At 72.4% G+C, this 49,272-nt stretch carries 41 protein-coding genes (1 of these 41 cut by a window edge); 28 read left to right on the top strand and 13 right to left on the bottom strand.

The window, feature by feature from the left end; genetic code table 11:
* Positions 1-138: 138 nt before the first annotated feature.
* Positions 139-1,521, bottom strand: coding sequence for an MdtA/MuxA family multidrug efflux RND transporter periplasmic adaptor subunit (locus tag ME121_RS14295; protein ID WP_012321239.1), 1,383 nt, complete (start codon positions 1,519-1,521; stop codon positions 139-141).
* A gap of 298 nt (positions 1,522-1,819) precedes the next feature.
* Positions 1,820-1,996, bottom strand: coding sequence for a hypothetical protein (locus ME121_RS14290; protein WP_164891353.1), 177 nt, complete (start codon positions 1,994-1,996; stop codon positions 1,820-1,822).
* Between the two features lie 335 nt (positions 1,997-2,331).
* Here ME121_RS14290 and ME121_RS14285 point away from each other — a divergent pair, with 335 nt between their 5' ends.
* From ME121_RS14285 to ME121_RS14270, 4 genes are all read left to right on the top strand, one after another.
* Positions 2,332-3,501, top strand: coding sequence for an aminotransferase (locus ME121_RS14285; protein WP_179239972.1), 1,170 nt, complete (start codon positions 2,332-2,334; stop codon positions 3,499-3,501).
* Positions 3,502-3,630: 129 nt separating this feature from the next.
* Positions 3,631-4,125 (top strand): DUF4112 domain-containing protein, encoded by a 495-nt coding sequence (locus ME121_RS14280; RefSeq protein WP_012321242.1) that lies wholly within the window; start codon positions 3,631-3,633, stop codon positions 4,123-4,125.
* A 97-nt stretch (positions 4,126-4,222) separates the two neighbouring features.
* Complete coding sequence (locus tag ME121_RS14275; protein ID WP_024828846.1) at positions 4,223-5,443, top strand: ABC transporter permease; 1,221 nt, start codon at positions 4,223-4,225, stop codon at positions 5,441-5,443.
* A gap of 393 nt (positions 5,444-5,836) precedes the next feature.
* Entirely contained in the window at positions 5,837-6,376 is a 540-nt protein-coding gene (locus ME121_RS14270) for a Ros/MucR family transcriptional regulator (protein ID WP_059409036.1), read from the top strand.
* A 174-nt stretch (positions 6,377-6,550) separates the two neighbouring features.
* Here the strand turns inward: ME121_RS14270 and ME121_RS14265 are convergent, their stop codons facing one another.
* The gene (locus ME121_RS14265; protein WP_059409035.1) at positions 6,551-7,984 is read right to left on the bottom strand and encodes an FAD-linked oxidase C-terminal domain-containing protein; all 1,434 of its coding nucleotides are present in this window, start codon (positions 7,982-7,984) and stop codon (positions 6,551-6,553) included.
* Positions 7,985-8,200: 216 nt separating this feature from the next.
* Between ME121_RS14265 and ME121_RS14260 the strand changes: the two genes are divergently transcribed.
* Positions 8,201-9,226 carry a KpsF/GutQ family sugar-phosphate isomerase gene (locus tag ME121_RS14260; protein ID WP_012321246.1) on the top strand — a complete coding sequence of 342 codons (1,026 nt, stop codon included), beginning with the start codon at positions 8,201-8,203 and terminating at the stop codon, positions 9,224-9,226.
* Positions 9,227-9,316: 90 nt separating this feature from the next.
* Here ME121_RS14260 and ME121_RS14255 read toward each other — a convergent pair whose 3' ends face one another.
* The 3 genes from ME121_RS14255 to ME121_RS14245 all read right to left on the bottom strand — a co-directional run bounded on the left by ME121_RS14255 (position 9,317) and on the right by ME121_RS14245 (position 12,020).
* Positions 9,317-10,114, bottom strand: a complete 798-nt coding sequence (locus ME121_RS14255) for an SHOCT domain-containing protein (protein WP_012321247.1) — start codon at positions 10,112-10,114, stop codon at positions 9,317-9,319.
* A gap of 145 nt (positions 10,115-10,259) precedes the next feature.
* Entirely contained in the window at positions 10,260-10,859 is a 600-nt protein-coding gene (locus ME121_RS14250; RefSeq protein WP_012321248.1) for a nitroreductase family protein, read from the bottom strand.
* 93 nt (positions 10,860-10,952) lie between these two features.
* The gene (locus ME121_RS14245) at positions 10,953-12,020 is read right to left on the bottom strand and encodes a GSCFA domain-containing protein (protein WP_059409034.1); all 1,068 of its coding nucleotides are present in this window, start codon (positions 12,018-12,020) and stop codon (positions 10,953-10,955) included.
* A 74-nt stretch (positions 12,021-12,094) separates the two neighbouring features.
* Here ME121_RS14245 and ME121_RS14240 point away from each other — a divergent pair, with 74 nt between their 5' ends.
* Entirely contained in the window at positions 12,095-13,129 is a 1,035-nt protein-coding gene (locus tag ME121_RS14240) for a WcbI family polysaccharide biosynthesis putative acetyltransferase (RefSeq protein ID WP_012321250.1), read from the top strand.
* A 116-nt stretch (positions 13,130-13,245) separates the two neighbouring features.
* On the opposite strand, the gene ME121_RS14235 is transcribed toward ME121_RS14240, so the two are convergent.
* Entirely contained in the window at positions 13,246-13,650 is a 405-nt protein-coding gene (locus tag ME121_RS14235) for a response regulator (RefSeq protein ID WP_012321251.1), read from the bottom strand.
* 351 nt (positions 13,651-14,001) lie between these two features.
* Between ME121_RS14235 and pal the strand changes: the two genes are divergently transcribed.
* The 6 genes from pal to glmM all read left to right on the top strand — a co-directional run bounded on the left by pal (position 14,002) and on the right by glmM (position 21,357).
* Complete coding sequence (gene pal / locus ME121_RS14230; RefSeq protein ID WP_012321252.1) at positions 14,002-14,496, top strand: peptidoglycan-associated lipoprotein Pal; 495 nt, start codon at positions 14,002-14,004, stop codon at positions 14,494-14,496.
* A 146-nt stretch (positions 14,497-14,642) separates the two neighbouring features.
* Positions 14,643-15,632: a tol-pal system protein YbgF gene (gene ybgF / locus ME121_RS14225; RefSeq protein WP_012321253.1), complete on the top strand. Its 990-nt coding sequence runs from the start codon at positions 14,643-14,645 to the stop codon at positions 15,630-15,632.
* Positions 15,633-15,721: 89 nt separating this feature from the next.
* The gene (gene tilS / locus ME121_RS14220; protein WP_059409033.1) at positions 15,722-16,759 is read left to right on the top strand and encodes a tRNA lysidine(34) synthetase TilS; all 1,038 of its coding nucleotides are present in this window, start codon (positions 15,722-15,724) and stop codon (positions 16,757-16,759) included.
* A 48-nt stretch (positions 16,760-16,807) separates the two neighbouring features.
* On the top strand, positions 16,808-18,730 hold the full coding sequence (gene ftsH / locus ME121_RS14215) for an ATP-dependent zinc metalloprotease FtsH (RefSeq protein WP_012321255.1): 1,923 nt from the start codon (positions 16,808-16,810) through the stop codon (positions 18,728-18,730).
* A 404-nt stretch (positions 18,731-19,134) separates the two neighbouring features.
* Positions 19,135-19,947: a sulfite exporter TauE/SafE family protein gene (locus ME121_RS14210; protein WP_012321256.1), complete on the top strand. Its 813-nt coding sequence runs from the start codon at positions 19,135-19,137 to the stop codon at positions 19,945-19,947.
* A 69-nt stretch (positions 19,948-20,016) separates the two neighbouring features.
* Positions 20,017-21,357, top strand: coding sequence for a phosphoglucosamine mutase (glmM, locus tag ME121_RS14205; protein WP_024828841.1), 1,341 nt, complete (start codon positions 20,017-20,019; stop codon positions 21,355-21,357).
* Between the two features lie 88 nt (positions 21,358-21,445).
* Here the strand turns inward: glmM and ME121_RS14200 are convergent, their stop codons facing one another.
* Positions 21,446-21,787, bottom strand: coding sequence for an MmcQ/YjbR family DNA-binding protein (locus tag ME121_RS14200; protein ID WP_012321258.1), 342 nt, complete (start codon positions 21,785-21,787; stop codon positions 21,446-21,448).
* Positions 21,788-22,065: 278 nt separating this feature from the next.
* Here ME121_RS14200 and ME121_RS14195 point away from each other — a divergent pair, with 278 nt between their 5' ends.
* From ME121_RS14195 to ME121_RS14185, 3 genes are all read left to right on the top strand, one after another.
* The gene (locus ME121_RS14195) at positions 22,066-23,058 is read left to right on the top strand and encodes an outer membrane protein (RefSeq protein WP_012321259.1); all 993 of its coding nucleotides are present in this window, start codon (positions 22,066-22,068) and stop codon (positions 23,056-23,058) included.
* Positions 23,059-23,322: 264 nt separating this feature from the next.
* A complete protein-coding gene (locus ME121_RS14190; RefSeq protein ID WP_024828840.1) occupies positions 23,323-24,267 on the top strand; it encodes an outer membrane protein in 945 nt (314 codons plus the stop codon).
* Between the two features lie 31 nt (positions 24,268-24,298).
* A complete protein-coding gene (locus ME121_RS14185; protein WP_029358663.1) occupies positions 24,299-24,541 on the top strand; it encodes a hypothetical protein in 243 nt (80 codons plus the stop codon).
* Between the two features lie 16 nt (positions 24,542-24,557).
* On the opposite strand, the gene ME121_RS14180 is transcribed toward ME121_RS14185, so the two are convergent.
* Positions 24,558-25,106: an HNH endonuclease gene (locus ME121_RS14180; protein ID WP_012321262.1), complete on the bottom strand. Its 549-nt coding sequence runs from the start codon at positions 25,104-25,106 to the stop codon at positions 24,558-24,560.
* A gap of 509 nt (positions 25,107-25,615) precedes the next feature.
* On the opposite strand from ME121_RS14180, the gene ME121_RS14175 reads away from it, so the two are divergent.
* Positions 25,616-28,348 (top strand): DUF3772 domain-containing protein, encoded by a 2,733-nt coding sequence (locus ME121_RS14175; protein WP_059409032.1) that lies wholly within the window; start codon positions 25,616-25,618, stop codon positions 28,346-28,348.
* On the opposite strand, the gene ME121_RS14170 is transcribed toward ME121_RS14175, so the two are convergent.
* Entirely contained in the window at positions 28,301-29,410 is a 1,110-nt protein-coding gene (locus ME121_RS14170; protein ID WP_012321264.1) for a GGDEF domain-containing protein, read from the bottom strand. The genes ME121_RS14175 and ME121_RS14170 overlap by 48 nt on opposite strands.
* Positions 29,411-29,596: 186 nt before the next feature.
* Between ME121_RS14170 and ME121_RS14165 the strand changes: the two genes are divergently transcribed.
* Positions 29,597-30,076 carry a CAP domain-containing protein gene (locus tag ME121_RS14165; RefSeq protein ID WP_059409031.1) on the top strand — a complete coding sequence of 160 codons (480 nt, stop codon included), beginning with the start codon at positions 29,597-29,599 and terminating at the stop codon, positions 30,074-30,076.
* A gap of 466 nt (positions 30,077-30,542) precedes the next feature.
* Complete coding sequence (locus ME121_RS14160; protein WP_012321266.1) at positions 30,543-32,318, top strand: glucan ABC transporter ATP-binding protein/ permease; 1,776 nt, start codon at positions 30,543-30,545, stop codon at positions 32,316-32,318.
* Positions 32,319-32,417: 99 nt separating this feature from the next.
* Here the strand turns inward: ME121_RS14160 and ME121_RS14155 are convergent, their stop codons facing one another.
* Positions 32,418-33,305, bottom strand: a complete 888-nt coding sequence (locus ME121_RS14155; protein WP_012321267.1) for a YihY/virulence factor BrkB family protein — start codon at positions 33,303-33,305, stop codon at positions 32,418-32,420.
* A gap of 273 nt (positions 33,306-33,578) precedes the next feature.
* Here ME121_RS14155 and ME121_RS14150 point away from each other — a divergent pair, with 273 nt between their 5' ends.
* From ME121_RS14150 to ME121_RS14130, 5 genes are all read left to right on the top strand, one after another.
* A complete protein-coding gene (locus tag ME121_RS14150; protein WP_059409030.1) occupies positions 33,579-34,487 on the top strand; it encodes a DMT family transporter in 909 nt (302 codons plus the stop codon).
* A 113-nt stretch (positions 34,488-34,600) separates the two neighbouring features.
* Positions 34,601-36,151: an FAD-dependent oxidoreductase gene (locus ME121_RS14145; RefSeq protein WP_059409029.1), complete on the top strand. Its 1,551-nt coding sequence runs from the start codon at positions 34,601-34,603 to the stop codon at positions 36,149-36,151.
* Between the two features lie 117 nt (positions 36,152-36,268).
* The gene (locus tag ME121_RS14140; RefSeq protein ID WP_012321270.1) at positions 36,269-36,475 is read left to right on the top strand and encodes a hypothetical protein; all 207 of its coding nucleotides are present in this window, start codon (positions 36,269-36,271) and stop codon (positions 36,473-36,475) included.
* Between the two features lie 232 nt (positions 36,476-36,707).
* Entirely contained in the window at positions 36,708-38,390 is a 1,683-nt protein-coding gene (locus ME121_RS14135; protein WP_029358655.1) for an acyl-CoA dehydrogenase family protein, read from the top strand.
* A 94-nt stretch (positions 38,391-38,484) separates the two neighbouring features.
* Positions 38,485-40,974 (top strand): putative bifunctional diguanylate cyclase/phosphodiesterase, encoded by a 2,490-nt coding sequence (locus ME121_RS14130; protein WP_089231239.1) that lies wholly within the window; start codon positions 38,485-38,487, stop codon positions 40,972-40,974.
* Positions 40,975-41,004: 30 nt separating this feature from the next.
* Here ME121_RS14130 and ME121_RS33640 read toward each other — a convergent pair whose 3' ends face one another.
* Together ME121_RS33640 and ME121_RS14125 are read right to left on the bottom strand one after the other, a co-directional pair.
* Positions 41,005-41,181: a hypothetical protein gene (locus ME121_RS33640; protein ID WP_012321273.1), complete on the bottom strand. Its 177-nt coding sequence runs from the start codon at positions 41,179-41,181 to the stop codon at positions 41,005-41,007.
* Positions 41,182-41,295: 114 nt separating this feature from the next.
* The gene (locus tag ME121_RS14125) at positions 41,296-42,561 is read right to left on the bottom strand and encodes a glycosyltransferase family 4 protein (protein WP_012321274.1); all 1,266 of its coding nucleotides are present in this window, start codon (positions 42,559-42,561) and stop codon (positions 41,296-41,298) included.
* A gap of 123 nt (positions 42,562-42,684) precedes the next feature.
* Between ME121_RS14125 and ME121_RS14120 the strand changes: the two genes are divergently transcribed.
* From ME121_RS14120 to ME121_RS14100, 5 genes are all read left to right on the top strand, one after another.
* On the top strand, positions 42,685-43,947 hold the full coding sequence (locus ME121_RS14120; protein WP_053622589.1) for a glycosyltransferase: 1,263 nt from the start codon (positions 42,685-42,687) through the stop codon (positions 43,945-43,947).
* Between the two features lie 339 nt (positions 43,948-44,286).
* On the top strand, positions 44,287-44,643 hold the full coding sequence (locus tag ME121_RS14115) for a phasin (RefSeq protein ID WP_012321276.1): 357 nt from the start codon (positions 44,287-44,289) through the stop codon (positions 44,641-44,643).
* A 193-nt stretch (positions 44,644-44,836) separates the two neighbouring features.
* Entirely contained in the window at positions 44,837-45,400 is a 564-nt protein-coding gene (locus ME121_RS14110; RefSeq protein ID WP_012321277.1) for a hypothetical protein, read from the top strand.
* Between the two features lie 136 nt (positions 45,401-45,536).
* Positions 45,537-46,796, top strand: coding sequence for an N-acetylmuramoyl-L-alanine amidase (locus tag ME121_RS14105; RefSeq protein ID WP_012321278.1), 1,260 nt, complete (start codon positions 45,537-45,539; stop codon positions 46,794-46,796).
* A gap of 170 nt (positions 46,797-46,966) precedes the next feature.
* On the top strand, positions 46,967-49,272 hold the 5' portion of the coding sequence (locus ME121_RS14100) for a penicillin-binding protein 1A (protein WP_012321279.1). 127 nt of this gene lie beyond the right edge of the window; the window shows 2,306 of its 2,433 coding nt (coding positions 1-2,306); the start codon lies at positions 46,967-46,969; its stop codon lies beyond the right edge, outside the window.

Genomic DNA, 49,272 nt, shown 5'->3' with positions numbered 1-49,272 from the left:
GCCGCAGGATGAGGCTCTTACGGCCAAGCCCCCTCACCTTCGGCTGCCGCCTCGCTCCGGCGACGACGAGGTCGCCGGAGCCCTCTCCCCGCGTGCGGGGAGAGGGGGGGAAGCCGCACACGCGCGCGGCCAATCCCCTCACTGCGCCTGACGGCGCCGGTGCCGACGACCGCCCTCCGCTGTCCCCTGCGAATCCGCCGCCGCAGCCTCGGTCGGTGCACCGGGGCGGCCATCAGCCTTCTCGGCAGCCTTCCCGTCGCCCGCAGCCGCCTGTGCGCCCTCGGTGATCCGCACCGGCGCGCCGTCCTTCAGCCGGTCGGTGCCGTCCGTGACGACCCGGTCGCCCGGCTTGAGGCCGGAGACCACCACGGTGGTGGTGCCGTCGGTCTCGCCGGTCTTGATCGGCCGGACCGTGACCTTGCTGTCCCCGTCCATCAGGTAGACGTAGGTGCCGGGCGTGCCCTGGAGCAGGCTGGAATTCGGCACCAGCGTCGCGCCCCGCACCGTGTCGACGGTCAGCTTGGCGTTGACGAACTGGTTCGGGAACAGCTCCTCGTCGGCGTTGTCGAACAGCGCGCGCAGCTTCACTGTGCCGGTGGTCGTGTCGATCTGGTTGTCGACCGTGTCGAGGCGGCCGGTGGCGATCTCGTGGGCGTCGCCGCGGTCGTAGGCCCGCACGGTGAGCTTCGCGCCCGCCCGCACCTGCCGCATCACCCGCGACACGTCGTCCTCCGGCAGGGTGAAGACCACCGAGATCGGGTGGAGCTGGGTCACCACCACGATCGCCGTGGAGGCGGCCGAGATGTAGTTGCCCTGGTCGACCTGGCGCAGGCCGACCCGGCCGTCCACGGGCGACGTGATGTGCGTGTAGGCGATGTTGAGCCTCTGCTGGTCGACGAGCGCCTGGTCGGCCGCGACCGTGCCCTCGTTCTGCTTCACCAGCGCGGCCTGCGTGTCGACGTTCTGCTTCGAGATCGAGTCCTGCCGGTTCAACGTCTGATAGCGCTGCAGGTCGAGCTTCGAGTTCTGGAGCAGCGCCTGATCGCGGGCGAGCTGGCCCTGATACTGGGCGAGCAGCGCCTCGTAGGGGCGGGCATCGATCCGGGCGAGCTCGTCGCCCGCCTTCACGGTCTGGCCCTCCCGGAACTGCACCTGCGTGAGGTAGCCGCTGATCTGCGACTTCACCGTCACGGTGGCGAGCGGCGTCACGGTGCCGAGGCCCTGCAGCACCACCGGCATGTCGCCGGTCGTGACGCTGGCGATACCCACCGCCTGCGGCATGTCGGAGCCGCCGTGCCGGCCGCCGCGGCCGCCGGTCCGGTGCGCCGTCGCGGGCTCGGCACCCCTGTCGGTGCGGGCCTCGTACCAGCGGTGCCCGATCGCCCCGGCGCCGGCGAGCAGCACCAGGATCACGAGCCAGCGGATCGGCCGGAAGCGCCGCGTCCGGACCTCGCGCGCGGGCGCCTCGCCGGGCTGGTAGGCGCGGGCCGTGTCGGTCCGGATCGGTGAACTCTCGTTCATGCCTGACTAGAGCACAGGACGGTCGTCAGCGCGACCGGCGGCACCCTATCCCTCGCTGTCCAAGCCCCCATGCCGCCTCCGGAACGCCGCGTCCCGGAAGCCCGTCCTGAAGCCGCCCGATCCCGCGGGACCCGGCGGCTCCGATCCCGTGTGCGGGAGCGTAAGCCCATAAAGCTGTCCGGGTCCCGAACGGCTCCTTACCGCGGCGACATGGTCGCCCGCGACCGCGCTGCGCGCGCACCTCGCGGTACGCTCCACCGGTGCCCGGCCAATGCGCCGTCACTAGGGCGGCGACGTTTCACTCGTGTTGCTGGGTTCCGCCGGACGCGTCCGGTGCAGCATAAGCGCGCAGCACCGCCCGGAACGCGGGATCGACCGGGGTGACGGCCACGGCGCGGCGCAGGCCTAGCCCGAGACCGCCGATCAGCAGCGCCAGGACCAGGCAGCCGAGGAGCGCGCGTGAGGAGGGCGGCATCGTCGTCTCCGGGGGCCGGCGAGCGGTGCGGCCGCCGCCGCACATGCCGAAAGGGCCACCGACCCGCAAGTCGATGGCCCTTCTGGGGACCGGAGCGGCACCCCGCTGACGGGGCGAGGGGGCGAAGCCCCGTCGGCGAGTGCGCCGCTCCGGTCGTGACCCGAACCTACGAGACGGCTGATGAATGTCAATATTCGTCAGCCGTCGGTCGCGCTTCGGCGACCGGGTCTGTGCGAAGGCGCACATTCCGCGACGCGCGACGGCCCTGCGCGGCCATGCTAAGGGCCGGCGATGCCGAGACCCGCCATGCCGACCTCCCCGATCCCCGGCGCCGCATGACGCCCGCCTTCATCAACCCCGTCTTCGACGCGCTGCCCACGACCGTGTTCGAGACCATGTCGCGGCTCGCGCGGGACCACGGCGCGATCAATCTCGGCCAGGGTTTCCCGGACGATCCCGGGCCGGCGGACGTCCGAGAGCGGGGCGCGCGGGCGCTCCTGGACGGCTGGAACCAGTACCCGCCGATGATGGGCCTGCCGGCCCTGCGCGAGGCGGTCGCCGCGCACTACGCGCGGCACCAGGGGCTCGACCTCGACCCGGAGACCGAGGTGATGGTCACCTCCGGGGCGACCGAGGCCCTGGCCGGCGCGCTCCTGGCGCTGATCGAGCCCGGCGACGAGGTCGTGCTGTTCGCGCCCATGTACGATGCCTACCTGCCCCTGGTCCGGCGGGCGGGCGGCGTTCCGCGGATCGTGCCGCTGCGGCCCCCGGCCTTCCGCCTCGACGAGGCCGCGCTGGCGCAGGCCTTCGGGGCGCGGACCCGGGTCGTGGTGCTGAACAATCCCCTCAACCCGAGCGCCACGCTGTTCGCGCCGGAGGACCTCGACCTGCTCGCCCGCTACTGCCAGCGCTTCGACGTGACCGCCCTCTGCGACGAGGTCTGGGAGCACGTGGTGTTCGACGGCGCGCGCCACAGGCCGCTGATGGCGCTGCCCGGGATGCGGGAGCGGACCGTCAAGATCGGCTCGGCCGGCAAGATCTTCTCGCTCACCGGCTGGAAGGTCGGCTTCGTGATGGCCGAGGCCCGGCTGATGCGCGGGCTCGCCAAGGCGCACCAGTTCCTGACCTTCACCACGCCCCCGAACCTCCAGGAGGCGGTGGCCTACGGGCTGGGCAAGCCGGCCCCGTGGTTCGAGGCGATGCGGGCCGGCTACGCCCGGTCCCGCGACCGGCTCGCGGACGGCCTGCGCGGGCTCGGCTTCACCGTGCTGCCGGCCCAGGCCACGTGGTTCCTCAACGTCGACGTCGCCGCGCTGGGCCACACCGACGACGTGGCCTTCTGCGAGGCCCTCGTCACCCGTCACGGCGTCGCGGCGATCCCCGTGAGCGCCTTCTACCCGGACGCCTCCGTGCGCGGCCTCGTCCGGCTCTGCTTCGCCAAGGACGACGCCACCCTGGATGCGGCGCTCGACCGCATGCGCGGGCTCCCCGGGGCGGCGGCGTGAGAGGCGCCATGGGAGGCGCCATGGGAGACGCCACGACGGGCGGCGCGCGCCGAGCGGGCGCCGTCCTTGCGGGGATCCGGACGGGGGGCCACATCGTTGGGGACGATGGCTTCCCGACGGATCCCGACCATGGACTTCACCCAGGCTGCCCAGTCCGGGCGTTTCGCCCGTGCCGAGACCTTCCCCGGAGGCGGGACCGGCGCCGGAACCCGGCCCCCCTTCCTGTCGGCGGATCTCGGCCGGGAGGCGAGCCTCGCCCGCCTGGAGACGCTGGCCCACCTGATGGACACGGCCTTCGTCATCCCGGGCATCAACCGTCGGGTCGGGTTCGACGCGCTGATCGGCCTCGTGCCGGTGATCGGCGACCTGGCCGGCATGGTGATCTCGTCCTTCATCGTCTACGAGGCGAAGCGCCTCGGGGCGCCGCGCTGGCTGCTGGCCCGGATGGGGCTGAACGTGGCCTTCGACGGGCTGATCGGCGCGGTGCCGGTGGCGGGCGACCTGTTCGACGCCGCCTTCAAGGCCAACCGCCGCAACGTCCGGCTGCTGCGCCGCTGGCTGGAGCGCAGCGGCAACCTGCGTCCCACCGAGATCGACGGCACCGCGATCCGGCTCGACGGCTGAGCGTCCCCGGTCCCCGTCCCGCGGCCGGCCGGTCGCGGGGCCGCCCGGATCACGGGGCGGCGGGCGCGCGCGCGGCGCGGCGCGGGAGGCAGCACGGATGAACGAGGTCACGCGTCCCGGCGACAGCGAGGTCGTGCCCGCGCCGATGCCCGGCGCCCAGCCGCTGGTCCTGCGGCCGGACGAGGGGGCGCCGCCCCCGGTCCCGCCCGAGGCCGCCGGCCGGCGCGCCCGGCTCTCGCCGCTCAACCGGCGGCGCCTCGACAATTTCCGCCGCAACCGGCTCGGCTACGGATCGTTCGTGATCTTCACGATCCTGTTCGTGCTCAGCCTGTTCGCGGAGTTCATCGCCAACGACCGCCCGATCGTGATGTCCTACAAGGGCGAGTGGCTGGTCCCGGTCCTGGTCGACTACCCGGAGGAGAAGTTCGGCGGCTTCCTCGCCACGACCGACTACCGCTCCCCCGAGATTCGCCGGGAGATCGCGGCGAACGGCTGGGCGCTGTGGCCGCCGATCCCGTTCTCGTACGACACGATCAACGAGGACCTGCCGACGCCGTCGCCGTCGCCGCCCACCTGGATGCTCACGGACGCGCAGTGCAAGCCGGTCGCCGAGAAGCTCGGCGGCAGCACCTGCGCGGACATTCCCTGGCACTGGCTCGGCACCGACAACACCACGCGGGACGTGCTCGCGCGGGTGATCTACGGCTTCCGCATCTCGGTCCTGTTCGGGCTGATCCTGGCGGCGGTCTCGTCGGTGATCGGCGTCGTCGCGGGCGCCGTGCAGGGCTATTTCGGCGGCTGGGTCGATCTCGCCTTCCAGCGCTTCATCGAGGTCTGGGGCGGCATCCCGACCCTCTACCTGATCATCATCATCTCGGCCTTCATCGCCCCGGGCTTCTTCGTCCTGCTCGGGATCATGCTGCTGTTCTCCTGGGTCGCGCTGGTGAGCGTGGTGCGGGCCGAGTTCCTGCGGGCGCGGAACTTCGAGTATGTCCGCGCCGCCCGGGCGCTGGGCCTGTCGAACATCCGCATCATGACGGTCCATCTGCTGCCGAATGCCATGGTGGCGACGCTGACCTTCCTGCCGTTCATCCTGAACGGCTCGATCACCACCCTGACCTCGCTCGACTTCCTCGGCTTCGGACTGCCGCCGGGCTCGCCGTCCCTCGGAGAGCTTCTCGCGCAGGGCAAGGACAATCTGACCGCGCCCTGGCTCGGATTGACCGGATTCCTGGTCATCGCCGTGATGTTGAGCCTGCTCGTCTTCGCCGGCGAGGCGGTGCGGGACGCCTTCGACCCGCGCAAGACTTTCGCCTGAGGCCGCGACCGGGTGGCGAAAATGACGCAGGGCCCCACCCGGCCTTCGCACAACTGTACGAAGATTGCGCATTGTCCCGGCACGGCCGGACGGCAACCGTATACGATCGTCTAGAGACGGGCCCCGACCTGGGCGTAAAGGTCTCTGCCGGCTGCGAAAACCCGCTTCGAGGAAGCGACTAGAATTCGCCGGGCGGACACCGATAAAGCCTCTCAGAAGTGTCCCTTAAGTGCCGCCAATGCAACCATACCCTGTAAGCCTCGCCGCGCGATGCAGAGTTAGACTTCGGTCTCATCACAGATAATTGTATGGCGCGGCTTGCATTTTTCGGACGCTGACTTAACTCGCGAACAGTGGGGATCCCATCAGGCATTTGTGCCGAGGAATGAGAGAATGTCAGAAGCTGCGCCGACATCGCAATTGGACTTCATCGAGCGGACCGTGGACGTCGTCGCGGCCTACGTTTCCAACAACTCGCTGCCCTCGGCCGAATTGCCGGCCCTGATCGCGAGCATCCACGAGGCGCTGAACACGATCGGGGCCGGCCCCGCCGCTCCGGCGACCGAGAGCGTCGAGCGGCCGACCCCCGCCCAGATCCGCAAGTCGATCCGCCCCGACGGACTGGTCAGCTTCATCGACGGCAAGTCGTACAAGACGCTGAAGCGCCACCTGACCAAGCACGGTCTCGATCCGCAGACCTACCGCGAGCGCTACGGCCTGCCGGCCGATTACCCGACCACTTCGGCGAACTACTCGGCGCAGCGCTCGGCGCTCGCCAAGAGCCTCGGCCTCGGCCAGCCGGGCCGGTCCCCGTCCAGCGACAAGTCCGCCGCCCCCGCCGAGGAGGCGCCCGCCGCCCCCGCGTCCGGCCGCCGCAAGGCCGCGACCGCCGCGACCAAGGCCCGGGCGAGCCGCAAGGTCGAAGCCGCCTGAGCGCGGCCGCGAGGGCCGGACGGGGGCGGATGCGCGGTCGGAGACGGCCGCGCCCGCACCGCTCCGGACGCCTCGGCCGTACGTCCTGGCCGTGCGTCCTAGCCGTGCGTCCTGGCCTGCACCTCGGCCGGACCCCGCCGCGCGGTCCGGCTCATCCACGCCGCGCGGCCCGGTTCAGGCCGCGAGGCGCCCGTCCAGCGGGAACACCTTGGCGGGGTTCAGCATCCAGTCCGGATCGAACACCGCCTTGACCCGCATCTGCTGCTCGAGATCGACCTGATCGTACTGGAAGCGCATCAGCTCGCGCTTCTCGATCCCGACGCCGTGCTCACCGGTCAGGCAGCCGCCGACCTCGACGCAGAGCTTCAGGATCTCGTCGCCCGCGGCCTCGGCCTTCTGCAGCTCGCCGGGCCGGTTGATGTCGAACAGGATCAGCGGGTGCAGGTTGCCGTCGCCCGCGTGGAACACGTTGGCGACCCGCAGGCCCTTCTCGGCGCAGATCGCCCCGATCCGCTCCAGCACCGGCCCGAGCTGGCCGGTGGGGATCGTGCCGTCCATGCAGATGTAGTCGGAGATCCGGCCGGTGGCCCCGAAGGCCGACTTGCGCCCCTTCCAGATCGCGGCCGACTCCGCCTCCGAGCGCGAGACGCGCAGGCTGGTCGGGCGGAAATCCTGGGCGATCGTCTCGATCCGCGCCAGCATGGCGTCGCACTCGGCGTCCGAGCCCTCGACCTCGATGATCAGCATCGCCTCGGCGTCGCGGGGATAGCCGGCCTGGGCGAAGTCCTCGGTGATGAGGATCGCCTCGCGGTCCATGTACTCGATCGCCACCGGGATGATCCCGGCCGCGATGATCGCCGCGACGCAGTCGCCCGCGTCCTCGACCCTCGAGAAGCCGACCAGCACCGGGCGCGCGCCTTCCGCCGCGCGCAGGATCCGCACGGTCGCCTCGGTGACGATGCCGAGCTGCCCCTCCGAGCCGCAGACGAGGCCGAGCAGGTCGTAGCCGCCGCTGTCGAGGTGCTGGCCGCCGATCTCCACGACGGTGCCGTCGTTGAGCACCAGGGTGACGCCGAGGAGGTTGTTGGTGGTCACGCCGTATTTCAGGCAGTGCGCGCCGCCGGAATTCATCGCGATGTTGCCGGCGATCGTGCAGGCGAGCTGGCTCGACGGGTCGGGGGCGTAGAAGAAGCCCTCGTGGCTGACCGCCCCGGAGATGGCGAGGTTGGTGATGCCGCTCTGCACCCGGGCGGTGCGGTTGGCGAAGTCCATGTCGAGGACCTTGGTCATCTTGCCGACGCCCAGGATGATCGCGTCGGCCTGCGCGATGGCGCCGCCCGCGAGCGACGTGCCGGCGCCCCGGGGCACGACCCGCACGCCGTTGGCGTGGCAATAGGCCATCACGGCGGAGACCTCCGCGGTGGTGGAGGGCAGGACCACGGCCAGCGGCATCTGCCGGTACGCGGTCAGCCCGTCGGTCTCGAAGGCCCGGCGCTCGTCCTCGCTCACCACCAGCGCCTCCGGCGCCACCAGGGGCGCGAGGCCGGCCAGGATCGCCTCGCGGCGGGCGAGGATCGCGGGATCGGGATCGGGGAAGCGGATGGTCATAGGGCTCGTGCCCTCCTGGGGCCCGCGGCGCGGGACGGTGTGCGGGCAGCATGGACCTCGGCGGCCGCGCCTTCAACCAGAGTGCGGCGCTGCGTCGTCCCCGCGTCACATTTCAACCACGACGGCTGCCTAGCGTCGCCGGAGACGCCTCGCTGCGCCGCTCCCCGATACCGGCCCCCGCTGCCGGATCCGGACGACGGGTCAAGAACGGAACCGATGAACGCTCCCGCCTCCAGCGCCCTGCGCGACGACCGCTACGACGCGCCGTCGGCGCATCTCGCCACCACCCGCGACCTCGGGATCCGCAGCCTCCAGCTCGGCATCGCGGCCTTGCAGGAGGCGAGCGTGGCCTTCCAGGGCCGGCTCGGCGCGGCCTTCGAGGAGGCGGTGCAGACGATCCTGCAGAGCAAGGGCCGCGTCATCGTGAGCGGCATCGGCAAGAGCGGCCATGTCGGCCGCAAGATCGCCGCGACGCTGGCCTCGACCGGCACCCACGCCTTCTTCGTCCACCCGACCGAGGCGAGCCACGGCGACCTCGGGATGATCGCCCGGGACGACGTCATCATCGCGCTGTCGTGGTCGGGGGAGACCGCGGAACTGTCCGACCTCGTCGGCTTCAGCCGCCGGTTCTCGATCCCCCTGGTGGCGATCACCCGCAACGGCGAGAGCACCCTCGGCAAGGCCGCCGACGTGCTGCTGGAGCTGCCCCGCGTGCGGGAATCCTGCCCCCACGACCTCGCGCCGACCTCCTCCAGCCTGATCCAGCTGGCGCTGGGCGACGCCCTGGCGGTGGCGCTGCTGGAGCGGCGCGGCTTCACCTCGGCGCGCTTCCACACCCTGCATCCGGGCGGCACCCTCGCGGCCCGCCTCAGGACCGTGCAGCAGGTGATGCACGGCCCCCAGGACATGCCGCTGGTCCACGAGACCGCGCTCATGTCCGAGGTGCTGATCGAGATCGCGGCGCGGCGCTACGGCTGCGTCGGCGTCACGGACGCGGCCGGCCGCCTCGTCGGCATCGTCACGGACGGCGACCTGCGCCGCCACATGGGTCCGGCGCTCCTCGACACGCCGGTCTCGACGGTCATGACCCGGGACCCGGTGACGGTGGAGCCCCACAAGCTCGCCCAGGCCGCGCTGGAGCTGATGAACCGCCGGCTGATCACGGCGGTCTTCGCCGTCACGGACGGACGGCCCGTGGGCATCGTGCACGTCCACGACCTGCTCCGCGTCGGCATCGTCTGAGGCCGTCCGGAACCGGCAGGCCCGACCCTCGCCCTTGGCGGTCCCGGGCGTGCCGGGACGGGGACGGAGGGTCGGACGAGCGGGCGCCGGTCACAGCCGCGCCAGCAGCTCCGCCTTCTTGGTCGCGAATTCCGCCTCGGTGAGCACGCCGCGCGCGTGCAGGTCGGCCAGCCGCTCGATGGTCGCGAGAACGTCGTCCGCGGATGACCGGTCCGGCGCGGCCGAAGGGGCGGGCGACGGGGCAGGCGAAGAGATAGGCGACGCGGCGCTCGCCGGGATCCCGGCCGGGTCCGCTTGGCGCGGCGCGGCGACCTCCGCCTCGATCCGGCGCAGGCGGTCGAGGGCGACGGCCCCGGCCGGTCCCGTGAAGCCGAGGCTGCCGTTCGCCTGAGAGACGCCGGTGATGCGGTGCTCGCCGGTGTCGTAGAGCGCGATCCCGGACCCCGCGTCGACGGCGAGCCGCCGTCTGTCGGGGAAATAGGCGTAGCGCAGCCCGTTCTGCGCGCCGGTGCTCGCCGGATCCCCGAGGCCGGCCGGCCACCACTCGCCGCCGCCCCGGCGCGCCGCGGGCGCGGCCTCCGAGAAGCCGCCCGCCGGGAGCGCCCCGGCCAATTCGGTGCAGAGCGCGTCGACCCGCGCCTTCAGCGCGTCGTCGAACATCCGGCCGACCATCACCATCCCGCCGGAAAACCACTGCCCCATCCCGCCGAGATCGGGATGGTCGAACTGCGCCATCGTGCCGTGGCCGCGCTCCAGGGCCCGGATCAGGTGGCGCACCGCGTCCAGGCCGACCCCGTGGCGGTCGGCGACGGCCTGCAGCCCGGAAACGGAGTCGAACGGCCCGTCGTCCCGGAAGGGATCGGACGCGGCGGTGTCGGACGGATCCATGAGCCAGCTCCCGAAGCGTCGGAGGGTGGACAGGAGGCGCGCGGCGCCGGCCCCCGGCCCGGGCCCGAGGGCGGGCGCCCCCGGGCCTGCGACGGCGTCGCGATGCGGAGCCAATCGCCGGTCGTGCAAGCGGGTTCCGGCCGTCTCAGCCGGCGGCCGGCGGGAACGGTCCCGCGATGGTGAAGTCGGTGATCGGCCGGCGGCCGTTCGGGGTCTCGCGGGGCCGCTGCTCCTCGGTGAGGTCCGCCTCCGGGATCTTGCGGCCGACCGCGAAGGCGGCCTCGATCCGGTGGTTCTCGGGCAGGCGCAGCACCGCGGGGGCGCGGACATGGTCGAACCCGACCATGCCGTGAGCGTGCCAGCCCTGGTGGATCGCCTGGAGCTGGAAGGCCAGCGAGGCGGTGCCGGCGTCGAAGGAGTGGCTGTAGGAGGGCTTGAGCTCGTCGCCGACCTTCATGAGCCCGTTCGAGACCAGGAACAGGATCGCGCCGGTGCCGGACACCCATTTCTGATTGCCCGGCACCAGGAGGTCGAAGAACGTGTCCCAGTGGGCGTCGCCCCGGAGCGCGTAGAGGAAGCGCCAGGGCTGCGAGTTGTAGGCGGAGGGCGACCAGCGCGCCGCCTCGATCATCCGCATCAGCTCGGATTCGGGCACGGCCTCGCCCGTGAAGGCGCGGGGCGAGTGCCGCTTCACGAAGACCGGATCGATGTCGTGGTCGGCGCGGCGGGGCGGGGGCAGGCTCAAGGGACTCGTCTCCGGAAGGGCGCGGGCGCCCGGGCGGCCGAGACTGCCCGAAACGCCCGGCCGGAGGCAAACCCCACGCCACGCTAGGCCCTGTCAGGCCACGCTGCGCTCGATCTCCTCTTCGTCGCAGATCACGCCGGCATTGCCCTCGAACTCCGCGGCGAGGTCCACCGGTGCGTGGGTCGGGGCGGGGGACACCCGGTCGCGCGCGAAGGTCGCCAGGAACAGGCGCATCACGTGGCGCACGCCCGCGTCGTTGATGGTGCGCTGGTCCTCGTTGTAGTAGCGCCCGGCATTCACGTTGCTCGTGACGATGTCGTAGGCGGGGAAGTAGACCGCCCGCGGGTCGCCCCGGCCGACCACCTCGCCGGCCGCCACCCGCAGCACCGACTTGGAGTAGCTGTTCGACTCCATCACGTGCCGGTCCATGTAGGTGGCGATCATCGGCACCGGCGAGACCGTGAAGATCACCCGCGCCTTCGGGTTCACGCTCCAGAGCCGGTCGAGGAAGCCGTTGAGGTCGCCCAGAACCTCGGCCGCGCCGGCGTTGACGCACTCGTAGAGGTCCGGATCGAAGGTGCCGCCCGCGACCCCGGGGGCGAGCGGCAGCGCCGCGCCGTCGGCCCGCCAGCGCCAGCCTTCCGTGAGGCCGAGGGTCAGCACGAACACGTCCAGCGTCTCGAACAGGCGGCGCACCTCGGCGAGGTGCGCGTCGCGCGCCGCGACCACCTCGGCCTCGCTGGCGAAGCCCGCCGGCTCGACCGTGGGGCGGAACGGGTCGACGTAGCGGCCGTCGTCGCGCAGCCACGCCTTCAGCTCCGGCTCGAACTTGCCGTAGGCCCGGTCGAACAGCTGCACGAACTGGCGCGTGTAGTAGAGGTTGCCGTAGCGCGCCGAGAACGTGCCGAACTGGCGGGCATTGGCCTCCTCGGCGCTCATGCCGGGGGTCGGCGGCTCGGTCAGGTAGTAGTTGAACCCGGCGCCGCGCACCGCCTCGGCCACCCGCTGCGCGAAGCAGGAGCCGCCGGTGGCGACCTTGTCGGTCGGCCCGATCACGAACGTGTCCTTCGGGTGCGGATTGACCGCGAAGGGCGGCACGTTGGTGACGACCTTGCGCCAGAATCGCTCGGCCGGTAGACCCGTATACGGATTCAACGCCATCTTCGAACCCTCTTCTTCACGACGGCGACAGGCCCTCGGGGGCGCTGTTCCGTCCGCTGACACCGGCACGCGACGTGGCCCTGAACGACCTGCCCCGGCGCGCCCGCAGCGCGTTCACCCGCTCGACACCCAGTTGGGCCCCCACCTGGGCGACACCATGGCGGAACCGCGCCCGCGCCGCCACGACCCGCGACGGGCCGAGCATCGCGGTGCTGGGCAATTGCCAGGCGCGGGGCATCGCCCGGGCCATGCGCCTGCTCGCGCCGAAGAGCCCGGTCCGCTACCTGCCCATGGGCTCGCTGAAGCGCGACCACGGCCACGTCGACGGCCTGATCCGGACCCTGCGCGCCCACGACCACGTCTTCTCGCAGGCCTTCCCGGCCGGGCTGATCCCGGGCGGCGACGCCGCCACTGTGCGGGCGGCCGACCCGCGGCTCAAGCTGTTCCCGTCGATCGTGTTCTCGGCCTTCCACCCGGACATGGTCTATGTCGGGCAGGCCTCGGACCTCGCCGCCCTCAAGCTGACGCCGTCGCCGCTCGGCCAGTACCACTCGGCGATCGTCCTCACCGCCCACCGGCTCGGCCTCGACGCCGGCCGCACCGCGACCCTGTTCCGCGAGGACGTGTTCGCCCGCCTGGGCTACCTCGACCACTGGGACCCGGCCGTGCGCGAGCTCGTCGGCGCGGCCGACGCCCTGGGTTTCGGGCTGGAGCGCGAGGTGACCCGCTGGGCGCGCCGCGGCGCCTTCATGCACCTGATGAACCATCCCAAGGTCCACGTCCTCGGCGACATCGCCCGGCGGCTGCTGCGGGAGAACGGGCTCACGCCCGAGCCCGTGGAGATCGAAGATTACCTCGGCGACGAGCTGGCCCAGGACGTGGTCTGGCCGATCTACCCGCCCATCGCCGAGCATTTCGGCCTGACCGGCTCGTACCTGTTCAAGACCAAGCCGCGGGGCGACGACTTCCCGGTGCTCTACGACCTCACGGGCTTCATCGCGGCGAGCTTCGCCCTCTACGACGCGATGCCCCCCGGGGATCTCGCCTGCCCGCGGGTCGAGGCGTGGCTCGCCGCGCCGGAGATCGTCGCGCTGTTCCGGGGCGGCTGAGGCCGCCCCCCCGGAGCCGAGGTGTCCAGCCGGGGCGTCCAGCCGGCCGAGCGCGCGCCGCCCGGGGTGGCTTCGCCGCGCGCGCGACGACGGTCCGGGTCGGAAGGATCCGTGACTCAGCCCGCCGCGCAGAGCCGGCTGTCGGCGCCGGCCTCGCCGAGGCCCTCGACCATCATCCGGACCAGGCGGTTGACCTCCTGCATCTGGAAGGGCTTGCGCAGGAACAGGCTGCCCGGCACGCCGCTGCGGCCGTGCGTGTCCGTCGAGGTGTAGACCACCGGCCGGTCCGGATGGATCGCCCGGAAGGCGTGGGCCACCGTCCAGCCGTCGATCAGCCCGGGCAGGTGGATGTCGGTGAACAGCCAGTCGATCGCGCCGCCCCGCTCGCGCAGGACGGTCAGCGCGGCCTCGCCCGTGGAGGCCTCGATCACCCGGATGCCGTGCGTCTCGCACAGGCTCGCGACGATCTCGAGGAGCAGGTAGCTGTCCTCGACGATGAGGACGCTCTGGGCGGGGCGCATGCGGGAGGTCCGGTGTTCGGCCCGCCGATAAGGGAGCGATAGGGTTGAGGATCTCTTAAAGCCCGGCGCGGACCCGTCACCGGGCGGAGGCCCGAGGCCTGTTGCAGCGCCGCAACCGGGGCGGCCGAAATGCCGCGTCGCGGCCCGCCGCCCCGCCGCCGCCGCATTCCGGGCGCGTCCCGGGTGTGTCAGCGCACGCCGTCGACCGGTGCGGACCGTCACCACGCCCCCGCGCCGCGCGGCGGAACCGTCGCTTAACCAACCCCGCCTACCAACGGCGCCAGGAATACGCGGACCCGCCTCGAAGACCAGCAGCCGGCCTTCGGCACCGCTCGAGGAGTTTTTCAGACCATGCCCCAGCGTTTCCGCGCCGCCGCCCTCGGCCTCGCGCTCGTCGCCGCCCTCGGCCTGGGCGCCTGCAGCAACGACAAGGACCTCGCCGACGCCTCCGCCTTCGGGGCGGGTGCCGCGACCCCCGGCAGCGCCCAGGACTTCGTCGTCAATATCGGCGACCGGGTCTTCTTCGAGTCGGATTCCACCGACCTGACGCCCACCGCGACCGCGACCCTCGACAAGCAGGCCGCGTGGCTGCAGCGCTACCCGCGCTACACCTTCATCATCGAGGGCCACGCCGACGAGCGCGGCACCCGCGAGTACAACTTCTCCCTCGGCGCCCGCCGGGCCCAGGCGGTGAACGACTACCTCGCCACCCGCGGCATCGCGGCGAGCCGGATGCGGACCGTGTCGTACGGCAAGGAGCGGCCGGTGGCGGTGTGCAACGACATCTCCTGCTGGTCGCAGAACCGCCGCGCGGTGATCGTCCTCGACCGCGGCGCCGGCGCGTAAGCCGCCGCGCGGCCGCGCTCCGGCGGCGGCTCTCGGCCGCCGCCTCCGATCGATGCTCTCGATCACACCTTCGGCCGCGCCGCAGTTTTGCCGCGGTGCGGCGCATCTGTTAGGGCCTCGCGCCGACACCGGACCGCAGCCGAACCATGCCCGCCCGCCTTCGCACCCGCCTCGCCCTCGCCACCGCCCTTGGTGCCGCGCTCCTCGGCCACCCGGCCGCCGCGCAGGACGCTTCGGAACTGGTGGTGCGCCTCGGCCGCATCGAGAACCAGTCCCGGATGATGGCGGGACAGATCGAGACCCTCCAGTACGAGAACCGCCAGCTCAAGGAGCAGCTGCGCAAGTTCCAGGAGGACGTCGAGTACCGACTGAACGAGGGCAAGGGCGGCAAGCCCTCGGCCGCCCCCGCGCCGTCGGGCCCCGTCAACGGCGGCAACCCGGGCGCCGGCCGCCCCGGCAAGCGCGGCGACGCCTTCGACCCGTCGCAGGCCCCCGGCGCCCCCGGCGCCCCGATGCAGCTCGGCAGCACGCAGCCCTCCGCGCCGCTGCCCCGCCGCGAGGCCGAGGAGGCCGCCGAGGCGGCGCCGCGGCCGCAGCGCCTGCCGCAGGGCGCGATCGGCGAGCCGAACGAGGAGGACGCGGAGGCCGGGACCTCCGGCTACGACGAGCCGGTGGACCTGCGGCCGCCGGCCCGGACCGGGGCGATCCCGGCGCGGCCCTCCGAGAGCGTGGCGGCGACCCGGACGGGCGATCCGGCCGCCGATTACGACGCCGCGGTCGAGCTGTACCGCGCCAAGCAGTACGAGCAGGCCGAGATGGGCCTGCGCCAGTTCATCCAGTCCCATCCCCGCGACAACCGCGTCGCCGGCGCGACCTACTGGCTCGGCGAGAGCTACCTCGCCCGCGGCCGCAACCGCGAGGCCGCCGAGCAGTTCCTGAAGGTCTCGACCGACTACGCCCGCTCCTCCCAGGCCCCCGACGCCATGCTGAAGCTCGGCGTCACGCTCAACGCGCTCGGCGCCCGCGAGCAGGCCTGCGCGACCCTGGCCGAGCTGGACCGGAAGTTCCCGAATGCCGGCAGCGGCGTCCGCCAGGGCGTCGCCCGCGAGCAGAAGCGCGCCCGCTGCGGCGCCTGAACGCCTCGGGCGATCTGAGCGACGCGGGCGACCCGGTCCTCGGCGCCCTCCGCCCCTGGCTCGACCCGGCCGCGCGCGGCGGGCGGGGCGTGCTCCTCGCCGTCTCGGGCGGTCCCGACTCGAGCGCCCTGATGCACGCCGCCGCGCGCCTGCGCGACGCGACCGGCGCGTCCCTGCGGGTCGCCACCGTGGATCACGGCCTGCGGCCGGAATCGGGCGCGGAGGCCGAGGCCGTCGGCCGCGCCGCCCGGGCGCTGGGCCTGCCCCACGCGATCCTGACCTGGGCGGGCGCGAAGCCCGGCACCGGCCTGCAGGACGCGGCCCGCAGGGCCCGCTACGCCCTGCTCGCCGCCCATGCCGAGGCGGTCGGCGCCGGTCTCGTGCTGACGGGCCACACGCGGGACGACCAGGCCGAGACGGTGCTGATCCGGCTCGCGGCCGGCAGCGGCCCCGCGGGGCTCGCCGGCATGCGCGCCGAGCGCGACCTCGGCCCCGGCCTCGCCCTCGGGCGCCCGTTCCTGCACCTGCCGAAGGCGAGCCTGGTGGCGTGGTGCGCGGCGCGCGGCGTCGCCTATGCGCGCGACCCCGCCAACGGCGATCCGCGCTTCGCCCGCGGCCGCCTGCGGGCGGCCTGGCCGGCCCTGGAGCGCGAGGGCCTGACCCGGGCGCGCCTCGCCCGGCTCGCCGAGCGGGCCGCCCGCGACGAGGCCGCGCTCCGGAGCGCGGCCGAGCAGGCCCTCGACGGGGCGCGGCGGTCCGGGCCGGAGACGGGCGCGGAGCTGCGCCTCGACGGGCGCGCCCTGGCGGTCCTGCCGGACGCCGTGGCCCTGCGCTGCCTCGATCTCGCCCTGGCCCGGGCCGGCGCGGCGCCGCGCCGCCTCGAGCGCCTCGAGACCCTCGTCCTCGAATCGCTCCTGCCGGCCCTGCGCCGCGGGGAGCCGGTCCGCCGCACCCTGGCGGGGTTCCTCGTCTCCGCCGACGCGGGCGGGACCGTGAGCCTCGCCCCGGCGCCGCCGCGCCGGCACGGGCCCGCAGGTGCTGCCCTCGCCGCAGGGTCCCCCGACTTACTTGGCAAGGGGGAGCCCCCCGCCTACATTGGCGAGGTGTGCACGGATGGACCGGAATAGCCGCGTGGCAGGTCCGTCCTGGGGGTCGCACACGCCAGGGATTGATCGATGAACCCGAATTTTCGCAACTTTGCCTTGTGGGTCGTCATCTTCCTGCTGGTGCTGGCTCTCGTCACCCTGTTCCAGAACCCGGGGCACCGGGGCGGCGGCAGCGAGATCGCCTACAGCCAGCTCCTGAACGACGCCGATGCCGGCAAGATCCAGTCGGTGGTGATCTCCGGGCAGGACGTGTCCGGCACCTACGTCGGCGGCGGCAACTTCACGAGCTACGCGCCCAACGACCCGAGCCTGGTCTCCAAGCTCCAGGGCAAGGGCGTGCAGATCACGGCCCGCCCGCCGTCCGACAACACCCCCTGGTTCATCCAGCTGCTCGTGAGCTGGCTGCCGATCCTCGTCTTCATCGGTGCCTGGATCTTCCTCTCGCGCCAGATGCAGTCCGGCGCCGGCCGCGCCATGGGCTTCGGCAAGTCGAAGGCGAAGCTCCTGAACGAGGCCCACGGCCGCGTCAGCTTCGACGACGTCGCCGGCGTGGAAGAGGCGAAGGAAGATCTCCAGGAGATCGTCGAGTTCCTGCGCGACCCGCAGAAGTTCCAGCGGCTCGGCGGCCGGATCCCGCGCGGCGTGCTGCTCGTCGGCCCGCCCGGCACCGGTAAGACCCTGATCGCCCGGGCGGTCGCGGGCGAGGCCAACGTGCCGTTCTTCACGATCTCGGGCTCGGACTTCGTCGAGATGTTCGTGGGCGTCGGCGCGAGCCGCGTGCGCGACATGTTCGAGCAGGCCAAGAAGAACGCGCCCTGCATCATCTTCATCGACGAGATCGACGCGGTCGGCCGCCACCGCGGCGCCGGCCTCGGCGGCGGCAACGACGAGCGCGAGCAGACCCTCAACCAGCTCCTCGTGGAGATGGACGGCTTCGAGGCCAACGAGGGCGTGATCATCATCGCGGCGACCAACCGCCCCGACGTGCTCGACCCGGCCCTGCTGCGTCCCGGCCGCTTCGACCGCCAGATCATGGTGCCGAACCCAGACGTCACCGGCCGCGAGCGCATCCTGCGGGTCCACGTCCGCAAGGTGCCGCTGGCCCCCGACGTCGACCTGAAGACCATCGCGCGCGGCACCCCGGGCTTCTCGGGCGCCGACCTGATGAACCTCGTGAACGAGTCCGCGCTGCTGGCCGCCCGCCGCGGCAAGCGCATCGTGACGATGCACGAGTTCGAGGACGCCAAGGACAAGGTGATGATGGGCGCCGAGCGGCGCACCCTGGTGATGACCGAGGACGAGAAGCGGCTCACCGCCTACCACGAGGGCGGTCACGCCATCGTGGCGCTGAACGTCCCGGCCACCGACCCGGTGCACAAGGCGACGATCATTCCCCGCGGCCGGGCGCTCGGCATGGTCATGCAGCTGCCCGAGCGCGACAAGCTCTCCATGAGCTTCGAGCAGATGACCTCGCGGCTGGCGATCATGATGGGCGGCCGCATCGCCGAGGAGATGATCTTCGGGCGCGAGAAGGTGACCTCGGGCGCGCAGTCGGACATCGAGCAGGCGACGCGTCTCGCCAAGATGATGGTGACACGCTGGGGCTTCAGCCCCGAGCTCGGCACCGTCGCGTACGGCGACAACAACGACGAGGTCTTCCTCGGCATGTCGATGGGCCGGCAGCAGTCGGTCTCCGAGTCGACCGCCCAGAAGATCGACGCCGAGGTCCGCCGCCTCGTGGAGACCGGCCTGGAAGAGGCGCGCCGTATCCTGGCCGAGCACAAGGACGACCTGGAGGCCCTCGCGCAGGGGCTCCTCGAGTACGAGACCCTCTCGGGCGAGGAGATCCGCAACCTGCTCAAGGGCCAGCCCCCGATCCGCGACGGCGGCGACGTGCCGCCGACCCCGGCCCGGGGCTCCTCGGTCCCCTCGGCGGGCCGCGGCCGGCCGAAGGAGAGCGACGGCGGCCTGGAGCCGCAGCCGCAGGCCTGAGACTGCGCGGTCGGATGAGCGAGGAGGGCGCCGCGAGGCGCCCTTTTTCGTGCCGGACCGGGATTTCACCCGGATCGGGCGCCGGTTTCCTCTCCCGTGCGGGGGAGGGACGGCGTGAGGGATCAGGCCGGCCCGAGGGTGGCTCGACGCGGGCGCGCGGCAACGGTCCGCCCGATCCGGGGCCGTCGTATCCCTCACCCCAACCCTCGCCCGAACGGGACAGGGGGCGCGTCGGGCCTCTCATCCGCGTCGGCGTTCGACCGCGACGCGTGACCATCCTCGCATCGCCCCTGACAAACGGGCCCTCCTGTCGGCAGATCGACGTCGTCAGCTTGGCCAAAGGCTCGGCGGCGTCTGCCGAATCGGAAACACAGGACCGTTCCACAGGCCGTAGCCAGATCCCGATGCCGGTCTCGACCTATCTCGTCGTCGCCCTCGGCGCCGTCGTCGCCGGCTTCGTGCAGGGCCTGTCGGGCTTCGCCTTCGGGCTCACGGCCCTGTCGATCTGGGCCTGGGTGATCGACCCGCAGCTCGCCGCCGTGCTGGCCGTCTCCGGTGCCTTCACGGGCCAGGTCATCGCCGCGGTCTCGGTCCGGCGCGGGTTCGAGCCCGGGCGCCTCGCGCCCTTCATCCTCGGCGGCCTCGCCGGCATCCCCCTCGGCGTCCTCCTGCTGCCGCGGCTCGACGCCGACTGGTTCAAGATGCTCCTCGGCCTCCTGCTGGTGGTCTGGTGCCCGACCATGCTCCTCGCCCGGAACCTGCCGCGGATCACGGCCGGCGGCCGGCTCGCCGACGCCGCGGTGGGTCTCGGCGGCGGGATGATGGGCGGGCTCGGCGGCTTCACGGGCGTGCTGCCGACCCTCTGGTGCACCCTGCGCCGCTACGAGCGCGACGTGCAGCGCTCGGTGATCCAGAACTTCAACCTCGCGATGCTCAGCGTGACCCTGGCGACCTACCTCGCCGCGGGGCTCGTCACCCGGGCGACGCTGCCGATGCTGGCGGTGATCCTGCCGGCGATGCTGGTCCCGACGCTGCTCGGCACCCGGATCTATCTCGGCATCGGCGAGGTCGCCTTCCGCCGGCTCGTGCTCGGCCTGCTGACCGTCTCGGGCCTCGCGCTGGTCTCGGCCTCGGCGCCGCGGCTCCTGCAGCGTGCCGGGCGCCCCATTTCGACCGCCTTTGTCGGGGAGCACCCCGTTGACTCTGCCGGCCGCTGAGCCGCCGGCGGGCGCGATAACCTGCTAAGCTGTGCCCGGTCCGCGAGACCGGGCGCCGGAGACGTGATGGTGCGCAAGTATTTCGGAACCGACGGCATCCGGGGCCGGGCCAACGGCGTGATCACGCCGGAACTCGCCCTCAAGGTCGGTCAGGCCGCCGGCCTCGTGTTCCAGCGCGGCGACCACCGCCACCGGGTGGTGATCGGCAAGGACACCCGCCTCTCCGGCTACATGATCGAGACCGCGCTCGTCGCCGGCTTCACCTCGGTCGGCATGGACGTGCTGCTGCTCGGGCCGGTGCCGACGCCGGCCGTGGCGATGCTGACCCGCTCCATGCGGGCCGATCTCGGCGTGATGATCTCGGCCTCGCACAACCCGTTCGAGGACAACGGCATCAAGCTGTTCGGGCCCGACGGCTTCAAGCTGAACGACGCGATCGAGCACGAGATCGAGGGGCTGATCGACGCCGACATGCACAAGCGTCTCTCCGGCTCGAACGACCTCGGCCGGGCCAAGCGCATCGAGAGCGTGCACGCCCGCTACATCGAGTTCGCCAAGCGCACGCTGCCGCGGCAGGTGACCCTGGACGGGCTGCGGGTCGTGGTCGACTGCGCCAACGGCGCGGCCTACCGGGTCGCCCCCGAGACCCTGTGGGAACTCGGCGCCGAGGTGATCGCCATCGGGACCGAGCCGGACGGGTTCAACATCAACCGGGATGTCGGCTCGACCGCGCCCGCGGCCCTGATCGACATGGTGCGCGAGCGCCGGGCCGATATCGGCATCGCGCTGGACGGCGACGCCGACCGGGTGCTGATCGTGGACGAGAAGGGCCAGGTGGTCGACGGCGACCAGCTCATGGCCGTCGTGGCGCGCTCCTGGAAGGAGGACGAGCGCCTGACGCAGCCGGGCGTGGTGGCGACGATCATGTCGAATCTCGGCCTGGAGCGCTTCCTCGGCGGCCTCGGCCTGAGCCTGGCCCGCACGGCGGTGGGGGACCGCTACGTCTTGGAGCACATGCGGGCGCACGGCTACAATCTCGGCGGCGAGCAGTCCGGCCACATCATCATGTCGGACTACACGACCACCGGCGACGGCCTCGTGGCCGCCCTGCAGCTCCTGAGCGTGGTGCAGCGGCAGAACCGGCCCGTGAGCGAGGTCTGCCACTGCTTCGACCCGCTGCCGCAGATCCTCAAGAACGTCCGCTACCGGAGCGGCGAGCCCCTGCGCGAGGACAGCGTGGTCAGCGCCATCGAGCACGCCCGCGAGCGGCTCGGCAATGCCGGCCGCCTCGTGATCCGCCCGTCGGGCACCGAGCCGGTGATCCGCGTCATGGCCGAGGGCGACGACCGCGGCCTCGTCAACGCGGTGGTCGACGAGGTGGTCGACGCCGTCACCCGCGCGGCGGCCTGAGGCCGGAGCCTCGGAGCGGCCCGGCCCGCAATCCCGGCTCCGCCCCCGGGGGGCCGGGCGCGCCGCATCGGGGCGGGATCGGTCCAGGTCAGCCTAGGTCGGCGTAGGCGGCGCGCAGCTCCGCGGGTGCGGTCGTCCGCCACGCCCCCAGCAGCGCCGCCCGCAGGGTCTCTTCCGGGCAGAGGTCGAGGTCGAGATTGGTCCAGCCCCGCCGCCCCCAGGCGCCGTCGAGCGGCGCGAACAGGTCCGGCTCGGCCTCGCACAGGGCGGCCTGATCGGCGGGCGCGAGGCGCAGCACCACCCGCGCCTCCTCGACCCAGAGGGTCGCGAAGACCCGGCCGCCGACCCGGAAATCCGGGTTGCCGCTGTGGGCGCCCGCCACCGCCTCGGGCAGCATCAGCGCCAGGATGCGCACGTCGTCGGGCCCCATGCGGATCGCTCAACTCCCGCGCGGCCCGGGCGGCCGGGCGACGCCGATCGGGTCGCCCACGCGGCCCTTCCCCGACAGATGAACTGCGCCGACCCGGCGGCGCGACGCGGCGGAAACAAGCAAGTCTCGCCCGGTTACCCGTTTCGACAGCTCGGCAACGGATGCGCAAGGCTAACATTTAACGTTAAGCCGGATTTAAGACGTTCCTTCCATCCTGCCCTCGTACCCCGGGACCGCGCGCCGCGCGTCCGGCTCACGAGTCCAGTGAAGGAATCTCCATGGCCCGCTCCAAGCTGAACGCTTTGGTGCGTAGCCTGACGCTCGCGGCGAGCGTCGGCGCGCCCTGCCTCGCCGCGGCCGCGGATCTGATGCTCCCGCCGCCCCCGCCTCCGCCGCCCCCGCCGATCGAGGTCGGCGGCGGCTGGTACCTGCGCGGCGACGTGGGCGCCAGCATCTACACCCGTCCGCGCTACAGCGACGCCTACGACTACACCGGCTACGCCGAGTCCAACCGCGCCTTCGGCAACGCGGTCGGCGGCGGCGGTTTCGCGGGCGTCGGCGTCGGCTACCAGTTCACCCCGTTCCTGCGCGGCGACATCACCGGTGAGTACCGCTACTCCACCGGCCTGCGCGGCAGCGAGTACTACAAGGGTCCGGATTTCGATAACGGGCTCGGGTCGTACGGCGTGAACAAGTCGAGCGGCAACTTCGACTCCGCGGTGGTTCTGGCCAACGCGTATTTCGACCTCGGCACGTGGTACGGGATCACGCCGTTCATCGGCGGCGGCGTCGGCTACGCGTTCAACCACGTCTCGAGCTACTCGACCAACCAGCAGTTCACCAGCCCGACCTACGGCTACGATTACGCGAACCCGATCTACGGCTGCGGCTGCGGACAACCCTCCTACAACTACGCGCCGGTCTACGACGCGAACGGCAACGCGGTCTACAACACCAACAGCGGCAGCAAGTTCTACAAGGACAAGACCAGCGGCAGCCTCGCCTGGGCGCTCCACGCCGGTCTCGCCTACAACGTGACCGACGCGCTGAAGATCGAGCTGGCCTACCGCTACCTGAACCTCGGCAAGGCCGAGACCGGCCCGGGCTTCGTCCCGTGCTGCACCGGCAGCCTCCAGGCGATCAAGATCAAGGACATCGAGGCGCACGACGTGAAGATCGGCCTGCGCTACTACCTCGGCGGCGTCGTGGCGGCCCCGCTGCCGCCGCTGATGCCGGAGCCGGTCCCCGGCCCGCTGGTGCGCAAGTACTGATCGCACCTCGACCGCGATCCCACTGACAGGCGAAACGGCGCGGAGGGTCTCCGCGCCGTTTCGCGTTTCGGCGCCCCGTCGCGACCGGGTCTGTTCTCGGCCGGTCCTCGGCCGGTTTTGGCCAGCCCAATACGCGCCGGGACTGGCATCCCCGGATCGGGACTGACCTGTCGCAGTCGAGCAACGGAGAATTAAGGTTACCGGCATATCACCGTGTCGAGGCTCGATCCGCCATCCGTCTCTTTCCGTCCCAGGACGATCCCGATGCGTACCGTCACCTTCCCGCTGCTGGCGGTTCTCGGTCTCTGCGGCGTGAACACCGCGCGCGCCGCCGATCTGGACTACGATTACCTGCGCGGCGCGGATTACGACCCGGTCCCGGCCCCGGTGGTCGACTGGAGCGGCGTGTATGTCGGCGGCCACGGCGGCTTCACCTCGGGCGGCCTGTCGCAGCGCAACGCGATGCAGTCCACGCTGGCGAATTACTTCGCTTACAGCACCGTGGAATCCGAGTTCAGCGTCTCGAAAATGCTGTCGCTCCCCGGCACGCGGACGCGCGGGGCCAGCTTCGGTGCCTTCGCGGGCTTCAATGTGCAGTTCGACGGGATCGTCCTCGGCATCGAGGCCGACTACACGCACACGGACCAGAACAGCTGGTCGACCAACGGCATCAACCGGATCATGACGACCGCCGCCGGCAACTCCGAGTCGGTGAACCTGTTCGGCACGTCGAACACGCGGATCGAGGATTACGGCACCATCCGGGGCCGCGCCGGCTACGCGTTCGGCAACCTGCTCCCCTACGTCACCGCCGGTGCCGCGATCGGCCGCGTCACGATCAACGATACCGTATCGGTCCAGAATTACGGCTACAGCGCCACCACCTACGCGGCGAACCAGGCCCTGACCACCGGGCAGCCCGCGGCGGTCTACCAGCACGGCTACGCGAGCTTCAATCCGAACTTCCCGCTCAACAACTCGACGCCGGCCGGACAGGGCGCCCAGACCGTCCCGTACGCGCCGACGCCGCTGACCGCGAATGCCCGGACCAAGACCATCGGCGGCGTCGCCCTCGGCTTCGGCCTGGAATACGCCATCACGCCCAATATCCTTGTGCGCGGCGAGTACCAGTACGTGCGGTTCCAGGACTTCAACGGCCACAACGCCCAGTTGAACACCGTCCGGGGTGGCGCGGCCGTCAAGTTCTGACCCTTCCTCCCGCGCCGGCCGGATCCTGACCATGATTGACCGTCTCTCGAGGCTGTGGCCCCTGACGTCGCGCGCCGCGCTGCTCGCCGGTCTCGTGCTCGTCCACGGACCGGCCTTCGCGGAGCGCCGCGAGGCGCATCACCCGATGCGCCGGACCGTGCGGGTGCGCCCGCTGCCCGCCGTTCCCCCGCCCGTCCTGGTACGGGATTACCTGCCGCGCAATCTCAACGTCCCGATGTACAACGAGCCGCCCCGCCGCGCGCCGGCCTGGTGACGCCTCCGCGCCGCCCTCAGTTCTCCAGCTCGCTGTCCCAGTAGAGGTAGTCGAGCCAGGTGTGATGGTACTGGCGGTGGTCGAACTCGGGCTGCCGGTGGTGCAGCTCGTAGCGCGTCGGCCGCCGGGGCTCGGTCATCAGCGGCATGTCCGCCTCGTCCGGCGTGCGGTTGGCCTTGCGCAGGTTGCAGGGCGAGCAGGCCGCCACGACGTTCTCCCAGCTCGACAAACCGCCCCGGGAGCGCGGCACCACGTGGTCGAAGGTCAGGCCGCCCGAGGGCAGCCGCAGGCCGCAATACTGGCAGCTGAAACCGTCGCGCAGGTAGATGTTGTAGCGGGTGAAGGCCGGGCTGCGGGCCAGCGCCACGTAGTTCTTCAGCGCCACCACGCTCGGCACCCGCAGGGCGCGGGAGGGCGAGCGCGCCTCGACGTCGTAGCTCGCCACCAGGGTGACGCGGTCGAGGAACAGGGCCGTGAAGGCGTCCTTCCACGACCAGAGGGAGAGCGGATTGTACGAGAGCGGCCGATAATCCGCGTTGAGGACGAGGGTTTGGAGATCCATCATCGGCGCGACTCTTCGGACTAGCTCTAGCGCGTGAGACGCGCGGGACCATGCCGCCGCCCCGCCGGCCCGTCCGAACCGGCCCGGGGCCGATGCAGGACGAGCCGGCGCGCGGAGCGACGGCTTGACGGGAGAGACGGAGGGAACAACAGGGCGACGGGCCGGCGCGCGGGGGCGCCGGTCGATGCGGTAGCATCCGGAACGCGGCCGGGCCGGGCCGGCATCGCCACCGGCCGCGCCCTTTCGCGTAGCAACGAAAAGGCCCTGTCCATCAGGTGTTCATCTAATCCCAGCGTGACACCCTTGTGAAGCTTTTCCGGATGAGCCCCGGGGACGCACCCACAGCGGGCTCGCAGAGACGGGACCCGGTCCGGGGTGGGCAGGGGCACGGTTTCGCCCTATTGCTCGCCCAGAGCGCCCGGCCGCCAGGAGGCCCGCCCGGTCCCCGATCGCCGCCGATTCGCCGATGCCGGACTCCGGCCGGCCGCCGCGCGCCCGACGAGAGGTTGCTCATGCATCGTATCCCAGCGCGGACCCGGAAGCCGGAGGGCGCCCCGCGCCCGTCCCGCGCCCTCGCCCTGCTCGCCGCGCTGGTGTTCGCAACCCCGGCGGCCCTGGCCCTGCCGGCCTTCGCGCAGGATCCGGCGCCCGCCGCCAAGTCCGCCGATCAGAAACCCGCGGATCACAAGTCTGCGGACACCAAGGCCGCCGACACCAAGGCCGCGCCCGAGGCCAAGCCCGCGGACGGCAAGGCACCCGACGCGCAGGCGACCGGCGCGAGACCGGCCGACGCGAAGCCCGCGCCCCCGCCGGCCGCGAAGGCCGAGGTTCCCGAGCAGTTCAAGAAGGTCCGGGCCAAGCTCGACGCCGCCAAGGCCGAGCTCGACGCCCGCGAGAAGCAGCTCGGCCACGCGGAGCTGACGGTCGTCGACCTCAACGCCATCCGCGACAGCGCCGTCACGGTCACCGACGAGATCCGCACCCTGGTCACCCGGCTCGACGCGCCGCTGGAGGCCGCGCGCGAGCGCCTGGCCCAGCTCGGGCCGAAGCCGAAGGACACCCAGGAGAGCGCCGACGTCGCCGCGGAGCGCGCCGAGCGCGAGGCCGCCGTCACCCGCATCGACGAGACCCAGCGCCTCGCCCGCTCCCTGGTGGTGCAGGGTGACCAGATCGTCGACCGGGTCTCGAACCGCCGCCGCGAATCCTTCACCCGCGACCTGCTCCAGCGCTCCCAGCCGCTGGTCGGCCCCGGTCTCTGGACCAAGGTGATGGGCGACGTGCCCCGGGACACGCGCGCCCTGCAGAGCGCCGTGTCGGATATCGGGCTGCTGTTCTCCCGCAACGGCAGCCTCGCCAACCTGCTGTTCCTGGGCCTCGCCTTCGGGATCTCGGTGGCGCTGTATTTCGGCCGGCGCAACATCGCCCCCAAGGGCGCCCGCCGGGACGCCACCAAGACCGATCCGTCGCGGCGCGCCGTGATGCTCGCCGCCTGGCGGGTGATCCTGCTCGGCACGGTGCCGGCCGTGGCCGGGTCCTACGCGGTCTACTACGCCCTCGATTCCACCAACCTGCTGCCGTCCCGGCTCCTGCCGGTCGCCGCCGCGATCCTCGGCGGCCTCGCCTTCATCGCCTTCGTGGAGGCCCTCTGCGACGGGCTGCTCAGCCCCGAGAAGCCGGCCTGGCGGCCCGCCCCGGTGAGCGACGCGGCGGCCACGCGCCTGACCCGGCTCGCCGTCGGCATCGCCACGGTGATCACCGTGGTGAAGTCCGTCGAGGCGCTGAACTCCGGGATCTCGGCGGCCCTGCCGATCTCCATCGCCACGCGGGGCATCGGCGCGGTCGCCACCGCGCTGATCCTCGCGGTCGGCCTCCACCGCTTCGCCGACACCGAGCAGGAGGAGGAGGCCTGCTTCGGCCCCTACGTGCCGACCAAGACCACGACGGGCATCGGCGGGCCGGCCCGGCTCCTGGGCTGGGCCGCGGTGGCGCTGATCGGGCTCGGCGCGCTGGTCGGCTACGTGGCCTTCGCGGCCTTCCTGATCGACCAGCTGATCTGGGACGCGGCCGTCCTCGTGCTGCTCTACCTGCTGGTCCAGAGCGTCGACATCTTCGTCGGCCGCGCGCTCAGCGACGAGACGCGGCTCGCCACCACGCTCCAGGCCAATACCGGCCTGCGCAAGCGCTCGCTCAACCAGATCTCGGTCCTGACGACGGGCGCGACCCGGCTCGTCCTGTTCCTGGCGGCCGCGGTCCTCGTGCTGGCGCCCTGGGGGCTCGATTCCACCGACATCGTCTCGTCGGTCCGGCAGGCCTTCTTCGGCTTCAAGGTCGGCGACGTCACGATCTCGCTCTCCAGCATCGCCTTCGGGATCGGCATCCTGGTGGTCGGCGTGTTCATCACCCGCGGGGTGCAGCGCTGGCTCGAGAACACCTACCTGCCGGCCACCGACCTCGACGCCGGCCTGCGCAACTCGATCACCACGGTGGCGGGCTATTGCGGCTTCCTGATCGCGCTGGCGCTCGCCTTCTCGTATCTCGGCCTGAGCCTGGAGAAGCTCACCATCGTGGCCGGCGCCCTGTCGGTCGGTATCGGTTTCGGCCTCCAGTCGATCGTCAACAACTTCGTCTCCGGCCTGCTGCTCCTGTGGGAGCGCCCGATCCGGGTCGGCGACCAGGTGGTGATCGGCGATTCCGAGGGTATCGTGAAGCGGATCTCGGTCCGCTCGACCGAGATCCAGACCTTCGACCGCTCGGCCGTGATCGTGCCGAACTCGAACCTGATCTCCGGCGTGGTCAAGAACCGGGTGCGGGGAGACCGGACCGGGCGCGTCAGCATCACGGTCAGCGTCCTGCGCAACCAGGATCCGGTGCGCGCCGCCGAGATGATCACGGCCTGCGCGCAGGGCCATGCCGACGTCCTGAAGGAGCCGCCGCCCCGGGTGGTGTTCAAGAAGATCGGCGACCCGTTCCTGGAATTCGAGCTCCTCGTCTGGATCGTGGACGTGAGCCTCGGCCAGAAGGTGGTGACCGACCTGAACTTCTCGGTGTTCGCGACCCTGTCGGAGGCGGGCTTCATCCCGCCGCTCGGGCCCGGCTCCAGCATCGTCACCGTGCAGGGCCTCGACACGATGCAGAGCGCCATGGGCGAGATCGCCAGCCGCTTCATCCAGCCGGCCGCGCTCCCCGAGGGTGGCGAATCAGCCCGGCCCCCGCGCGACCGCGGTCTGCGCAGCGCCGGCGCCTGACCGGCCGCCGCCGCGGGCGATCCGGACGGTGTTCCCGCCAGCGTCCTTGGCGGCGTAGAGCGCCGCGTCCGCCCGCCCGAACAGCCGGGCGGGGCCGCCGCCCGCGGCCGTCCCCGCGGCCGTCCCCACGGCGATCCCCACGGAGGCGCCGATCCGCAGCCCGTGGCCGCGATACGGGACCGGTCGGCTCAAGGCGGCCACGATCCGCCGTCCGCGCTCGACCAGCCCGGACGGGTCGACGGGCGCCCGCAGGAGCACGGCGAACTCGTCGCCGCCGATGCGGGCCACGAGGGTCGCGTCCCGGCAGACGGCCGCCAGCCGCGCGGCCGCGCGCCTGAGGCACAGGTCGCCGGCCGCGTGGCCGTGGATGTCGTTGACCGGCTTGAACCCGTCGAGGTCGATCAGCAGCAGGGCGCCGAGCGGCTCCGGACCGGAGCCGGCCGTCCCGGTCCGGAACTGTGCCGCGCACTGCGCCGCGAACTGCGCGTCGAAGCCGCGGCGGTTCGCCAGCCCGGTCAGCGGGTCGCACTCGGCGCGCCGGCTCAGCTCGGCCAGCCGGCCGATCTCCTCGGTGACGTCCTGCTTGGTTCCGAAGAGGCGGGTCGGGCGCCCGTCCTCGGACTCGACCGCGGCGCGGATCCGGATCCAGCGTCGCCGGCCTCCGGCCAGCACCTCGGCGTCGAGCGCGAAGGCGCCGCCCCGGGCGATCGCCCGGTGCCGGAGCGTCTCCAGCAGGCGCCGCGAGGCCGGCTCGTAGAGGTCCAGGATCCGGGGCCGATGCAGGGCCGCGCCTCGGGGAACGCCGAACAGGTCGTGGACGCCGCCGGACCAGTCGAGGGCACCGTCGTGCAGGCGGCAGGACCACAGGCCCATCCCGGCGTCCGCCAGGACCCGCTCCTGCCGCGCCAGCAGGCCGGCCTGCTGGCGGATGATCGCCCGCTGCAGGGCGCAGGCGGCCGCGGCCTCGGCGACCGCCTCGTCCGCGGCCGACGGGTCGGCGCGCCCGCGGACGGATCGGTCGCGGGGCGATTTCACCAGGGCCAGGGAACGCGCGGTCGTCATCGGTGTGCGGTTTTAGACCCAAGGCCTTTGAGGAAGCCCTAATCGTCCGATGCGCGGCCGCCCGGCAACGCCTATATGCCGCCCGGGCGGCAGGGCCGTCGCAGGGATGGGTAAGTCGTGACGAGACGCGATCGGGACGGTCGACATGCGGGGCGCGGGCTCGGCCGGATCAGGACCGGGGCCCGGATGATCGGCCCGGCCGCGCTGTCGGCGGCGCTGCTGGGCGGCTGTGCCGCCCAGCCGCCGAGCAGCGCGGCGCTGCCGAGCATCTACCTGCCGCTCGCCAGCAACAGCGCGCATGTCGACGTCGAGGCGGCCCGCGACATGATCTCGTCCTATCGCCGCAACCGCGGCGCGGCGCCGCTGACGGTTGATCCCGAGTTGCAGCGCCTCGCCGAGGCCGAGGCGGCCGCCATGGCGCTCGCCGACCGGCCGAGCCGGGCCCAGACCGTCAAGGCCGCCGTCGAGCGGCTCGGCTACGCGAACGTCAACGCCAACCTCTCGGCGGGCTACCACACCCTGGCCGAGGCCTTCTCGGGCTGGCGCGAGAGCCCGCCCCACGACGCCACCATGCTGGCGCCCGGGGCGACCCGGATGGGGATCGCCACCGCCTACGCGCCGGGCTCGAAGTACAAGGTCTACTGGGCGCTGCTCACCGCGAAGTAGCGGCGCCCCGCCGGCCGGCACGGAGGGGCATGGAGGGGCATGGAGGGGGCACCATCGGCTCGGTGTCGGCCTTGCCGGCGGCGGAGGCGAATCTGTCGTCCGGAAGGCCGGCCGCCGTCGATCATGATCAGCGCGAGCGCCGCGCCGCCGCCGAGCAGTCGGGTGCCGGTTGCGCGATCCGTGGACGATGATCCGGCGGGCTCTCCGGGTGGAGCGGCACCGCCCTCGCAGCCGGGACGCGAGGGGGCCGCGTCAACCTTCGGGAAACTTTGCTGAAGCAACGGTGAGGGCGACTGTTTCGAACCTGTATCGGCCCGTCATCGCCCGTTCAGGCAGGCGCTGGCATACCCGTTTCGTACGAGGGGTTTGACTCGGATCTGGCGCTTATGCCGGCCGCGCGGATCTCCTCGGTGAAGGCGTGAGACCCGGGTCACACGGGCCGCGCCAGGGGTGGCGGAGCGGTACGATGGTTCGTCTGTACGGGCGGGTCCTGGGTTTCCTGAAGGCGGAGCGGCGGCTGGCCATAGGCTTGGCCGTCACCAACGTGGTCCTGGCGATCGCGGCCTTCGCCGAGCCCCTGCTGATGGGCCGGATCATCGACCAGCTGACGCATCTCAAGCGCGGCGGCGACGCCATGGGCACCATGCTGCCCCTGCTCGCCGCCTGGGTGGCGTTCGGCTTCTTCACCATCGCGGCGGGCGTGTTCATCGCGCTCCACGCCGACCGGCTCGCGCATCGCAACCGCCTGTCGTCGATGGCGAGCTACTTCGAGCACGTCCTCGACCTGCCGCTCGCCTTCCACTCGGCCAACCATTCCGGCCGCGTCCTGAAGGCGATGCTGGAGGGCACGAACGGCATGGCGTGGCTGTGGCTCGGCTTCTTCCGCGACCACCTCGTCGCCCTGGTCTCGCTCGGCGTGCTCCTGCCGATGACCCTGTTCATCAACTGGCAGCTCGGCTCGATCCTGGTGGTGCTGGTGCTGGCCTTCACGGCGCTGACCACCTTCGTGATGCGCCGGACCGAGACGCTGCAGGGGCAGGTCGAGGCGTTCAACTCGGGGCTCGCCGCCCACGCCTCCGACGCGCTCGGCAACGTCGCGGTGATCCAGTCCTTCACCCGCGCCAAGGCCGAGAAGGAGGCGATGCGCGGCATCATCACCAACCTGCTCGCCGCGCAGATCCCGGTCCTGTCCTGGTGGGCGCTGGCGAACGTGGCGACCCGGGCGTCGGCGACCATCACCATGACGGCGATCTTCGTCACCGGCATCTGGCTCTACCAGGCCGGCACCACCACGGTGGGCGAGGTCGTGGCCTTCATGAGCCTCGCCACCGCCTTCGTGGCCCGGCTCGACCACGTGGTCGGCTTCGTCAACGGCCTGTTCCAGCAGGCCCCGAAGATCGCCGAGTTCTTCGAGATCTACGACACCGTCCCGGCGGTGGCCGACCGGCCGCACGCCCGGCAGGTCGCCCGGTTCGAGGGCGCGGTCACCTTCGACGACGTCGCCTTCTCGTACGACGGAAGGCGCCAGGCGCTCGACGGCGTCTCGTTCACCGCCAAGCCCGGCGAGACGATCGCGCTCGTCGGCACCACCGGCTCGGGCAAGTCGACGACGCTCGGCCTCCTGCACCGCAGTTTCGACCCGGCTGCCGGTTCGATCCGGATCGACGGGATGGACATCCGCGACGTCGGCCTCGCCTCGCTGCGCCACAACATCGGCGTGGTGTTCCAGGAGCCGATGCTGTTCGCCCGCTCGATCCGCGAGAACCTGCAGGTCGGCTGCCCCGACGCCACGGACGCCGAGATGCTCGACGCCCTGGAGCGGGCCCAGGCCAGCGCCTTCATGGCGCGCCAGCCCGCCGGGCTCGACACGGTGATCGGCGAGCGCGGCCGGTCGCTCTCGGGCGGCGAGCGCCAGCGGCTCTCGATCGCCCGGGCGCTCCTGAAGAACCCGCCGATCCTGATCCTCGACGAGGCGACCTCGGCGCTGGACGCCGCCACCGAGCGCAAGCTCCAGGGCGCCCTGGAGACCGTGATGGAGGGGCGGACCACCTTCGTGATCGCCCACCGCCTCGCGACGATCCGCGACGCCGACCGGATCCTGGTGTTCCACGAGGGCCGGATCGTCGAGGCCGGGACCTTCGACCAGCTGGTGGCCGAGGGCGGCCGCTTCGCCGAGCTCGCCCGGGCGCAGTTCATGGCGACCGAGGCGGATGCCGAGGAGGGGCTGGCGCTGGCGGCGTGAGGACGCGCCGCCGCCGGGCGCACCGCGTCGCCGGGATCGCGCGCGGAGCCCCGCTCCTGTTCCCGCGCGGGCGCGGGTGAGGGCCGGCATCCCTCGGGATCAGGCGCCCGACCCCGAGGCACCCGTTCCGGCCCTCCGGCCCTCCATCTCGGCCCGGCGCGCCAGCATCTTCGCCTGCAGGCGGCTGCGGCGGGCGGCGATGACCGTGCCGTTGATCTCGCCGCCGAACAGGAACATGGCGGCGAGCCAGTAGAGGAAGACCAGGAACACCATCGCGGTGGCCAGCCCCCCGTAGGTCGACGCGTAGGCGTTGGAGAACCGGTCGAGGTAGTAGCCGAAGCCGAGGCCGGCGAAGAACCACAGGACCAGCGTCACCCCGATCCCCGGCAGCACCGACAGGATCGAGCGCCGCCCGGCCGCGACGAACTTGTGGGCGATGACCAGCACGACCGCGAGCAGCAGGGCCGTGACGGCGATCCGGCCGATCGCCACCGTCAGGCTCAGGGGCTCCAGACCGGGCGCCACCAGGACGACGTTGCGCCAGATCAGCGGCCCCAGCACCACGAGCAGCGCGAAGGCGAGCATCGCGAAGGCGCCGCAGATCACGTAGCCGATCGATTCGAGGCGGGTCAGCCACCAGGGCCGGCTCTCGCGCAGGCCGTAAGCCCGGTTCAGCCCGACCCGCAGGCTCTCGACGCCCGAGGAGGAGAAGTACAGGGCGAAGAGCGCGCCGAGCGTCAGCACGCCGCTGCGCTGCTCGGTGAGCACCCGGTGGACCTCGCCGACGATCGGCTTGGCGATCTCCCGCGGCCACGCGTCGAAGATCAGCACCCCGGCCTCGTCGGCCAGCGACTGCGTGCCGAACAGGCCGGCCAGCGCCGCCAGCAGGATCAGGAACGGGAACAGCGAGGTCAGGCTCGAGAGCGCGATGTGGCTCGCGATCGCCCAGCCGTCGTGGGAGACGAAGCGCTGCGCGGCGACGCCCATGACCTGTAATCCGCTGCGGAGAGGTTTCACGGGTGTCCAACCATCCTCGATCGCGCGATCCTCGGGGCTATCCTCTCGGGGAGAGGCCCGCCGATGAACGGCGCCGGCACCCGCGCGTCAACGCCGCCGGCCCGCTCCGGTCCCGATCGGCGGCCGGTGACGCCTCCGCGCCACGCCGGCGCCGGCCGTGGCCGCGCCTCGCCCGCGCCATAGCCGCGCCATAGCCGCGCCTCGCCCGGCCGGCGAGATCACCGTTGCGCCAGGCGCGCCGGCATGCTCCGTCCGGCGGCCATGCCGATGCTCCCACGCCCGTCGATGCTCGCGTCCGGCGCCCTTCCGGCGCTGTTCATCCCGATCTGGGCCACGGGCTTCATCTCGGCCCGGGCGGTGGTGCCGCACGTCGATCCGCTCGCCTTCACGGCCGTCCGCTTCACCGCCGTCGCCCTGGTGCTGGCGCTGATCGCCGCGGCCACCCGGGTGCGCTGGCCGGGGGACCGGGCAGGATGGCGCGACCCGGTCATCGCGGGCTTCCTGATGCAGGGGGTCTACCTGTCGGGCGTCTTCTGGGCGGTGAGCCACGGGCTGCCGGCCGGCATCGCGGCCCTCGTCGGCAGCCTCCAGCCGCTGCTCACCGCGCTCCTGGCGCAGCCGCTGCTGGGCGAGCGGGTCAGCGGCCGGCGCGCGCTCGGGATCCTCATGGGCTTCGTCGGCACGGGCCTCGTGCTCGCCCCGAAGCTCGGCGCCACGGACCCGTCCGGGATCCCGCCGGCGGCGCTGGCCGTCAGCCTCCTGGGGGTGCTGGCGCTGACCCTCGGCACGCTCTGGCAGAAGCGCACCGGCGGCCGGGTCGATCTCCTGGCCGGCGCGACCCTCCAGTTCGTCGGCGGCATGGCCTGCGCCATCCCGCTGGCGCTCGCCTTCGGCGGCACCGCGTTCGACCCGGCGCCGGCCCTGTGGCTCGGCCTCGGCTGGGCGGTCCTGGTCAACTCGGTCGCGGGGATCCTGCTGCTGCTGGTGCTGATCCGGCGGGGGGCGGTGGCGGGCGTCGCCGCCCTGTTCTTCCTCGTGCCGCCGGTCGCGGCCGTGCTCGGCTACCTGCTGTTCGGCGAGGTTCTGACCCCGGTGCAGGGCGCCGGCATGGCGCTCGCCGCCCTCGGCGTGGCGGTGGCGAGTCGCGGCTGAGGCCGCCGCTGAGGCCGCCGCCCCTGCGACGGAAGGCGCGGAAACCCTTCGCGCCCTCGCGGTTTGGTGCGCGCGGGCCGGCTCGGCCCGGGCCGGCACCGCGCGAGGCGAGGATGAACCAGGACAAGCCCCGCGAGGTTCGCCTCGCCCTCGACGCGATCCCCCTCGGCGGCAAGGCCGAGGGCAAGGCCGGCGACGACGCGGTGCTGTTCGTGCGCGACGCCGACGGCGTGCGCGCGTTCCAGGCGAAGTGCCCGCATCTCGGGGCGCCGCTGGCCAAGGGCGAGATCTGCGGCGGCCGGCTCTACTGCCCCTGGCACAAGGCGGCCTTCGCGGTCGCCGACGGCGGCCTGGAGGAGCCGCCGGCGCTGGAGGCGCTCACCCGCTATCCCGTCCGGATCGAGGGCGGCGAGGCCGTGGCGACGCTGACCCCCGAGCCGGTCCCGGCGCGGCGGGCCGAGGCCCCGGTCGGGACGGTCCTGATCGTCGGCACCGGCGCGGCGGCCGTGGCCTGCATCACCACCCTCCGGCGCGACGGGTTCGCGGGGACCATCACGATGGTCGGCCGCGAGGGCCACCCGCCCTACGACCGGACCAAGCTGTCCAAGCAGTTCCTGGCCAAGCCGACGCCCGCGGAGAAGACCCTGCTGGAGCCGGACTTCGCGGCCGCCCACCGCGTCGAGCGGGTCGTGGCCGAGGCGACGCGGGTCGATCCGGCCGGCCGCAGCGTCGCGCTGGCGGACGGGCGCACGCTCACCGGCGACGCGCTGCTGATCGCCACCGGCAGCCGCGCCGTGGTGCCGGATCTCGAGGGAAAGGACCGCGACGGCGTGATGACCCTGCGCAGCCTCGACGACGCGGTGCGGCTCAGCGCCGCGGCGGAGCGGGCGACGCGCGTCGTGGTGATCGGCGCGGGCTTCATCGGCCTGGAGGCGGCGGCCTTCCTGACCAAGCGCGGCCTGTCGGTGACGGTCCTGTCCCGGGAGGAGATCCCCTTCGCCAAGCGCTTCGGCGAGGCCGTGGGCGCGGCGCTGAAGCGCTACCACGCCGGCAACGGCGTGACCTTCGTGACCGGCACGGTCGCGCGGATCGCCGGAACCGGGTCGGTCGAGGCCGTCGAGACCGAGGACGGCGCGCGGCTCCCGGCCGACCTCGTGCTGATCGGCGCCGGCGCCGCGCCGGAGACCGGGATCGTCGCCGGGGTGGAGCCGGACGAGGCCGGCGGCCTCCCGGTCGGCGCCGACCTGAGGCTCGCCGACAACGTCTGGGTCGCGGGCGACATCGCGTCCTTCCCGGAGCGCGGCAGCGGCGTCACGGCGCGGATCGAGCACTGGCGGCTGGCGCAGCAGCACGGCACGCACGTCGCCCGGGCGATGCTCGGCGCCACCGGCGCCTTCGCGGGCGCGCCGTTCTTCTGGAGCAACCAGGGCGACAAGCGCCTGGATTACGGCGGCTACGCGCCGGATTTCGAGCGGATCATCCTGCAGGGCGACCCGGCGGCGCTCGACTTCATCGCCTACTACGTCCGCGAGAACTGCGCGGTGGCGGCCTGCAGCATCGGCCGCAACCCGGCCTTCACGGCGTTCCTCCACCTGCTGGGCGAGGGCCGCGTGCCCGGCCCCGACCAGATCGAGGCCGGCGCCGATCTCGCCGCCCTGGTGTGATGCCGCGGCGCGACAGCAGCGCGACATCAGCGCGGCCGGGCCGGTGGAACCAGGTCCGGCGGTCCCTCTTTCGGTAGACGCCCGCCGTCTCGAGAGCCGGGCCCGCCGGGAGGCCCCATGAACCAGATCATCGTCGTCGCCCTCATCTGCGCCGCCTCCGTCCAGGCGCCGGACTGCTCGCGCGAGACCGCCATCGACGTGGTCACCGGCCCGGCCCACACGCTCCAGGAATGCCTCGTCCAGGGGCCGGTCCTGGCGGCCAATGCCGGCTTCAAGGGCGAGGACGGGTCCTACCTGAAGACCCGGTGCGAGCAGAGGCGCTGAGCCGACGCCGTCTCGCGAACAGCTTTCGGCGGGCTGGAGGCACGATCATCAGTGTCCGGGCCGTCGCGCGTCGGCGCGCCGGTCCGGCCTTGACTTCGCGCGGCCGCGCGTCGGCCCGCCAGCCCCGGTATTCAACTTGAGTTCAAGACGAGCCAAACGAAATCTGCTTCGGCTCCGGACCGCGACAGGTTAAAAGACCCGATCCAAGAAGACGCCACGCGAGCAGAAAACCATGTCCGCATCCCCCGCCATCCAGACCGAGCCGCAGGATCTCGTGTCCCTGACCAAGGCCGCCGGTGAGAGCGCGAAAGCGCTGGCCGCCGAGGCCACGCGCCGGGTCCGCACGCGGATCCTCGGGACGGACGGGCGGATCGACGCGGCCAAGCTCGAGGGCCAGCAGCACGCCGCCCACGGGCTCGCCTGGCTCGCGACCTACGCGGAGGCGGTGAGCGAGCTCGGCGGCTACGCCGAGCGACTCCAGGCCGAGGGCCGGTTCGGCGAGATCGAGGCGCTCCTCGTCCGGATCGGCGCCGGCGAGTATCTCGACCAGCTCTTCTCCGGCATCCCGATGAGTCAGGGCGAGATGGTCCGCCTGACCGGGTCGCTCGGCCTCTCCGCCAAGGAGGTGGCCCAGTACCGCACGGACGCGGTCGAGACCCTGATCGCCGAGGGCAACACCCCCGAGAACCGCGCCGCCCTGGTGGCGCTGATGCGCGACGGCGGCGGCTCGGCGACCGTCGGCGCTTCGGGCCTCGACGAGGACATGGAGGCGATCCGCTCCGAGATGCGCCGCTTCGGCAAGGCCGAGGTGGTCGATCAGGCGCACGAGTGGCACCTGAAGAACGCCTACATCCCGATGGAGATCGTGCAGAAGATGGCCGAGCTCGGCGTCTTCGGCCTGACGATTCCCGAGGAGTACGGCGGCATGGGCCTGCCGAAGACCGCCATGTGCGTGGTCTCGGAGGAACTGTCCCGGGCCTATATCGGCGTCGGCTCGCTCGGCACCCGCTCGGAGATCGCCGCGGAGCTGATCCTGTGCGGCGGCACCGAGGAGCAGAAGCAGCGCTTCCTGCCGAAGATCGCCAGCGGCGACATTCTTCCGACGGCCGTCTTCACCGAGCCCAATACCGGCTCCGACCTCGCGAGCCTGCGCACCCGCGCGGTGAAGGAGGGCGACGTCTGGAAGATCACCGGCAACAAGACCTGGATCACCCACCCGGTCCGCGCCGACATCATGACGGTGCTCGTCCGCACCAAGCCCGAGGAGAAGGGCCACAAGGGCCTCTCCATGCTGATCGCCGAGAAGCCGCGCGGCACCGACGAGGACCCGTTCCCGGTCCAGGGCCTGTCGGGCGGCGAGATCGAGGTGCTCGGCTACCGCGGCATGAAGGAGTACGAGCTCGCCTTCGAGGGCTTCGCGGTGCCGGGCGGCAACCTGCTGGGCGAGGTCGAGGGCAAGGGCTTCGCCCAGCTGATGCAGACCTTCGAGTCGGCCCGCATCCAGACCGCGGCGCGCGCCATCGGCGTCGCCCAGTCGGCCCTCGATGTCGGCCTGCGCTACGCCGAGGAGCGGGTCCAGTTCGGCAAGGCGCTGGTGAATTTCCCGCGGGTGGCCGACAAGCTCGCCATGATGGCGGTGGAGATCAACATCGCCCGCCAGCTCACCTACTTCTCGGCCCGCGAGAAGGACGAGGGCAAGCGCTGCGACCTGGAGGCCGGGATGGCGAAGCTGCTCGGCGCCCGCGTCGCCTGGGCGGCGGCCGACAACGCCCTCCAGATCCACGGCGGCAACGGCTTCGCGCTCGAGTACCCGGTCAGCCGGATCCTGTGCGACGCGCGCATCCTCTCGATCTTCGAGGGCGCCGCGGAGATCCAGGCCCAGGTGATCGCCCGCCGGCTGCTCGAATCCGCCTGAAGACTCGGCTAAAACTGGGGAATAGTACGTAACATGGGATTATAAGTCGGCTCATGAACCCGGCTTAAACGAAGTCCCCGCTTCCTGGCCCCCGGTGAACAACTGGGGCGGCTCGGTGAGCGCGCAGCACGACGACGGTCAGACAGGCAAGAACCTCCTCCGGCACTGGCAGGATTGCCGGACGCCGGGGGCGCCGATCCCGTCCTACGAGGCCGTCGTTCTCGGGAGCCTCGGCCGCCTCGCCGACCGGGCCGCCCTGGTGACGACCCGCGCCGGGCGCGCCGCCCGGATCCTCTGGGCGGGCCAGGCCTTCGGCGCCTGGCTCGCGCAGGGTGCCGAAGGCGCGGAGGGGCCGTCGGCCGAGACCCTCCCGGTCGACGCGCTCGCGATCGAGCTGCGCGAGCCCGTCGACGAGATGGTCGCGTCCGCCCTCGCGTCCGGCCAGCCGGCCTACGGCCGGTGCGATCGCCTCGCCGCCGGGGTCGTGACCTCGACCCGCCTGGTCGGCGTGCCCCTGGGCAACCGCTGGGGCGAGCCGTTCGTGCTGATCGGGTTCGACGGGGCGAGCGTGCGGACCGAGCTGGTCCAGGCGATGTTCACCGCCACCGACCAGGGCATCCTGGCCCTCAGCACGATCCGGGACGCCGCGGGCCGCCCGATCGATTTCAAGATCGTCGCCCTCAACCGCGGCGCCGAGCGCCTGCTGGAGCGCCCCGCCGCCGCCCTGCAATGGCAGCGCGTGGGCCAGCTCTTCCCCGGGGCGATCACCGCGCGGACGATCGCGACGCTCGCCGCCATGGTCGAGCGGGGCGGGCGCTCGGCCTTCGAGCTGAGCCGCCCCCGGTCCGACGGCGGCACGCTCTACCTCAAGGTCGAGGCGGGCTGCGTCGGCGATCTTCTCTCGGTCACCATGACGGATGTCGGCGACATCAAGGCCCGGGAGGCCTCGTTCCGGCTCCTGTTCGAGAACAACCCGGTGCCGATGTGGGTGGTGGCCGACGCGCGCGACCGCTTCCTGGCGGTGAACGACGCCGCCGTCGCCCATTACGGCTACAGCCGCGAGCAGTTCCTGAGCCGGGCGCCGGCCGACCTCGCCATCGCGGCCGAGGAGGCGACCGAGCTCGGCCTGCCCGCCGCCGGCTCGCTCCACCGTCGCGCCGACGGCTCGGCGATCGAGGTCTCCCTGTTCCAGCGGGCGATGCCGTTCGAGGGGCGGCAGGCCGTGCTCGAGGCCGCCATCGACATGACCGAGCGGCGCCGGGCCGAGGCCCGCATCGCCCACATGGCCCACCACGACGCCCTCACCGGGCTGCCGAACCGCGTGCTGTTCCGGGACCGCCTCGGCGAGGCGATCGCCCGCCACGCCCGGGACGGCGAGGAGGCGGTGCTGCTCTGCCTCGACCTCGACAAGTTCAAGATCGTCAACGACACGCTGGGCCACCCGGTCGGCGACGCGCTGCTGCGCGAGGCGGCCGAGCGGATCGCCGGCTGCCTGCGCAAGGACGACCTCGTGGCCCGGCTCGGCGGCGACGAGTTCGCCATCCTGGTGCGCGGGATGGATCTCCCGGCGCTGGCCGACGGGCTGATCGCCCGGGTGATCGCCGAACTCGGCCGGCCCTTCCGCCTGGAGGGCCAGGATTGCCACATCGGCACCAGCATCGGCGTCGCCTGCCTGCCCCGGGACGGCACCGATCCCGAGACGCTGATGAAGAACGCCGACCTCGCCCTGTACCGGGCGAAGGCCGAGGGCGGCAGCACCTTCCGGTGCTTCGAGCCGGAGATGGATGCCTGGGTGCAGGCGCGGCGGCGGCGCGAGAACGAGCTGCGCGAGGCCTTCGCCCGCGGCCAGTTCTCGCTGGTCTACCAGCCGCTGATGGATGCCCGCTCTGACCGGATCCTGGCCTTCGAGGCGCTGCTGCGCTGGCACCACCCGGAGCACGGCCCGGTCTCGCCGGCCGAGTTCGTGCCGCTCGCCGAGGAGACCGGCCTGATCGTGCCGATCGGCGCCTGGGTGATGCAGACCGCCTTCGCCGAGGCGACGGCGTGGCCGGAGACGATCCGGCTCGCCGTGAACCTGTCGCCGATCCAGTTCCGCAACCGCAGCTTGGTCGAGACCGTGCGGGGCGCGCTCGCCGTCACGGGGCTCGACCCGCGGCGCCTGGAGCTGGAGATCACCGAATCGGTCCTGCTCGCCGACAGCGCCGCCAATCTCGCGACCCTGCACGCGTTGCGGGCCATGGGGATCCGGATCGCGATGGACGATTTCGGGACCGGCTATTCGAGCCTGAGCTACCTGCGCAGCTTCCCGTTCGACAAGATCAAGCTCGACCGCTCCTTCGTGAGCCAGGTCGGCGAGAACACCCACTGCACGGCGATCGTGCGGGCGGTGGCGAGCCTGGGCACCAGCCTCGGCATCGCCACCACCGCCGAGGGCGTCGAGACCCCCGAGCAGCTCGCGATGCTCCGCGCGGAGGGCTACGACGAGGTGCAGGGCTTCCTGTTCAGCCGCGCGGTCCCGGGCCCCGAGGCCCGCCGCCTGATCGACCGCGCGCGGGCGACGGTCCCGGACGACCGGGCGGCCTGACGCCGCCCGGCCCGCGCCGGTTCCGCGGGCCTACTTGGTGATCTTCACCGAGACCGGGTCGCTCGACGGGAAGGTCTCCTCCAGGGCGTCGTCCAGGCGCTCGTTCAGCTTCTCCTGCTTGTTGTCGGGGTTCTTGGCGTCGCCCGGCTTGGCGCTGCCCTGCTGGAAGCCCGGCTTGGTCTCGTTCGGCTTGTGGGTCTCGGCCATGTCGCTCGCTCGTCCGTGACGGAGGCACGCAAGGGTGCCGGTGCGCATCAACGCGAGGAAGGGCGGGTGTTTCCGATCTTTCGGGGACGCGCGTCGATCTGGCGGGTCGGGAAGTCAGGCGGTCGCGAGCGGCCGCCCGAGCGGGCCGTGGGCCCGCGCGCGGGCGGCGGCCTCGCGCAGCACCGTCCCGTAGACGGCCTCGAGCCGGTCGAGATGGGCGTCCAGGGTCAGGGGCGCGGCCCAGTAGCGCTCGTGGGCGGCCCGGCCCATCCGGGCCGCGAGGCCGTCGTCGGTCAGGCGGCGCAGATGCGCGGCGAGATCGTCCGGGTCGCCCGAGCGGAACCAGAACCCGGTCTCGCCGTCGGCCACCGCCTCGCGGCCCGCGCAGGCGTCGCTGACGATCACCGGCGCGCCGCAGGCCAGCGCCTCGTAGACGGTGAGCGGCTGGCCCTCGTACCAGACGCTCGGGAAGACCAGCGCCCGGGCCCGCCGCATCAGCGCCTGCACGGCCGCGGCGTCGCGCCAGCCGAGCATCGCCGCCTCGGGATAGCGCGCGGCGAGCTCGGCCCGCTCGGGGCCGTCGCCCACGAAGGCCGCCCGCACCCCCGCCCGCCGGGCCGCCTCGGCGAAGATCGGCGCGCCCTTCTCGGTGGAGATCCGCCCGACGAACAGGAAGTCGCCCGGCGGGCCGTCGTGTACCGGCGCCCGCGCCACCGCGATGGGGTTGTCGACCCGGTGGAAGGCGGTGCCGCCGGGCAGGAGCGGCCGCACGACGCTCTCCTGCAGGTCGCTGATCGTGACGACGTGGGCAAACAGCTCCGGCAGCCGGGCCACGTGGGCGAGGCCGGCGTGGCGGACCATCCGGGCCACCTTGCGCGGGTAGCTGCGCGCGTCGCAATTCGCCACGATGCAGGCGGGCGACATCGGGGTGCGGTGGCAGATCCGCTGCGCCGGGTAGGCGTAGAAGCCGCCGGTCGGGCAGACGAGGAAGAACTCGTGCATCGTGTAGAGGCAGGGCAGCCCGGAGGCCCGGAGCGCCACGCCGATCGACGGCGACAGCGCCTTGGCGAAGGCGTGGACGTGGACCAGCGTGTCGCGGGGATCGCAGGCGGCGAGTTCCGCCGCCAGGGCGCGGCAGGCCGGCCCGTTCCAGATCGCCTGGGCCGCGAAGGCGAGCTTGCTGCGCGCCGTGGTCACGTCGTCCTGATCCAGGCAGACCACCCGCACGCCGGCCGGCTCCAGCCGCGGATCGACCGGGCCGACCGCGGCGAACAGGCTGACGCGGATCCCCCGGGCGGCGAGGCCCAGGGCGGATTCGATGGCGACCTTGGCCTGGCCGCCGTTGATCGCGGCGTGGTCTGCGACGAGGACGACGTGCACGTCAGGACTTCCGCCGCTGCGAACCGGGACCGACACCTGTATCCGGCCGCGGTTGATCGCTCGTAAACCGGTCTGCTCCATCCTCCCGGCGCGCGCGACCGATCGATCCCCGGGAGGGTCACCATGCACGTCGTGATCCTGGCCGAGTTCGCGGCCGCCAGCGGCGGCGCCGAGAAGGTGGCGCTGGAATCGGCCCGCGGCCTCGCCGAGGCCGGCCTCGCCGTCACCTACATCCAGGCGATCCCCGGTCCCGTCGACCCGCTCCTCGACCACGCCGGCATTCGCCGGATCGAGCTCGGCCTGCCCGACATCTGGTCGCTCGGCGCCGCGCGGGCCGCCGCTGCCGGGATCTGGCACGCGGCCGCCGCCCGCCGCCTCGCCGCGGCCCTCGCCGGCCTCGCCGCGCCGCCGGACTGCGTCCACCTGCATCAGTGGACCCGGACCCTGTCGCCGGCGATCTTCCCGGTCCTGTCGGGGACCGGGGTGCCGCTGGTCGTCACGCTGCACGACTACGCCCTGGCCTGCCCGAACGGCGTCTACTACCGCTTCGACCGGGCCGAGCCCTGCGGGCTCGCGCCCCTGTCGGCCGCGTGCCTCGCGGCGCCCTGCGACCCGCGCAGCCGGGTGCACAAGGCCGTGCGCGTCGCCCGCGCCGCGACGCTGCGGCGGGCCGTCGGCCGGGCGGGCCGGCACCGCCCGCTCCACGTCGTCCATGTCTGCGACGCCAGCCGGCAGCGGCTGGGCGCCCTCCTCGGCGGCTACGCCCTGACGCATCACCGGGTCGACAATCCGGTCCGGCTTCCCGAAGGCCCGACGGCCGAGCCCGCCCGCGGCGACGCGATCGCCTACGTGGGTCGCCTCACCCGCGAGAAGGGCGCCGACCTCGTGGCCGACGCCGCCCGGGCCGCCGGGCTCCCGGCCCTGTTCATCGGCGCCGGGCCCCTGGAGGCGGAGCTGCGCGCCCGGGACGGCGTGGAGGTGATCGGATGGCAGCGGCCCGAAGCGGTCTGGGCGACGCTCCGGGCCCGCGCCCGGGCGCTCGCCGCGCCGTCCCGCTGGTACGAGACCGGGCCGCTCACCGTCTACGAGGCGCTGGCGGCCGGCATCCCGGTCGTGGCCTCCGACCGCTCCGGCGCCGCCGAGAAGGTCCGGCACGGCCGGACCGGATTCGTGGTCGCGCCGGAGATCGTGCCCCTCGCCGAGGCGTTCACGGCGCTCCGCGACCACGCCCTGGCGGACGCGCTCGGAGCCGAGGCGGCCCGGCTCGCCCGGGCGGCGCCGATGGACCTGGGCGCGCACGCGGCGGCGCTCCGCGGGCTCTACGCCCGTCTGATCGAATCGGCGGCTGGTGCGATGCAGCATCCCGCGGCGCTGGCCCTGGAGTAACGGTCCTGGCGCGTGCGGGATATTTGGCATACCAGAAGAATTCACGATCCGTTCGCACCGCCCTGGACAGCGAGATAGTTTTTTGCGAAGCGGGTCGCCGCCGCGATCAGCAATCTTAGCTGACTGTGTAAATGGCACAGCTTGGTCGCAACCTGCTGTCGGATCGAGCCCACGGTCGGACGACTTCGTGAGATCATCGAATCGGCATTTTATCGGGCTTCCGGTCCCGCGGGCGCGCCCCAAACCTGCACTTGACTTCTTGTTGCAGTGCAACATATAGAGGTGCGTCAACGCGGACGCATGCGGCGTCCCGCTCCAAGGATGATGCTGGAGACATCGATGCAGACCCCGAACTTCGAGATCCCGACCGAGATGCGCGACTTCGCGGAGAAGAGCGTCGATCAGGCCCGGACCGCCGTCGGCACCATGATGGCGAACGCCGTGAAGGCCGCCGAGCAGGTCCAGGCCTCGGGCCAGACTTTCCAGTCGACCCTCAGCGCCGCGGTCGCGAAGGGGTTCGATCACGCCCAGACCAACGCCAACGCGACCTTCGACTTCGCCCAGAAGCTGGTGCGCACGAAGGACCTCCGCGAGGCGTTCGAGCTCCAGTCCGAGTTCGTCCGCAGCCAGTTCGCCGCTCTCCAGGCCCAGGCGAAGGATTACGGCGCCCTCGCGCAGAACGCCGCCGCCCGCTGAGGCCGGCCGCCCCGATCCGCGATCGGGGCTCGAGGATCGGGATCCGGGGGGCCGCCCGAGGGCCGCCGGATCCCCCGCTCTGACGCCCGGGCGTCACGGGCCCGGCGCCGACACCGCCGGCGAGCCGGCCGCGCACGACCTCCGGCCGCCGGTCCGTCGGGACGGGCTGACGCCGACAGGAGGAGATCGCGCGATGGGAAAGCCGCGTCGACCGAGGAGCCGTCCCGCCGGGACGCCCCAGCCGTTGCAGGACGCGTCGGCCGCCCCCGAGATCCAGGCCGCCGACGCCCCGGTCGCGGCGGATCAGCCCGACCCGGCGACCGACCGGCCCGTCGAGGCCGCCGCGCCGCCGGCCGAGGTGACGCCCGAGGTGACGCCTGACGCGGGGTCCGACATCGCGGGCGAGACTGCGCCCGACGGCACGGTGGGAGCCTCGTCCGACCCGGTGACCGAGGCCGCGATCGACGTCGCCCTCCCGCCGGTGACCGCCGCGGGTCCGGGCCGCGCCGCGGCCGCGAACCGCATCGTCTTCACCCCCGACCGCCTCGACGTCGCCGAGATCGGCTCGATCATCGCCCGCTACGTGCGCGGCGAGGGCGAGGCGGCCGTCGCGCATCTGCGAGCGCTCTCGGGCGCCCGCTCGCCGGCCGACCTCATCCGCCTGCAGGTCGGCGAGGTCCAGCGGGCCGCCGACGCGTCCCTGACCTGCTGGGTCACGGTGGTCGGGCAGGCGAGCCGGGTCGTCGCGTACCGCTGAGGCGCCGCGCGCGGGAGGCCCGGACTTGTCGCATCCCGGCCACAAGGCCGGCCGGATCGAACCGGCGACGGCAACCCCCCGTTAACCAAGTCGGTCCCATGCCTTAACGGAGGGCACGGGAGACGACACCGGACCGATGCCGAACTGCGCGCGCCTGATCCGTTCCGCATGGCTCCGCCTCGCCGTCGCGCTCCTGCCGGCGCTGGCGGGGGCGCCGGTCGCCGCGCAGACCGGCGAGAAGCCGGCCGTCGCCATCGGGGCCGACCTCGCGAGCCAGGCCGGCACCACGCGCCTCACCCTGACGCTGTCCCGGGCCGTGGAGGCCCGCGGCTTCGTGATGGAGCGGCCCGACCGGGCGGTGATCGACCTGCCCGAGGTCAATTTCCAGCTCGATTCTGGGACCGGCAGCCGCCGCGACGGCCTCGTGCAGAGCTTCCGCTACGGCCTGTTCGCGCCCGGGCGGTCCCGCATCGTGATCGACCTCACCGCGCCCGCCACCGTCGGGAAGATCGAGACCGCGACGCGGCCGCGCGACGGCGCGGTTCTGCTCACGATCCCGCTGCAGCGCGCCGACCGCGACGCGTTCCGCAAGGCCGCCGCTACCGCCGATCCCGCCCCCGCCCAGGCCCGCGCCGCGCCGCCGGAGCCCGCCGACCAGCGGCCGCTGATCATGGTCGATGCCGGCCACGGCGGCACCGATCCCGGCGCCATCGCGGTGGGCGGCGTGTTCGAGAAGGACATCGTGTTCGGCTTCGCCCAGGCCCTCGCGGCGAAGCTGGAGGCGGGCGGCCGCTACCGGGTCCGGATGACCCGCGACCGCGACGTGTTCGTGCCCCTGGCCGAGCGGGTGCGCCTCGCCCGCGACGCCAGGGCCGACCTGTTCGTGTCGATCCACGCGGACTCGATCTCGGCGGCGCCCCAGGTGAGCGGCGCCACGATCTACACCAATTCCGAGAAGGCCACGGACGCCGAATCCGCCAAGCTCGCCGAGCGCGAGAACCGGGCCGATTCCGCCGCGGGCGTCGACGCCGCCGAGGCGCCGCCGGACATCGCCGACATCCTGCAGGAGCTGACCCTGCGCGAGACGCGGGGCTTCTCGTCGGGCTTCGCCCGCACGCTGATGGGCCAGCTCGCCCCCGTGATGAAGATGAGCGCCAAGCCCCACCGGGAGGCGCGCTTCGTGGTGCTGCGCTCCCCCGACGTGCCGAGCGTGCTCGTGGAACTCGGCTACCTCTCCAGCAAGCGCGACCTGGAGATGCTGCAATCGCCGGAGTGGCGGGCCGACGTCACCGGCTCCATGGCCAAGGCGATCGACCAGTTCTTCACCAACCGCGCCACGCTCGGCCGGCCGGCCCCGACGCGCCGCGCGGCCGCCGCCGCCCCAGTTTCACCATAGATAGAGTGTCGATACGGGACGTCCGACGCCCCGTCGCACGGCCGCCGAAACCGGCATTCCGAGGGGGTCTCACGGGACCGTCCGGGGGCCGGCCGCGCAGCGCGCGGGGTGCACGCGCCGGATGAGCCGATTCCGGCATTCGGCCGGGCCAGCGACGAGCGGAACACCGGATGCGTCTGATCCTCCGTTTCTTTGGGATCCTGTTCAGCGCCGCCGCGGTGCTGTTCATGGTCGGCGCGGCGGTGGGCGGCTACTTCTACTGGAAGTACAGCCAGGACCTGCCCGACCACGCCGCCCTCGCGAATTACGAGCCGCCGGTGATGACCCGCGTCCACGCGGCGGACGGCTCCCTGCTGGCCGAGTACGCCCGCGAGCGCCGGCTGTACCTACCGATCCAGGCGATGCCGAAGATCGTCGTGGCGGCCTTCCTGTCGGCCGAGGACAAGAACTTCTACAAGCACGGCGGCATCGACCCCGAGGGGATCGTGCGCGCCTTCCTGACCAACGCCAAGTCGGGCAAGCGGCAGGGCGCCTCGACCATCACCCAGCAGGTCGCCAAGAACTTCCTGCTCTCCTCCGAGCAGACCTACGACCGCAAGATCAAGGAGGCGCTGCTGGCGCTCCGGATCGAGGCGGCCTACTCGAAGGACAAGATCCTCGAGCTCTACCTCAACGAGATCTTCCTCGGCACGATCGTGCCCGGCCGCAACCTGCACGGCGTCGCGGCCGCCGCGCTCGACTATTTCGGCAAGTCGGTCCACGAGCTGACCATCAACGAGGCGGCCTACCTCGCCGCCCTGCCGAAGGGGCCGAACAACTACCACCCCTACCGCAAGACCCAGGCGGCCCTCGACCGCCGCAACGAGATCATCCGCCTGATGGCGGAGAACGGCTACATCACCCGGGAGGAGGCGGATTCCGCCAAGAAGATGCCGCTCGGCGTCAACCCGCGCGTCGCCTTCCCGAACGCCGCCAACGCCAACTACTTCACCGAGGAGGTCCGCCGCGAGATCTCCGAGCGCTACGGCGAGAAGAAGCTCTACGAGGGCGGCCTCTCGGTGCGCACGACCCTCGACCCGAAGATGCAGGCCTGGGCCCGCAAGGCTCTGGTCGACGGCCTCGTGCGCTACGACCAGGCCCATGGCTGGCGCGGTCCGGTCACCAAGGTCGACCTGACCGGGCGCGACTGGGGCATGGCGGCGGCCGAGGTTCCGGCGCTCGGCGACGTGGCCCCCTGGCGGCTCGCCGTGGTGCTGGGCAACGGCGGCGGCGGCGTGCAGATTGGCCTGCAGCCCCGGCGCGAGGCCTCCGGCCAGGTCGGCAAGGACCGCGAGACCGGCGTGATCACCCCCGAGGGCATGCGCTGGGCCGGCCGCGCCAATCTCCAGCCCGGCGACATGGTCTACGTCGAGGCGATGGACGGCGGCCGCGGCCAGTTCCGCCTGCGCCAGAAGCCCGAGGTCTCCGGCGCCATCGTGGCCATGGACCCGAATACGGGCCGCGTGCACGCGATGGTCGGCGGTTTCTCGTACGACGAGTCCGAGTTCAACCGCGCCACCCAGGCGATGCGCCAGCCCGGCTCCTCGTTCAAGCCGATCGTCTACTCGGCAGCCCTCGACAACGGCTACACGCCCGCCTCGATCATCCAGGACACCCCGATCACCATCGAGGCCGGTCCCGGCCAGGAGGCCTGGACGCCCTCGAACTACGACGGCAAGTCGGGTGGCCCGCACACCCTGCGCTACGGCATCGAGCACTCGAAGAACCTGATGACGGTCCGGCTCGCCAAGGATGTCGGCATGCCGCTCATCGCCGAGTACGCCCGCCGCTTCGGCGTCTACGACGACATGCTGCCGGTGCTGCCCATGTCGCTCGGCGCGGGTGAGACCACGGTGATGCGCATGGTCACCGCCTACTCGATGCTCGCCAACGGCGGCCGGCGCATCCGGCCGACCCTGATCGACCGGATCCAGGACCGCATCGGCGAGACGATCTACCGGCACGACAACCGCAAGTGCATCGGCTGCGACGCCGAGAAATGGTCGGGCCAGGACGAGCCGAAGCTGGTGGACGATTCCGAGCAGGTGCTCGACCCGCTGACCGCCTACCAGATGGTCTCGATCATGGAGGGCGTGGTCCAGCGCGGCACCGCCACGATCCTGAAGCAGATCGGCAAGCCGCTGGCCGGCAAGACCGGCACGACGAACGACGCCAAGGACGCGTGGTTCGTGGGCTTCTCGCCGGATCTGGCGGTCGGCATCTATATCGGCTTCGACAAGCCCCGGTCGCTGGGCGACCGCGCCACCGGCGGCGGCTTGGCCGCGCCGATCGCCCTGGAGTTCCTGAAGACGGCCCTCAAGGACAAGCCGCCGACGCCGTTCCGCGTGCCGCCGGGGATCAAGCTGATCCGCATCAACCTCGCGAGCGGCACCCGCGCCGGTTCGGGGGAGGGCGCCGGGACGATCCTGGAGGCGTT

Source organism: Methylobacterium sp. ME121, from assembly GCF_000974725.1.
GTDB classification, from domain to species: domain Bacteria; phylum Pseudomonadota; class Alphaproteobacteria; order Rhizobiales; family Beijerinckiaceae; genus Methylobacterium; species Methylobacterium radiotolerans.
This window is presented reverse-complemented; position numbering and strand designations above follow the sequence as displayed.

Excerpts from the sequence above, each read along its gene's own strand:
- ME121_RS14295 (WP_012321239.1), bottom strand. The coding sequence starts at position 1,521 with ATGAACGAGAGTTCACCGATCCGGACCGACACGGCCCGCGCCTACCAG.
- ME121_RS14290 (WP_164891353.1), bottom strand. The coding sequence starts at position 1,996 with ATGCCGCCCTCCTCACGCGCGCTCCTCGGCTGCCTGGTCCTGGCGCTG.
- ME121_RS14285 (WP_179239972.1), top strand. The coding sequence starts at position 2,332 with ATGACGCCCGCCTTCATCAACCCCGTCTTCGACGCGCTGCCCACGACC.
- ME121_RS14280 (WP_012321242.1), top strand. The coding sequence starts at position 3,631 with ATGGACTTCACCCAGGCTGCCCAGTCCGGGCGTTTCGCCCGTGCCGAG.
- ME121_RS14275 (WP_024828846.1), top strand. The coding sequence starts at position 4,223 with ATGAACGAGGTCACGCGTCCCGGCGACAGCGAGGTCGTGCCCGCGCCG.
- ME121_RS14270 (WP_059409036.1), top strand. The coding sequence starts at position 5,837 with ATGTCAGAAGCTGCGCCGACATCGCAATTGGACTTCATCGAGCGGACC.
- ME121_RS14265 (WP_059409035.1), bottom strand. The coding sequence starts at position 7,984 with ATGACCATCCGCTTCCCCGATCCCGATCCCGCGATCCTCGCCCGCCGC.
- ME121_RS14260 (WP_012321246.1), top strand. The coding sequence starts at position 8,201 with ATGAACGCTCCCGCCTCCAGCGCCCTGCGCGACGACCGCTACGACGCG.
- ME121_RS14255 (WP_012321247.1), bottom strand. The coding sequence starts at position 10,114 with ATGGATCCGTCCGACACCGCCGCGTCCGATCCCTTCCGGGACGACGGG.
- ME121_RS14245 (WP_059409034.1), bottom strand. The coding sequence starts at position 12,020 with ATGGCGTTGAATCCGTATACGGGTCTACCGGCCGAGCGATTCTGGCGC.
- ME121_RS14235 (WP_012321251.1), bottom strand. The coding sequence starts at position 13,650 with ATGCGCCCCGCCCAGAGCGTCCTCATCGTCGAGGACAGCTACCTGCTC.
- pal (WP_012321252.1), top strand. The coding sequence starts at position 14,002 with ATGCCCCAGCGTTTCCGCGCCGCCGCCCTCGGCCTCGCGCTCGTCGCC.
- ybgF (WP_012321253.1), top strand. The coding sequence starts at position 14,643 with ATGCCCGCCCGCCTTCGCACCCGCCTCGCCCTCGCCACCGCCCTTGGT.
- ftsH (WP_012321255.1), top strand. The coding sequence starts at position 16,808 with ATGAACCCGAATTTTCGCAACTTTGCCTTGTGGGTCGTCATCTTCCTG.
- ME121_RS14210 (WP_012321256.1), top strand. The coding sequence starts at position 19,135 with ATGCCGGTCTCGACCTATCTCGTCGTCGCCCTCGGCGCCGTCGTCGCC.
- ME121_RS14200 (WP_012321258.1), bottom strand. The coding sequence starts at position 21,787 with ATGGGGCCCGACGACGTGCGCATCCTGGCGCTGATGCTGCCCGAGGCG.
- ME121_RS14195 (WP_012321259.1), top strand. The coding sequence starts at position 22,066 with ATGGCCCGCTCCAAGCTGAACGCTTTGGTGCGTAGCCTGACGCTCGCG.
- ME121_RS14190 (WP_024828840.1), top strand. The coding sequence starts at position 23,323 with ATGCGTACCGTCACCTTCCCGCTGCTGGCGGTTCTCGGTCTCTGCGGC.
- ME121_RS14185 (WP_029358663.1), top strand. The coding sequence starts at position 24,299 with ATGATTGACCGTCTCTCGAGGCTGTGGCCCCTGACGTCGCGCGCCGCG.
- ME121_RS14180 (WP_012321262.1), bottom strand. The coding sequence starts at position 25,106 with ATGATGGATCTCCAAACCCTCGTCCTCAACGCGGATTATCGGCCGCTC.
- ME121_RS14175 (WP_059409032.1), top strand. The coding sequence starts at position 25,616 with ATGCATCGTATCCCAGCGCGGACCCGGAAGCCGGAGGGCGCCCCGCGC.
- ME121_RS14170 (WP_012321264.1), bottom strand. The coding sequence starts at position 29,410 with ATGACGACCGCGCGTTCCCTGGCCCTGGTGAAATCGCCCCGCGACCGA.
- ME121_RS14165 (WP_059409031.1), top strand. The coding sequence starts at position 29,597 with ATGATCGGCCCGGCCGCGCTGTCGGCGGCGCTGCTGGGCGGCTGTGCC.
- ME121_RS14160 (WP_012321266.1), top strand. The coding sequence starts at position 30,543 with ATGGTTCGTCTGTACGGGCGGGTCCTGGGTTTCCTGAAGGCGGAGCGG.
- ME121_RS14155 (WP_012321267.1), bottom strand. The coding sequence starts at position 33,305 with ATGGGCGTCGCCGCGCAGCGCTTCGTCTCCCACGACGGCTGGGCGATC.
- ME121_RS14150 (WP_059409030.1), top strand. The coding sequence starts at position 33,579 with ATGCTCCGTCCGGCGGCCATGCCGATGCTCCCACGCCCGTCGATGCTC.
- ME121_RS14145 (WP_059409029.1), top strand. The coding sequence starts at position 34,601 with ATGAACCAGGACAAGCCCCGCGAGGTTCGCCTCGCCCTCGACGCGATC.
- ME121_RS14140 (WP_012321270.1), top strand. The coding sequence starts at position 36,269 with ATGAACCAGATCATCGTCGTCGCCCTCATCTGCGCCGCCTCCGTCCAG.
- ME121_RS14135 (WP_029358655.1), top strand. The coding sequence starts at position 36,708 with ATGTCCGCATCCCCCGCCATCCAGACCGAGCCGCAGGATCTCGTGTCC.
- ME121_RS33640 (WP_012321273.1), bottom strand. The coding sequence starts at position 41,181 with ATGGCCGAGACCCACAAGCCGAACGAGACCAAGCCGGGCTTCCAGCAG.
- ME121_RS14120 (WP_053622589.1), top strand. The coding sequence starts at position 42,685 with ATGCACGTCGTGATCCTGGCCGAGTTCGCGGCCGCCAGCGGCGGCGCC.
- ME121_RS14115 (WP_012321276.1), top strand. The coding sequence starts at position 44,287 with ATGCAGACCCCGAACTTCGAGATCCCGACCGAGATGCGCGACTTCGCG.
- ME121_RS14110 (WP_012321277.1), top strand. The coding sequence starts at position 44,837 with ATGGGAAAGCCGCGTCGACCGAGGAGCCGTCCCGCCGGGACGCCCCAG.
- ME121_RS14105 (WP_012321278.1), top strand. The coding sequence starts at position 45,537 with ATGCCGAACTGCGCGCGCCTGATCCGTTCCGCATGGCTCCGCCTCGCC.